Source organism: Acinetobacter sp. UBA5984 (assembly GCF_002429925.1).
GTDB lineage: Bacteria > Pseudomonadota > Gammaproteobacteria > Pseudomonadales > Moraxellaceae > Acinetobacter > Acinetobacter variabilis.
This window is the reverse complement of the sequence record NZ_DJBE01000013.1, coordinates 1-46066: the sequence shown is the minus strand read 5'-3', so window position 1 is coordinate 46066 and position 46066 is coordinate 1. Positions and strand designations below refer to the sequence as shown.

Sequence of the window (46066 nt, the reverse complement as noted above, 5' to 3'; positions counted from 1 at the left end):
TTGGCAGAGACAGTAGCGCAAGAGACCAATGAACAACAACTCGATACTAGCATCAACACCGCACCCTTCGAATATCCAAAGAAAACCCGGTTGATTACAGCCAGTAATGCAGTGTCAACTTTGGGGATGTTTGCACTATGTATTTTTGTTGCGAATGAAATGACAGAGATTAGTCAGGGAAGATGGTTTGAACTGCCGACCTTTGTCTGGGCCTTAGGGACAGGAGTGATTGTACGTAACTTCCTGGAGCATGTGCTAAAAGTCGATATTTTCGACCGTGCTATTGATGTATTCGGAAATGCGTCATTGTCTCTGTATTTATCAATGGCTTTACTGTCGCTGCAACTCTGGTTGCTGGCCGATTTGGCAGGCCCGCTCATTACCATTTTGTTTGCGCAGACAGCGGTACTGATTTTATTTACCGCAATTGTGACCTTTAGAATCATGGGAAAAAATTACGATGCAGCCGTATTGGTGGCGGGGCATTGTGGTTTTGGTATGGGAGCAACTCCAACTGCGATTGCAAATATTCAGGCGGTCACCAATAGCTATGGTCCATCACATAAAGCATTTTTGATCGTACCGCTATGTGGTGCATTTTTTATTGATATTGTGAATGCTGTGGTGATTCAGAGCATCATTGCATTTTTCGGTTAAATTTTAATACGACTTCAAAATCATATAGACATTAAAAAGCCCCATGGTTAGGGGCTAGTCGTATGCACATCTGAGGCACATACTGTAAGAGGCTCATCTCATACTGAGCGTATTAAAGCACATTAACCTATCAATAGCCATTTAAATCATCTTTAGGCAGATAACTGCTGCTCAATGACTGGCCATAAGTTTTGATGTGACTTCTTGAACATCAGCATGTGGCCAATCCCTTTATGACCATATTCTTGGGGTTTTAGCTCAATCATTTCTGTGGCTGCTTTTGGATATAAGCGCAGCAAGTCTTTGACATTCGCTTGAGTGGCGATTTCATCATCCGAAGCCCAGATTGATGTGATCGGGCAGGTGATCTGGGCATGATAGTCATGTGCTGGTGCGATCTTTTTACCAATCGCATTAATTATATAACCTGGTTTACTACAAAATTCTGCCCATTCACGCGCCACATCTTTTGGCAGGTTTTCACCCATACCAATCGCTTGAGTTGGACCATAGCCTTTGGTGATACGTGCCAATGGGAAAATGATATTGAACATCACTGGTGCTAGTAATTTGGTACGACCCTTTAAACCTTTAACATGACCCGTCGATCCAGCAATTGCCACGACTTTTTCCACTTTGGCATAGTTTGGGACAATACCCAGCAGCTGTCCACCAGCACTATGCCCAAGTAAGATGACCTTTTCTGTCTGAGTCTTAGCTAATAGCGCATCAATTGCAGCCGGAATGTCCAGTTGTCCCCATTGCACAATACTGGCTTTAGAATGCTTAACCGGACCTTTTAAGGATTCGCCAATACCCCGAAAATCAAATACCAGCACTGCATAACTCTGAGCTTGCAGCCAACAGCTAAAACTATGATAAAACTGTTTGGTAATGCCAGTCGCAGGGCAGATTAATATAGGAGATTTCTTGCATTCAGCATCAGTAGCTGGATAAAAACGTGCACTTAATTGATAGCCATCCTGGCACTTTAGAGTCAATGTTTCGAATTCAGACATGGGCTACACTATATTTTTGAATCAGAATGAATACTTAAATTTACCTGACTTCTTCAAAGAAACTTATTAAAACAATGACTAAAAAGTCATTACGATGATAAAAACGGAATGAAAATATGCAGGGAATCGAACTTGATCTGGCAGTAAAGATCGCGATTATTTTTAGTGGAATATTCTTATGGATGGGGATGTTAACCGGGGTATGGAAATATTGGCAAATCCGTCAGTCTGTCAATTCACGGGCGCATTATTATGTGGATATTGCTCATCGCAGCAGTCTGCTTTATGCCCCTGCGACATTGATTCTGGCAGTATTGGCTTATTATTCAGCATTATCTTCGCAGATTAATTTGATCTGTATATTGATCAATGTTCTCTTTTTCAGTTTCTCGATTAGTGCGTATATCTTGCATGGGTTTTTGAAAGATACGACGAATCAGTTTAAGCGACCGCATCAACTGGGTAAATTTCAGTTGCCGGGCGTGCTTATGACTTTGGCAATGGTCAGTTTGATTATTGCAGAATTGGGAGGGACGGGCGTGCTTCTTTATGGGGCGGCGATCGGATTATTCTAATTTTTAATGGTTGATTTTATTTTTCGAGCTTTAAGCTTAATTTATTTCTTTTCTGCCAGATGGATGACTGGCCAGATCATCCACTGGGGTATAAATTTATTAATAAATTATCGGTATTTCTGGTCAATCACAGCCCATAAGAAAAAGGCTGCCGAAACAATCAAGGCATAACCTACGTACTCAAATTTTAAATTGCCTTGAATTAAACAATGCACAATCAAGGTCAGCATAAGCGCAACCGTGGTGCTTAGGAAAGTCACCAGATTGGTATTTGCCTTAAGAGCGTCAATGAAGACTTGCTTTTTGAAATGTACTGATAACATCTCCATCCCTCCTGTTTATTTGTATAATTGAAGAGTAAATCTTATTGATTTAGTCTGAATTGAATATACAGTTGTACTTCTTAATTTCAACCTTTGCAACTATTTAAGTGAACTTTAACAGTTAAAAAGGCCTCCTTTAGTCGTATTACCGCACTAATCAATGATTGCATCTGAATCATCATCTTAAACATTTCAGCGAGTGCAGTCCGACTGAAGTTTCAAGCAATCATTCATTGCTACCATTGGGAAAAGCAAATTCTACGCCAAAGATTTGTAGAGATAATCCAGAGAATGTAAGTCTATGTAGAATGATGAAGGTGAGTTGGTTTAATCAGGAAACAATATGTTTAAAAAACAGTAAAATACAGAGTAGGGTTGATCTTCTGCTAAAGAATGAAAATAGAAGTAAGAAAGAAGCTAATTAAAATAATTGATTAAAAGTGTATAACGCTTTCTAAAATACAATTTGGTTATGATGAGAAGGTGAGGGTGTAAACAATAAATGCCGGTTTGGGTAAAACCTGACAGATATTGATCACGCTAAAACCGGATTTTGGGTAAAAATACGATTTTTATGACCTCTTAGAAAGATTAATTCCTGATACGGTCAATCACAGCGGCAATGACAAGAACAATAAGAGATGGAATCAACCATGCCATATTTTGTTCAGAAAGCGGTAAGTTCTGTAGTAATTCAGGTAATTCAAGGCCAGCAACTTTAAGGCCATCGAAAATACCGAAAATAAATGCAACCAGTGTGGCCGGTGCAACAACTTGAGCAGGCTTTTTAAAGAAATGACCGCAGAAGCTTAGCAGGATCACTGCAATCGCAGGCGGATAAATCGCGCTCAATACAGGCACAGACACGGCAATCAGTTTGGTCAAACCAAGATTTGAAATCACTAGCGAGAAGCCGACCAGTACAAAGACAAAGGCTTTATAAGGCAGTTTGGTAATAGACGAGAAATATTCAGCACATGCGCAGGTCAAACCAATCGCAGTCACCATGCAGGCAACAAAGATCATGGTGGCAAGGAAATAAGCACCCATATCACCAAAAGCATGTTGTACATAGGCATGCAGAATAATCGCACCATTGGCAGCATTAGGGGCAACATCGTGACTACCTAGGCCTAGTTTAAACAGGCTGAGATACACCAGCGTCAAACCGATACCAGAAATAATCGCTGCATTGACTGCATATTTGGTAATCAGCTTGCGATCCGTTACGCCACGAGAAGTAATCGCACGCACGATCACAATACCAAAGACCAATGCGCCTAAGGTATCCATGGTCAGATAACCATTAACGATGCCTTCAGTTACCGGACTTGTAACATAGTTACCCACTGCAGCAGGTGGTTTGCCGGCAGGAATCAACACTGCAGCACCGCCTAAAATGATCAATGCGATAATTTTTACTGGGGACAGGAAGTATCCAACCGTATCCAGAATCTTATTTGGATAAAGGGAAACCAGAGTCACTACAGCGAAATAGATCACACTATAGATCAGCAGATTGCTAGGTGCATTGCCAAAGTATGAAGAAAAGCCGATTTCATAAGAAACGGTTGCAGTACGTGGTGTCGCAAATAAAGGTCCAACCGTCAGATAACAGACCACAGTCAGTAAAAGACTGGCTGCTTTACCTAAAGGAGAACTTAAGATCTGGATTGAACCTTCAACACGTGACAATGCCACGATGGTGATGACAGGTAGGCCAACTGCCGTAATCAGGAAACCTAGGGCAGCTAACCATACATGCTCACCGGCTTGTTGAGCCACAATCGGTGGAAAGATAATGTTGCCCGCACCAATGAACAGTGCAAAGGTCATAAAACCTAAGGCCACAATATCTCTTGTACGGAGACTTGTCATAGAAGGAGAACAAATAAATAAAAGAAAGCGATTTTAGTGTATATATGATGATTTTTGGAGTTTAATTTAATGCCGAAAGCCTTGATTTTACTGATCTTGACGATCGGATAAAGTGAACTTTAAAAGCTTGGTAGAAATATATCTTTGATATTCAGTTGAAAAAAATATAATTTATTTTTAAATAAATAAATCATTTAGACTTCATTTCATTATATTCGGCTTATTGTTTGTATAAATAAGCAGCATTGAGATTCTCTATAGCAAGTTTTAAGAATTGTCATGCAGACCGAACAAATGCGCATCTTGGCTGAAAAAGGACTATAATTTCCCGATTCACCTTGAGGATAGATCCATGCGAGCTCCAGCGATTACTCTGAAAACCGAACAAGATATCGAAAAATTACGTATATCTGGGCGTTTGGCTGCACAGGTCTTGGAAATGATCGGAGAGCATGTCAAGCCGGGTGTCACGACTGAATATCTGGATGACATCTGTCATGATTTTATCGTCAATACGCTAAAAGTGACGCCTGCCAATATTGGCTATTATGGTTATACCAAAACCACCTGTATTTCACCGAATGAAGTAGTTTGTCATGGTATTCCATCTCCGAATACTGTCTTGCAAGACGGCGATATTATTAATATTGACGTTGCAATTATTAAAGACGGTTATTTTGGCGATACCAGCCGGATGTATTATGTTGGTACACCATCTCCTGAAGCCAAACGCCTGGTCGAAACCACTTATGAAGCTATGGTTGCCGGGATTCATGCCGTTAAACCGGGCGCAACCCTAGGCGATATTGGTTATGCAATCCAGTCTGTTGCACAGCGTGAAGGCTACACCATTGTGCGTGAATATTGTGGTCATGGGATTGGTAAAATTTATCACGAACAGCCAAACATTCTGCATTACGGGCAACCAGGTCAGGGCATCAAACTGGTACCCGGTATGGTCTTTACTATTGAACCTATGGTCAATATGGGCAAAGCACGTGTTAAAGAGTTAAAGGACGGCTGGACAGTCGTGACTGCGGATAAATCCTGGTCAGCTCAATGGGAGCACATGGTAGTCGTGACCGACACAGGTTTTGAGCTGTTATCGCCGTGGCCAGAAGGTACAGGCGAGTATCCAGAAATTTAAATTATTTTTCACGTTATGCATTGAAATACAGTAGCTTACATAAATTACAGCTTGCTTGCTATTGGTGACGAAAGCCTACAAAACACTACATGAAGAAGTGGTTTAACCAGCCAAATTCTCTTAATCTATTTATACCTAGTTCATGATTGTTCTATTAGATGTCTGATTACTGTGTATTAGATTTGGCTTAGCGGTAGTAGTTTCCTTTCGTTCACTTCATGCTGTAGTGAATTGTTTTTATTAGCTCATTTTTCCCCAAGAATGAGCTATTTTTTTTGCCTGAAATATTTCTATTTATACAAGATGCAGGTGCTCAACCAGATAATCAATAAATACCCGCACAGCCGGTAACAGGCCACGACGGGAAGGATAAACCAGATGAAAAATGCCATGTGCGGTTTTCCAGTCTGAAAGTACCCGAACCAGTTCGCCACGTTCTACATATTGCTGCACGACATTATCGGGCAATAAGGTAATGCCGCAGCTTGAAGCCGCCAGTTGTGCCAGCATATTCAGGTCTGATCCCATTACGGTCGGGTTGATCCGGATTTTTTTCTGTTGCTGCTGCTCATTCTGCAATATCAGGAACTGTTCAGTATGTTCCTCAGCCATGCTTAAAATTTTATGTTCAGAGAGCTGTTCAGGCGTTTTCAGATCGCCAAATTCATTCAGATAGCCCTGACTGGCAAACAGATGCTGTTCGATTTTTTCAAACTGACGAATTACCAGATTCGGATCATCATCCAGGCTGGTCCGTACCCGTAGGGCCAGATCAAAGCCTTCGTTAATGATGTCCACGCGTCGATTGGTGATCATCATCTGGACTTTAATTTTAGGATATTTTTTCAGGAAATCCGGCAGGATTTTTGCCATTTCATTCTGGGCAATGGAGACGGGCAGGCTGACTTTAATAGTGCCACGCGGTTCAGTACTGAGATGATCTACCAGGTCGTGTGCAGCCTGTGCTGCACTGAGCATCACTTGTGCATGGCGATAGATATTCATGCCAATATCAGTGACTGCAAAATGACGGGAACTACGCTGAATCAGACGGACGCCAAGACGTTCTTCCAGATTATAAACGCGGCGGCTGAGCTTGGATTTGGGAATATCGGTAGCACGTTCGGCTGCACTAAAGCCACCATGTTCGACGACCTGCGCAAAACAGTAAAAATCATCCAGATCAGTCAGCATCGTTTAATTCCATTCCTGCAACAATAGGCTGATTAAAAAATGATTGTTGCATACTGTCAACTATAGAATACGAATTTTGAATGATGACTAGATCTCGGACTCAAGTAATTTAAGTAAGGTTTTCATGCCTTCTGTGGCCGTCTGGGAAATCTTGTGAAACTGAACGGGTAAATGCTGTTGATCTGCTTTGGGATCAATATAATAAGCTGTGCAGTGAGCTGGAATCTCATGGATTAAACCAGCAACAGGATATACTTGCAGGCTAGTTCCAATAACCACAAAAATATCAGCATCCCGTACACAATCTTGTGCTTCTTCATAAGCTGGTACAGCTTCGCCAAACCAGACCACATGTGGACGTAGTGGATAGCCTTCCTTACAGAAGTGTTTAGTCAAATCTAAATCAGTGCCTTCGATTGGATAAAACTCGGTGGTGTACTGGCAATTCGGGCCTGAGGTTTTGGCTAGGCGGATATTGCCATGCAGGTGAATAACCTTAGAACTTCCGGCGCGTTCATGCAGATCATCAATATTTTGGGTAATCACATGGACATCAAAATCATCTTCAAGTTCAGCAATGAGTTGATGAGCTGCATTTGGCTGTGCTTCCAGAATATTTTTACGTCGGGCATTATAAAAGCGTTGCACCAGTTCCGTATTTTTAGCCCAAGCTTCCGGTGTGGCAACTTCTTCTATACGATAGTGTTCCCAAAGCCCATCACTGTCACGAAAGGTGTTAATCCCACTTTCAGCACTCATGCCAGCACCTGAAAACACCACCAGTTTTTTCATGATTTCTTCTCCTTAATCTTTAAGCCGCTGAAGAGCTGGACTGTAAATTTTCTTTCAGAAAGATGCCGAGCTCCTTGGCAAATTTGAGTGGTTCGGTCAGTAAAGGAGTATGACCAGATTTGTTGAAAAGCACATGTTTAGCCTGAGGCAGGCTTTGGGCAATCAGGCGCTGGCCTTCCACAGGATAAAGTTTGGACTGTACACCGCTAAAGAAAGTTACCGGACAAGTAAGCTTCGCCAGAGCTTCACGATAATCTTCATGATGATATAAATAATTATTGATGTACCACGTCATATAATCTACCCGACTGGAAGGCAGGAGCAGGCTTTGCAGACGAGATCTGTTCAGGATGAACTTAAACACTTTTAAACTGGCTGGACTATCATTTTGTAGCTGGATGAAGCGCAGCCATAATGCTGTAATTTGCTGACGTACTGCAGTATCCAGATTCCGAATGAGTTCAATCTGCTGATGTTCTGCAAGTAATGTTGAAAGCTGCTGCAAAATTTCAATAAATTCCTGATGGCGTGAACCAAAAAGTCCAAATGCCCAAGCATCATCAACCGGAATCTTAGGTGTTTGGTCAATATGCAAATAAGCTGCTATATGTTTGGCAAAATCCCTATAGCACAAGCCATGCATGGTGGTTGTCGCACCCATAGAGTAAGCGATCACAATGAATTGATCTAAATTAAGCTGCTGGATCACTGATTGAACATCAAGCCAGTGACTGGAAATCACATCCAGGTCTTGCGGAATTTTGCAGTGACTAGATGCCCCAAACCCACGCCATTCGGGAATAATAAAGCGGAAATTTTTCTGATGTGGATAGAGAAAAGCTGCCCATTGCCAGCTCAACATGCCCAGACCTGATAGGACCAGGACCGGTTGACCCTGACCGTATTCACGTACAAATAACTGTTCGCCATCTGGCATGCTATAGAAGGGCATGCATATCTCCGTATTTATAATTTTTCTACATCGAATTGTTTAAGTTTAGGAATAACCTGTTCCAGCCAGGCAATCCAGCCCAGTTCCTGGTCAATACCCAGTTGCAGAATCATTTTATGAATATACAGGGTTCGGTCATTTTCGTCAGCTTGAGCAAAGTCTTTGGCGAAAATCTGCTGATAGGTTTTAAGCTTCTCTTTATGTATTTCTAGATGGCGTTCCAGTTCAGGTAAGGTGCTGTTGCCGCCCAGCTGGGCTTCTGCACGCAGACGAACCATCAGTTCTTCCCGAAGCTGTGCTGGGGAACTGTGCTCCAGCATCCAGTTAGCCAGTTCTTCCCGGCCGAGTCGCTCTACCTGATAGGTTTTTTTACGGCTATGAGAATCTTCCTCTTCTATCGTCGAAATCCAGCCTTTTTGCAGCATGGCATTCAGTTCACGATAGATCTGCTGATGGGTGGCATTCCAGAAGAAGCCCATGGAGCGGTCAAAACGGCGTGCCAGTTCAATGCCAGTGCTCGGTTTCTCAATCAGGCTGGTGAGTAAAACATGTGATAAAGACATAAACGTCTCAAAAAAATGACTCGGGATTATTATGCAACATGTTGCATAAAAATCAATTCTGCACTATAAATTAGTGCAACAAGTTGCATAAGACTGCTGCTTGATGGGAGTAAATCAGTCAGCCTGAATAAAAATAGCCAGCACATCTGCACGCTAAGGAGTTGAAATGTCTAAATATCCGAATTTACTTGCCCCACTGGATCTGGGTTTTACCACGCTTAAAAACCGTGTCTTGATGGGCTCCATGCATGTGGGCTTAGAAGAAGCACCGGGCGGTTATAATCGGATGGCTGCCTTTTATGCAGAACGTGCCAAGGGTGGTGTAGCCTTAATTGTCACAGGTGGTATTTCGCCGAATGATCATGGCGTCACTTTTCAGGGTGGTTCCAAGCTCGATACGATTGAAGAAGCTGAAAAGCATAAAGTGATTACCCAAGCTGTACATGAAGCTGGCGGGAAAATTGCCATGCAGATCCTGCATACCGGCCGTTATTCTTATCAGGCGGAAAATGTTGCGCCGTCTTCAATTCAGGCACCGATTAATCCAGTCAAACCGCATGCCTTAAGCTCGGCTGAAGTGCAGCAGACCATCGATGATTTTGCCAACTGTGCCAGACTGGCTCAGTATGCAGGTTATGACGGTGTCGAAATCATGGGCTCAGAAGGTTACCTGATCAATGAGTTCATCGCAGCACGTACCAATCATCGTGATGATGAATGGGGTGGCAGCTATGAAAACCGTATCCGTTTCCCGATTGAAATTGTACGCCGTACCCGTGAAATGGTCGGTGAGAACTTTATTATTATTTATCGTCTTTCGATGCTGGATCTGGTTGAAGGCGGTTCAACTCTAGAAGAAGTAATCCAACTCGCCAAAGCCATTGAGAAAGCGGGCGCGACGATTATTAATACCGGTATTGGCTGGCATGAAGCGCGTATCCCGACCATTGCTACCAAAGTGCCACGTGCGGCCTTTACCTGGGTTACGCGTAAGCTAAAAGGTCAGGTGAATATTCCTCTTATTACCTCTAACCGTATTAATACCCCGGAAATGGCAGAATATGTCCTGGCTACAGGTGATGCCGATATGGTGTCAATGGCACGTCCAATGCTGGCAGACTCTGAGTTTGTCTTAAAAGCAGAACAGGGCCGTAGTGATGAAATCAATACCTGTATCGGTTGTAACCAAGCCTGTCTGGATCATATTTTCTCGATGAAAATTGCCACCTGTCTGGTGAATCCACGTGCTTGTTATGAAACCGAAATGATCTTTAAAGAAACCAATGTAGCGAAAAATATTGCAGTGATTGGTGCGGGGCCGGCAGGTTTAAGCTTTGCCATCTATGCAGCAGGTCGTGGCCATCATGTCACTGTATTTGAAGCTTCAGCACAGATTGGTGGGCAATTTAATATTGCGAAGACCATTCCAGGTAAGGAAGAGTTTTATGAAACCTTGCGCTATTTTAAACGTCAGATTGAATTGCAACCACGTATTCAATTGAAATTAAATTGCACCGCGACCTTTGATCAGCTGATTTCAGCCGAATTTGATGACATTGTGGTTGCCACTGGGGTGACACCGCGTCAGCTTGATATTCCTGGAATTGATCATCCTAAAGTATTGTCTTATCTGGATGTACTTAGAGAGCGTAAACCAGTCGGCCAGCGTGTAGCGATTATTGGTGCAGGTGGTATTGGCTTTGATACAGCCGAGCTGCTCAGTCATGGGACCGAAAGTGGCAGTGTCAATCCGGAAAAATTCTATGATGAATGGGGGATCGACACTAACTATGAAAATGTTGGTGGACTTAAGACAGCCAATGTAGAACAACCTGAACGTGAAATTTATTTATTGCAGCGTAAAGCAGCTTCTGTCGGTTCAAGTCTGGGTAAAACCACAGGCTGGATTCACCGTACTGGCTTAAAACATCGCAATGTCAAAATGATTGCCGGTGCAAGCTATGAAAAAATCGATGATCAGGGCTTGCACGTTATAGTGAATGATCAACCTGCAGTATTAGACGTAGATAATGTCATTATCTGTGCTGGTCAGGAATCTTATACCGCCATGTTTGATGAACTGAAAGCTGCCGGTAAAAACGTGCATCTCATTGGCGGTGCGAAAGAAGCAGGTGAGCTGGATGCGAAACGTGCGATCCGTCAGGGTGCTGAATTGGCTGCGGTGATTTAATAGCCTTCAAGTCCTCTCCCTCTGGGAGAGAGGGCTGGGATCAGGGTAATAAATTACCTCTCGCTCAGCTTTTCCTTCTAAGAAGGAACTTTTGTTTAAAGACAAAAGCTGTCCAAAAAAGAATACTCCTCCCTTTATAAAAGGTAGGTTGGGAGGGATTTAAATATAAAGAGAATCCCCCTAACCCCCTTTACTAAAGGGGGAAATTTCATTATTAAAACGAAGAAAGCGTATAGATAGAACTCTAAAAATAAAAGGAATCTAAAATGACACTTGAAATAACAAAACAGGCTATTACACGCTGGCATGAAATGTTGGAAACACGTGATATGTCCATATTGAATGAACTCCTCGCGGATAATGTCGTATTCCGCTCGCCCGTGGCTTTTCAGCCTTATCCCGGGAAACAGGTTGTATTTTTTATCCTGACCAATGTGATTCAGGTCTTTGAAAACTTTACTTATCACCGTGAATTTCTTAGTGAAGATGGTAACAATGTTGTACTTGAGTTCTCAGCCAATGTCGGCGATAAGAAAATTAAGGGAATCGACATGATTCAGTTCAATGATGAAGGTCAGATCATTGATTTTGAAGTAATGATCCGACCAAAATCTGGACTTGAAGCCTTAGCTATAGAAATGGGCCAGCGGATTCAGGCTTATCAGGCTAATACTTAATTTCCTACAATTGATTCAAGTCGGCATGAAGTTTGTACATCACTGATAGAAAACTATAGGGGAATACAGATGAAAATGTGGCTTAAAAAAATGAGTCAACTTTCAAGTGAATATCTGGACCGCTTTAGCGGAGCAGATCTTCCAACACTTTATTATAATCCGAATGGTTTATTTTCTGGTGTGATTGAACGTTTACCACTTTTAAAACAGAAATATCGTCCAACACCGTGGTTATCGAATGCGCATGCGCACATTTTATATCTGGACTTGATAAAAAAACGCACGATTAAGCTGCAATATGATGTGCTTGAGCAGCTGAATATGTCCGATGGCGGCATTACTGGCATTGCCTGGTATGGTTTAGATTTACCGCCAAGTACACCTACTATTGTGTTATTACATACCATTACCGGTTCTCCGGAATCCATGCGGGAGCTGGTACGTGACCTGCATAAATATACAGGCTGGCGTGTTGCCCTGTGTTTGCGCCGTGGTCATGCTGACCTGCCAATGCCTGTGCCAAAAATGAACCTGTTTGGCTCCACTCAGGACTTGCGTGAACAGCTGCTCTATATTCAGGACAAATTTCCTCAATCCGATCTCTATGGTGTGGGTTCTTCTGCGGGTACAGGACTGTTAGTTCGCTACTTGGGTGAGGAGGGCGAGCAAACCCCGCTCAAAGCAGCCTTTGCCTTATGCCCAGGTTATAATACCGAAACCGGTTTTGCTTATGTGCATCCGTTTTATAGCAAAGTCATGGCTAAAAAACTGATCAAACGTTTTATCCACCCTTATCAGGAAACCTGGCAGATTTATCCTTCATGGAAGCAATTGCTTGAGGTGAAAGACTTGTCTGAATTTGAACAGCACTACTATGAGCTGGCAGGCTTTTCAGACTATGAAAGCTATACCAAGGCCACCAACCCGATTTATGTCTTTGAAAATGTCAAAATTCCATTGATGATTTTGAACTCGGAAGATGACCCGGTCTGTCATATCAAGAATCTGGAACCGTATAAGGATGCCATTCGAGCTATGCCGAATATTGTAGTCGTCACCACTAAAAAAGGCAGCCACTGTGGCTTTTATCAGGGTTTAATGCAGACAGAATCATGGGCCACTCGTCTGATGGCAGAGTATTTACTGCAACTTTCCGATACTCCAACGGCAGCTTGAAAGAGATTTTTAAACCATAAAAAACCCAGCATAAGCTGGGTTTTTTTGATGAAGGATTATATTAGTTTTCAAGTGCTGGCATAGCAGCAGCAATCGCATCTGCAACTGCATCATCTTCAGACTTGTTTGCAGAAGATGAATTGTTTTTAGGAGCGGCTGGTGTTGCTGCAGGTTTTGCAGGCTGCTCAGTACTTGAATTTGTTTCAGCTGCAGGCGCAGGCTCTGATTGAGCAGGTTCTGGTTTTTTAACTTCACGGCGAATTTCAGTTGTAGTATTCGCAGTTTGTTCGCGCTGGATTTCAACAGTCGGTGTTGCTGGTGCTTCTTCAACCGGTTCAACTGGTGTTGATTCTAATGGTTCAACAGGCTCAAGTTGTACAGGTTCCGGAGCAACCAATTCAGATGCTGGAGTAACTTCGGTTTGTTCTTCTTCTTTTGGAGCTTCTTTTTTTACACAACCAGTCAGTGTAAGGCCAGTCAGGATCAGGGTACAGATTAAAAGTTTCTTCATCATCATTGCATCAAACAGAATAGTGTAGGGTGTGAATGTTCCTATTATAGCAGCAAAATGCAATATATAAATCATATGAACTTACTGTAATTTTTTTAAGGAATTGCTGTTAGAATAGTCAATTGTTTATTGTTCTTTGATTTGATGCGGATTGACTTTGCTTTATTGGTGCAAGGTAAAGTAAAATTGCGCAACATTGCAGGCCGATTTAGGCTCGATTGTACGAGAAACCCAATGACCCATTTTATTTTCGTGACTGGTGGTGTTGTTTCATCACTAGGTAAAGGTATTTCAGCTGCTTCTGTTGCTGCACTTTTAGAAGCCCGTGGTTTAAAAGTGACCATGGTAAAAATGGATCCATACATTAATGTCGATCCAGGGACTATGAGCCCATTCCAGCACGGTGAAGTTTTTGTTACAGAAGACGGTGCTGAAACAGACTTAGACTTGGGTTACTACGAACGTTTCTTGCGTCGTGCGAAAATGACCAAATTGAATAACTTTACATCAGGCCGTGTTTACCAGGATGTTCTGAATAAAGAACGCCGTGGTGATTACCTAGGTGGTACTGTACAAGTTATTCCACACATTACTGACAACATCAAAGAACGTGTACTTCGCGCTGGCGAAGGTTATGACGTTGCGATCGTTGAGATCGGCGGTACTGTAGGTGATATTGAATCTCTCCCATTCATGGAATCTGTACGTCAGTTAATGGTTGAACTTGGTCATAAACGTACGATGCTGATGCACTTAACGTTACTCCCATACATTAAGTCTGCAGCAGAATTAAAAACTAAACCAACTCAACACTCAGTAAAAGAACTTCTGTCTATTGGTATTCAACCAGACATTTTGATCTGCCGTACTGAACATGATGTTGATGCAGATACGACGCGTAAAATTGCCTTGTTCACTAACGTAGAAGCGCGTGCAGTAGTCGTGTGTAAAGATGCACGTACGATCTACCAGATTCCACGTACTTTCTATGAACAGAACGTTGATGATCTCATCTGTGAATGTTTTGGCTATGACAATCTTCCAGAAGCAGACCTGTCTGACTGGGATAATGTGGTAGAAGCTTTACTGAACCCTGAATACACTGTACGTGTTGCAATGGTGGGTAAATATGTTGAACTTCCAGATGCCTACAAGTCTGTGAACGAAGCACTTTTACATGCGGGCATTCAAAACCGAGTGAAAGTTCAGATCGACTATGTCAATGCTGAAGAACTTGAAAGCCAAGATGTCAATGAAGTATTGAAAGATGCGGATGCGATTCTGGTTCCGGGTGGTTTCGGTGAGCGCGGTACTGAAGGCAAAATGAAAGCGATTCGTTTTGCACGTGAAAACGGTGTGCCATTCCTGGGCATCTGCTTGGGTATGCAGCTTGCAGTGATCGAATATGCACGTAACGTGGTGGGTATCACTGATGCGACTTCAACAGAATTCAACCGCTCAACCAAATCTCCATTGATTGGGCTGATCACTGAATGGTTAGATGAGCGCGGTGAAGTTCAACAGCGTTCAGTAGATTCAGACCTTGGCGGTACCATGCGTCTAGGTGCACAGAAGTCTGAACTGGTACCGGGTACCAAGACTGCTGAAGTGTATGGTTCGGATGAAATTATCGAACGTCACCGTCACCGTTACGAGATGAACAATCGTTATATCCCAGTGCTGGAAGAAAAAGGCATGAAGATTTCTGGTTATTCTCCGGTACAACATCTGGTAGAAACTGTTGAAATTCCTGCACATCCTTGGTTTATTGCAGTACAATTCCACCCGGAATTTACCAGCTCGCCACGTGATGGACATCCATTATTTGCCGGTTTCATTGATGCTGCAAAAAAACAGTACCAAAAAACCAAATAATGCGAGTTTAAGACACAACTAGGAAGTTTAAATGTCACAATTAAAACCACAAGAAATTGTACGTTTAGGCGATATACAAATGGCAAACCACTTGCCATTTGTACTATTCGGCGGCATGAACGTACTTGAGTCGAAAGACTTAGCTTTTGAAATTGCAGAGACTTATGTTGATATCTGCAAGCGTTTAGATATTCCATATGTCTTTAAAGCAAGTTTTGACAAAGCCAACCGTTCAAGCCTGAACTCATTCCGTGGGCCTGGCCTCGAAAAAGGAATCGAGTGGTTAGCCGACATTAAAAAACATTTTAATGTACCAATTATCACTGATGTACATGAGCCGTATCAGGCTGCTCCTGTGGCAGAAGTTGCTGACATTATTCAGCTACCTGCATTCTTAAGTCGTCAGACTGACCTGGTTGAAGCGATGGCAAAAACTGATGCCATCATCAACATCAAAAAAGCCCAGTTCCTTGCTCCGCATGAAATGCGCCACATTTTGCATAAATGTCTGGAAGCAGGGAATGACAAGCTGATTCTTTGTGAGCGTGGTTCAGCCTTTGGTTACAACAATCTGGTTGTAGACATGCTGGGCTTCGACATCATGAAAGAAATGAACGTGCCAGTATTCTTTGATGTAACGCATGCATTACAAACTCCGGGCGGTCGTGCTGACTCTGCCGGTGGTCGTCGTGCGCAGATTACTACACTGGCGCGTGCCGGTATGGCAACAGGTCTTGCAGGTTTATTCCTGGAAGCTCATCCAAATCCAGATGTGGCAAAATGTGATGGTCCTTGTGCCTTGCGTTTATCTCAACTAGAACCATTCCTGGCTCAATTAAAAGAGCTGGATACTCTAGTGAAAGGATTTGAAAAATTAGATACACATTAATTCAATATACATTGATGCGTCTTTTTTGACGCATCATTTTTATTAATCAACTGAGGAATAGTTCATGAGTCAAATCGTTGACATTCGTGCACGTGAAATTTTGGACTCTCGTGGTAATCCAACCATCGAAGCAGACGTTATCTTAGCATCTGGCGTAGTTGGCCGTGCATGTGCACCATCTGGTGCTTCAACTGGTTCTCGTGAAGCTCTAGAACTTCGTGATGGCGATAAAGCACGTTACCTAGGTAAAGGTGTTAAAACTGCGGTTAACAACGTAAACACTCTGATTCGTGATGCGTTAGTGGGTAAATCAGTATTCGAACAAAAAGACATCGATAATACGATGATCGCTTTAGATGGTACTGAAAACAAAGAAAAATTAGGTGCAAACGCAACTTTGGCAGTATCTCTTGCTGCTGCGCGTGCTGCTGCTGAAGAAAAGAAAACTCCGCTTTACCAATATATCGCAGATCTTCGTGATCAAAAGATTTTGACCATGCCTGTTCCAATGATGAACATCCTGAACGGTGGTGCTCACGCAGACAACACTGTTGATATTCAGGAATTCATGATTGAGCCTGTAGGTTTCACTTCATTTTCTGAAGCGTTACGTGCGGGTGCTGAAATCTTCCATTCTTTAAAATCAGTTTTGAAGAAACAAGGTTTGAACACTGCAGTTGGTGATGAAGGTGGTTTTGCGCCAAACCTTCGTTCTAACGAAGAAGCTATTACTGTGATCCTGTCTGCAATCGAGCAAACTGGTTACAAGGCTGGTTCTGACATTATGCTTGCGCTTGACTGTGCATCTTCAGAATTCTACAAAGATGGTCAATATATCCTGGCTGGTGAAGGCAACAAATCGTTCACAAGCAACCAGTTTGCTGACTACCTTGCAGGTCTAGTAAACCAATACCCAATTATCTCCATTGAAGATGGTCTGGACGAATCTGACTGGGAAGGCTGGTCTTACCTGACTTCGATTCTGGGCGACAAGATCCAGTTGGTTGGTGATGACCTGTTTGTTACGAATCCTAAGATTCTTCAACGTGGTATCAACGAGAAAGTAGGCAACTCAATCCTGATCAAGTACAACCAGATCGGTACATTGACTGAAACTCTGGATGCCATCTACCTTGCGAAAGCAAACGGTTACTCTACTGTAATCTCTCACCGTTCAGGTGAAACTGAAGATTCTACTATTGCAGATCTTGCAGTGGGTACAGCAGCAGGTCAAATTAAGACTGGTTCACTTTGCCGTTCTGACCGTGTGGCGAAATATAACCAATTACTTCGTATCGAAGAATTGACTCAAGCTGCATATCGCGGTAAAGCTGAGTTCAAAGGTTTGAACTAAGCGACTTATGTCAATGTTAAATGTATTCGACTCCTTGATGAGTAAAGTACTGTTGGGCCTTGCGATCGTTCTGATCGCAGGGTTTCAATATTTATACTGGTTTGGTGAGGGTGGTTATAATGACCATCAGGCATTGACCCAGAAAATCCAGCAACAAGTAGAATTGAATGAAGAGCTAAAAGAACGTAATCGCGTTCTGGCTGCAGAAGTTTATGATTTGAAGAATGGTATTGAAGCCATCGAAGAACATGCTCGTCTCGATTTAGGTTTGATCAAGCCGCATGAAACCTTTGTACAAATGAGCACTATTAGTACTCAATATAAACCGATTTATCTTAATCCGAATAAAGTAGACCTGAGAACCAATGAATCAGCTGATGTTCCAACAACACCATAAATTGTGGGTCATTTTACCAGCTGCAGGTTCCGGTAGCCGATTTTCCAAAACCGAACTTAAACAATATCAGATGATTCAGGAACAGACCGTTCTTGAACATACGGTTTCGCGCCTGAATCAATTGCCATTAGCAGGTTATGTCCTTGCAATCGGTGCACAGGATGATGTTGCCAAGACTCTGCCACTTTCTCGTCTGGATAAAGCGCATTTTTGCTTGGGCGGTGCAGAACGCGTCAACTCTGTACTAAATGCCTTGGAATATTTATCTGAGATAGCTTCAGAAGAAGACTGGGTTTTAGTGCATGATGTAGCCCGTCCTTGTGTGAGTCAAAGCTCCTTGATTGATCTGGTCAATACAGCAATTCAAACCGATCAGGCGGCGATTCTGGGTATTCCGGTACGAGATACCTTAAAGCGTGTCGTAAAGAGTCATGATATTGAAACGACGGTAGATCGTTCAACTTTGTGGCAGGCGCAAACACCACAAATGGCGAAACTTGGAACCTTAAAACGTGCAATTCAGCAGGCACTCGCAGATGGTGTTACCATTACCGATGAAGCCAGTGCACTGGAACATATAGACGAACCAGTTCAAGTAGTACAAGGCCGCTCTGACAATATTAAAATTACCTATCCAGATGATCTGGAACTGGCCAAACTGATACTGGCTGCCCAGCGCTAAATATATTGCAATAAAAATGGAATAAATCAGTCAATGGCGATTTATTCCGGAGCACTTTAACTTATAATTTTGCCATCATGAATTTTCTACCCGTGGGCCAATGATCCCTTCTCAGCAGTATCGTTTTTTGCGGCAGTCCGCACGCGATGGACGTAGTATTAATCCCCAAAATGCCTCCCGATGGGCCAAGTTGCACCTTGATCCATGGCTGCTTTGCTTCCTGATTTTAAATGCGATCTTGGGTCTGATGGTGGTCTACAGTGCCACCTCGGAAGATTCCGGGATGGTGATCCGTCAGGCGATCAGTTTTGGTGTGGGCTTTGTGGTGATGTTTATTTGTGCCCAAGTACCACCTAAGGTTTATCAAGCTGCCAGTCCATATTTTTATATGTTCGGTATCTTTATGCTACTGCTGGTCTTTGTGATTGGTGAGAAGCGTCTTGGGGCAACCCGCTGGATTACGTTGCCGGGTGTGGGGAGTATGCAGCCGAGTGAGGTAATGAAGTTTGCCATGCCACTGATGATGGCCTGGTACTTTGCCCGTAAACCTTTCCCGCCGAAGTTTCTGGACATTGTCGGTGCTTTGGTGATTTTAGGCGTGCCATTTGTATTGGTAGCACTGCAACCCGATCTAAATATCGGTCTGGTGATTCCCGGGATTTTTGTACTATTCCTGAGCGGCATGTCATGGCGCCTAATTGCTGGAGCCTTTGCTGCTTTAGCTATTGCAGTGCCATTGCTGTGGATGTTCTTGTTGCAGGAATATCAAAAGAAACGGATTCTGACTTTATTCGATCCAGAATCGGATGCCTTGGGCGCAGGCTGGAACATTATCCAGTCCAAAATTGCCATCGGTTCGGGCGGGATTATGGGGAAAGGCTATTCGCAAGGTACTCAGTCTCATCTAGGTTATCTGCCTGAACATCATACCGACTTTATTATGTCGACTTATGCGGAAGAATTTGGTTTTATCGGGGTGTTTCTTCTATTCAGCCTGTTTACGGCCATTATTATTCGCTGTCTGATTATTGGCATGAATAGCTTTCATAACTTTGGCCGTTTATACGCCGGTGCGATCGGACTAACTTTTTTCTTCTTTGTATTTTTAAACTCAGGCATGGTCAGTGGGATCTTACCTGTGACGGGTGACCCTTTGCCATTGATGAGTTACGGTGGTACAGCCGTGATTTCCATGTTGGCAGGGATGGGTATTGTGATGTCAATCCATACTCATCGTTAGAAAATTCAATGAAGTAAGTTTTCAAAGCCAGACCAGTTCTGGCTTTTTTATTACTCGTATTTGTTAAAAGTAGCTTTATGCTATAAATATTCAATAACTTAGATAAATCATATGCAATTTTTATTGTTGAGGGGAAAATGAATAAATTAATGATAACCATTGGAATTTTCGAGTTATCTGTTTCAGCTTGGGCCAAACCACTGAGTTAGGCTGAATTTAAGGCAAAAACCAAACAAAAATATGATGAGTTGGAGTTAAAACTTGCTGTATTGAACTCATCGGTAGACCAACGTGAGCATCCTGCACTTATGATTGCTAAAGCCTGTGAATATGCAACCGGTTTAAAGCAGTTAAAATATCTATCAGAACAGAATCTGCATCTTGCGGCAGCGCAAGATGAATTCCAGTTTGTGAGTAAACTAGATAATCAGTTTACTCAATCTCTTCAGGATTTGGGAACTACCTATGAAACAGGCTGTGTTTCACAAAAAAAATAAAGAACAAAAAGCCCTCAAATGAGGGCTTTTTGTGGTTGTTTCATACTTAGCTAAGAAACCAGGTGTAATAACCCCAAAGCATTAAAGGCCAAGCCAGAAACGGACTAAATAGCCATTTCCAGAACCAGTACTGAGGGATAAAGCCAACTCCGTGAATAAAACCGCCTGAAATCCCGATCATGATAAACATCATGGCGCGGTGGCTATATTCCCCGTTGGCATCCAGCATCGCAGCAGGATGAACCAGCAACACCGCTGCGAGTGGAAAAGCCAATAGGCAAGAAATCACCATTGCAAAAGGGTTAGATTTTTTTTCTATCTTTACTTGTTCAACTGCAGCGTCTGTCATCTCTTATTTCTCATCCAGGTCTTGATGATTTTCAATATATAGTGCACTAAGTACACCGGCGAAACAGGCCATCAAAATGCCGAGAATCCATGCGAAAAACCACATAATTTTATCTCCTAAGACACAGCCTTAGTACAGGCTGTGTGAATTCTCTTGAATATGTTTTTTGGTAATCACGCCCCACATCTTGTAGTAACACCAAGTGGTGTAGCACAGGATCAGTGGAACGAAGATGCATGCAGCTACAGTCATCACAGTTAAGGTATTTTGGCTGGATACCGCATCCCACATGGTTAAGCTTGCAACTGGGTTGATGCTAGATGGCATCAGGAATGGGAACAGGGCAAAACCGGCAGTCAAAATCGCACCGATCACCGCTAAAGATGAACCCAGGAAGCTCAAACCTGCTTTGGCTTTAGATGCAGCCAATACCACAATGATGCCACCTAAAATACCTGCAACTGGTGCCAGTATCGTAATTGGATAATTGCTGTAGTTGTTCATCCAGCCTGGGTTGGCATTGGTCAGTACTTCTTTTGCTAGTGGATTAGCGATACCGTTAGTTTCGTAAGGAGTCACTAGGGTATAACCCTGGATACCACCGAAATATAACCATGCACCGACTGCCAGGAAAGCTACCAGATAAACAATCCCCATGATTTTGGTTGCTTTGGCAGAACGTTCACGTAAATCGCCATCTGTACGTAGCATCAACCATGCACCACCGTGTGCACACAGCATAGATAAGCTGACAACACCACATACCAGTGCAAATGGATTGAGCAGGGCAAAGAAGCTGCCAGAATAAGTCGAACGAACTGTTTCGTCTAATGTAAATGGAACACCCAGGAACATATTGCCGAATGCAACACCGAAAACCAGTGCAGGCACAGCACCACCAACTGCTAGGCCCCAATCCCAGGCATTACGCCATTTGGTATTTTCCAGTTTGGAGCGATAGTCGAATCCTACTGGACGCAGGAATAAGGCAAACAGAACAAGCAGAAGTGCCCAGTACATACCAGAAAAGGCAGTTGCATAAACCATTGGCCAAGCAGCAAACAGGGCACCACCCGCAGTAATAAACCAGACTTGGTTACCATCCCAATGCGGGGCAATCGTATTGATTGCTGCACGACGTTCTTCATCATTCTGACCCACGAATGGCATGATCGCCATGGAGCCCATATCAAAGCCATCAGTCAGGGCGAAACCAATCAGCAAGACGCCAACCAGTACCCACCAGATTATTTTGAGGAGTTCGTATTCAATCATGATTGAACCTCGCCAGTTACGCCTTTTGGAAGAGCTGCATCTTCTTGATCGGCTGCTGCTTGAGAATTAGGTTTTTCGAAGTGGTATTTACCGGTATGTAATGAACTTGGACCCAGACGTGAGAATTTAATCATCAGGTACATTTCAATAATCAGCAAGACAGTGTAGAACGCTGCTAATGCAATGATTGAACCCCATACATCGCCTGTGCTTAAGCTTGAAGTCGACAGATGTGTAGGCAGAACCTCACCAATAGTCCAAGGTTGACGACCTACTTCAGCAACAAACCAGCCAGTTTGTGCCGCAATCCATGGAAGTGGTAGTGCAAATAATGCAAATTTTAATAACCAAGGTTTGTTTTCTGCATTGCGTTTAGCCACCGCAAAAGTTGCTAATACAAACAGAACCAGCATCAGGAAGCCAGAAGCGACCATGGCACGAAATGCCCAGAACAGGCTTGGTACATGTGGAATAGTATCTTTTGCTGCTGCCTTAATTTGCTCGTCAGAAGCATCTACAACATTTGCAGTATATTTTTTCAGAAGCAGACCGTAGCCTAAATCTTTTTGAGTTTCTGCAAATGCAGCTTTCAGCTCAGGAGACTGATCGCCAGCACGTAGTTTTTCCAGTTGTTCATAAGCTACCATACCGTTTCGGATACGACCTTCATGTTCTACTAGCAGGTCTTTAATACCGGTAACAGGAGTATCTACAGAACGTGTGGCGATGATCCCCATAACATAAGGAATTTTCACAGCATAATCGGTAGACATGGTTTCTTTATTTGGGAAGCCAAATAAAGTAAATGCTGCAGGCGCTGGTTCAGTTTCCCATTCTGCTTCAATCGCAGCCAGTTTGGTTTTCTGTACATCACCAATTTCATAACCAGACTCATCGCCCAGCAGGATCACTGAAAGTGTAGACGCTAAACCGAAAATGGCAGCAATCGCAAATGAACGGCGTGCAAATGGCAGGTCACGTTTTTTCAGCATGTAGTAACTTGAAATTGCCAGTACGAAGATGGCACCAGTCACATAACCTGCAGAAACAGTATGTACGAATTTAACCTGTGCAACCGGGTTAAAGATCAGTGCTGCAAAGTCCACCATTTCCATACGCATGGTTTCATAGTTAAATGCTGAACCGACCGGGTTTTGCATCCAGCCATTGGCAACCAGAATCCACAGTGCAGACATGTTAGATCCCAATGCTACTAACCAGGTCACGCCCAGATGCTGTACTTTGGATAAACGGTCCCAACCGAAGAAAAATAAACCAATGAAAGTAGATTCAAGGAAGAAGGCCATCAAACCTTCAATAGCCAATGGTGCACCGAAAATATCACCCACATAATGCGAATAATATGCCCAGTTGGTTCCGAACTGGAACTCCATGGTTAAGCCTGTGGTTACCCCTAAGGCAAAGTTAATCCCGAACAGTTTTCCCCAAAACTTAGTCATGTCCTTGTAAATTTCTTTGCCGGAAATCACATAGGTGGTTTCCATGATGGCAAGCAGAAATGCCAGGCCTAAGGTCAGTGGAACAAAAATAAAGTGATACATCGCGGTCATAGCGAACTGGAACCGCGAAAGATCGACCACGCTTTCAGAAATCATCAACGTGTCTCCTTGATTTGGGAAGGATTGCCGGCGATACGCTCGGCGACTTGAGTGTCAAAATCTTTTGGAATAGTAGGCGCATCAAACCAAATATTTTTAATTACCAGAAGTAGAATGATCTTGATAATTAAAATCGCAGTAATCTCTCTTACTGTTTTTTGGTTTAAGTTTTTAGAAACTAAGCTCATGTGAACAAGCCTATTATGTGGTTTGTTATATATTATTAATCGATTGTAACTAAAAAATAAATAGACTAAATAGTTTAAATAAATATATATTTATAAGTTATTGAAAATATTAATAATATACTATTAAAAGTTTGATAATTATTCTAAATATTTGTGATTATTTTGTGTAAAAACAGATTATTTAAATCTGACTAAAATGCTTATATTTATATTTTTAAAGTGGATTAATTTGCTTGGTTTAATTATTAAATAGATAAAATTAATCTGATTAAAATGGTTGGGATTTATTTTTTAATCTTATTAAATCTGATTATTTTGCTGGGGTTTTTATTCTAATTAAAATAGTCAGGATTAATTAAAAAATAAAAAAGAACCCGCATCAGGCAGGCTCTCTTCTAATATGAAATTGGGGAGGTTTTAGAAGTCGTAACGCATACCTAGAGAAAGACCTAAGCTGTCTTCACCGCGTGCGCCACCTACAGCATTGGTACGAGCTTGTGCCCAAGGGGTAAGGTTTGAGTTTTCATCATTTAGTACAGTTGCTATGTTGCCATAAACGCGAACTGTTGGATCTAAACGATGCTCAAGTCCGATTGCCAGTAAAGTTGCATTCGCATCGTCCGCATCGACATCGCGGTGGAATACTTCACCACGGAATGAGGTTTTTGGTGCAAATTTATACTCACCGGCTATACCAAATACTTGTGCATCTGGGTTTGCTTCAGAATTATCGTGTTGAAGGAATTGGTATAAACCACCCAAGTTGAACTCAGGCGTGATTTTGTAAGCACCTGCGATACGGAAACCATCACGTTCGCCACGACCTGCATCTTCTTCATAATGTTCATAGGCAGCAGCAAAATCAACTTTACCTTCTTTATAGGTTAAAGCGAGATCGTATGCTTTATCATCGCGATTATCTTTATTGGTAGTAGTTGTAGTTCCCGGTACGACTACTGTTACTGGACCATTCACAGTTTCAATTACAGTAGTTTTTGGTGAAGATGTTGACACGCTATCAGGACTATTACCTTCGTGTAAAGAAAGTGCTGCTAAAACATTAAAACCGCCACCAAATTTTGGTGATTTATATTCAATCGTATTGGCATTACGTTCATCAAAACGCAGGTTGCCTACACGCGTGACGTTACGAACGTCACCAACCATATCACCAAAGAAGTTGACCGGGCCACGTGCTACTTTGAATGGGCTGTCAAAACGGCCGATACGCGCTTGACCGAAATCACCTTTTAAACCAACAAAAGTATCACGAGTTGCAAATTCAACATCATCGTTTGCAGAACCACTTGCAAAGTTAATTTCTTGTTCGATTTGACCAAATACGGTCATACCATTTTCTAGTTTTTGTTCAGCTTTAAAGCCTAGGCGTGAAGAGTTTGAAGAAAGACCTACTTCGTTATAATCCTGGCCATCATCCAGATAATCTAAAGAAACGTGTGCACGACCATACACTTTAACATCAGCAGCAGCTGCCATTACTGGTGTTAAAATTGTTGCCCCGATTGCTAATGCAGATAACGTTTTTTTCATGTGTTGCTCCAATAAAGACTTTTTTATTCATCGTCTTAAAAACAAGTTTCAGTATTGTTTTGAAACATCTACTGCTCTATTGGTGCCAAGTATTCATTACAAATAAGTCAATATGATTAAGGAAATATTTCAGAAATATTAAAGACAATCATTGTCTTATTTTTTATAGAATTGTGAGTGGGATAAGCAGGATTGATACAAATACAACTAGGCTCGGTGTTTGCTGTAAAACCTAAAAATAGGCTAGGTGACTTTTATTAATATTTTAGTGACTTAATTCAAGGTGAAATACATCAAACATAAAAAATGGAGCCAAAGCTCCATTTTTAAATATTAAGAATAGCTTACAGGGCAGCTTTAATTTTCTCTGCCAGTTGCTTGATTTTTTCCTGATCGCCCATTTGTGCAGCATGTTTGCCAAGGTTGTGCAAAGAAGTAGGTACCAGATGGAAATGGACATGCGGAACAGTCTGACCCGCCGTAGCGCCGGAGAGCTGCATCAGTACAATGCCATCTACACCTAAACCTTTTTCAATCGCTTTGGCAATTTTTTGCACCACCTGAATGGTATAGGCTGCAATTTCAGGATCCAGGTCAAGCAAGGTAATTGCGGGTGTTTTAGGAATGACCAGAGTATGACCATCGGCCTGTGGCATGATGTCCATAAATGCAAGAACTTGGTCATCTTCATACACTTTAATTGCTGGAAGTTCACCACGCAGAATTCGTGCAAAAATATTTTGGTCATCGTAAGTCATAAGTGCATTCCTTGAGCAGAATTGAATTGTATTATTTACAATTCAATTCTTTCTGACGTTCTTTGATCGCGTCAAGACGTTGCTGCTCTTTTTCTGAAAATTTTGGCTTGGTTGTGTAGCAATTGTCATTAAACTTTGCTTTTGCTTCAGGATCCTTGAAACAGAAACCTTTTGATGCATAAATGACATCATGGTCATTTTTCAATTTTTTGCATTCCTGTTCAGATGCAAGAACCGATGTTGAAGCCCCAAACAAAGTTGCAGAACCGACGAGTGCTACAACAAATAACTTATTCATAAGAGTTTCCTCAGGTATCACTGCATGTGGCTAGTCTATAGTCACAATATTAGGTTTGTTTATTATTATTCAATGGCGAGATATTACTCAATGGTAATATTACTCCATGATTCATACATTTTTACAGCACTGGAAAAGTCACTATTTTTATCCGACAGATTGCTAGCAGCTTGCATCAGACTTTGACCCAAAGCAAGAAGTGGCACTGCCAGTTTAGCATCGCGCGCAAGATCAAGTGCAATGCCGGTATCTTTGGCCAAGAGAGGCAGGGCAAAGGTAACAGGAAAGCTACGGTTCAAAATACGCTGTCGTAAAACGGTTTCAGTCACATTGCTTTTGCCGCTTGATGCATTGATACAATCCAGTGCTTCATTCAGATCAACCCCGTGTGCTTTCAGCGTGGTAAAGCCTTCTGCTGCCGCACACAGGTTTACAGCCAGTAACATATTATTTACCGCTTTTACCGCAAAGCCAGCACCTGATGTACCCACATGCTTAATTAATTTGCCAAAAGCCTGCATCGCTGGCAGGGCTTTTTCAAAGCCTTCTGCATTACCACCGACCATCACAGTCAATGTGCCATTTTCCGCACCAATGGTCTGGCCACTCACAGGTGCATCCAGGAAAATCACACCCTGTTCAGTCAGTGCTTCTTCTAGGTGTCGGGCAGCGTCAGGAACACCACTGGTACAGTCTACCCAGATACTGCCAGCTTTAAGGCTGAGGCCTTGGACTAATGCTTCAACATCGGCACTGGTCGGCAGGCAGGAAAAAATAATATCTGCCTGAACTGCCTGTTCTAAAGCGACAGCTTGGGTGCCATATTCAACAGCATGTTCTTCAGCTTTGGCGAAAGTACGGTTCCAGACATAGACTGTCTCAAAATGCTTGGGTAAATGCGCTGCCATGCGATAACCCATTGCGCCTAAACCAATAAATGCCACTGACTGAATCATGTCATACCCTCTGAATAAAATAATAAATACCTGAAAAATGCCGGCTCTTCCGGAATTAAGCATCTATCCGGGTTGAGCGTTGTGCTAGCCAGGTGGTCAATTTCGGCCAGAATGTATTGGCTGTTTTCTGATTGGACATCAGCCCAAGATGACCACCCGGGATAAGAGTAAACGTCTTATCGGTACTACTTGTCAATTCCATCAAAGGTTTAGCTGACTGTTCCGTAACAATCTGATCAGTTTGCCCAGCCCCGACCAGTAAGGAACAGTTAATATTTTTTAGGTTAATTGTCCGGCCATTTAAAGTCATCGAGCCATTTTTTAAAGGGTTTTGCAGCCATAAATGCAGCACCATGTCCTGATTGATTCCACCCGGATAATCAATCATCTTGTTCAGGAAATTACCCATAGTGGCATGTTCATAGACATCTTCAACATTTTCCAAGTTCATCAAAAACTGCTTCTGGCTTTTAAACCAGCCAATCGGATCAAGCAGCTTAAATCCCAGTGCATTGATGATACCGGGCGAATGAATATATTCCTTGGGAATCAATCCTTGGTGAATCGCCTGTTGCAGGTTTTTATTTTTGGAAATGAGCTTATTGGTGGTGCTAAACAGCTTGCCAACCCGACCAGAGGCATAACTGTCAATCGGGCTGCCCAGCACGATCAGGTTTTTAACATGTTCAGGGGAATGCAGCGCTGTATAAAGCGTGACAAAAATTCCGGCCATACTCCAGCCATGCAGGGAAATAAACTGACTGCCTGAATGCGAGCAGATCCGTTCAATAGCCTGAGGAATCGCGCCATCAATAAAAGACAGAAAATTCAAGTGACGGTGTTTATAGCGGAAACGTTTCCATTCCATTAAATAGACATCAAAACCGCTATGCTGAAAATGCTTGACCAGTGAACGGTAAGGATACAGATCATAAATATCCATATTGATCGCAAGAGGGGCAACAAAGACTAAGGGCTCATGGTACTTCTTTTCAGGCGCTGCATAATAGCGAATTTTGCAGAACTCAGTCGCAGCAATATATTCAAATGGCGTTTTTTGCGAAAGAATCAGAGAAGACGAGTTAAATAACCGGGCATTCAGGTGTTTTAATTTTTTCTTCTGGCGTTGAATATTTTGTTTTAACTGAATCATGTAAATAATTTATCCGTATATAAAGGAGAATTGGTCGAAGTCTAAGCAATAATTGCTTATTATGCCTTGACCTGAAATAGCTTAGACGCTCAAAATGATGGCAATTTTTTACAAAAGGCAGCCTTTGGGCTGAAGTAAAGTGATGAGCCAGCAAGACGATTTTAACTATCAATTAGAAACTTTAGCCATCCGTACTGGTCACACCCGTAGCTTTGAGGGTGAGCATGGTGAACCGATTTTTCTAACATCGTCATTTGTTTATGAAAATGCGGCTGAAGCTGCAGCAAAATTTTCAGGCCAAGAGCCGGGTAATATTTACTCTCGCTTTACCAATCCAACTGTTGCCATGTTTGAAAAGCGTCTGGCTGCTTTAGAAGGCGCAGAACGCGCTGTTGCGACCAGCTCTGGTATGGCTGCGATTATGGCGGTGGCGATGGCTTACCTGAAAGCAGGTGATCATGTCATTTGTTCACGCGCCGTATTTGGTTCAACAGTCTCTTTATTTGAAAAATACGTGGCTAAATTTGGTGTCGCAGTTGAGTTTGTCGATCTGACTGATCTGGATGCATGGAAAAATGCCATCAAGCCAGAAACCAAATTACTCTTTGTTGAATCTCCGTCAAACCCACTGGCTGAAGTCGCGGATATTCAGGCTCTGGCAGATATTGCACATGCCAATGATGCATTGCTCGCGATTGACAATAGCTTCTGTACACCAGTGTTACAACAACCACTCAAATTTGGTGCAGACTTAGTCGTATATTCTGCGACTAAATATCTGGATGGCCAAGGCCGTGCACTCGGTGGCGCTGTGGTAGGTAACCACAAACTGCTTGAAGAAATCTTCGGTTATGTACGTACCACTGGTCCTTCTATGAGCCCGTTCAATGCTTGGGTATTCCTGAAAGGTCTAGAAACTTTACGTTTACGTATGCGTGAGCATTCTGCCAATGCACAAAAACTGGCAGAATTCTTAAATGCACATCCGAAAGTAGAAAAAGTTTACTATGCAGGTTTACCTGAACATGTTGGTCATGAACTGGCAGCAAAACAACAAACCGGTTTCGGTGGTATCGTATCTTTCGAAGTTAAAGGCGGTCGTGAAGGTGCCTGGAAAGTAATTGACAATACCCAGTTCATTTCAATCACCGGTAACCTGGGTGATGTGAAATCAACGATTACTCATCCGGCAACAACCACGCATGGTAAATTGTCTCCAGAAGCCAAAGCAGCAGCGGGTATTCGTGAAGGTTTAATTCGCGTTTCTGTTGGTTTGGAAGAGATTGATGATATTATTCGCGACATTACACGCGGTTTAGATCTAATCTAATTTTATAAATATATGTTCGGAGATCTTTATGAACATTAATATGTTGATGCAGCAAGCACAGCGCATGCAAAAAGAAGTCGAAAACAACATGAAAAAAGCCAAAGAAGAGCTTGCGCAAACTGAAGTGCATGCTGAGGCTGGTGGCGGTCTGGTGAAAGTCACCATGACTTGCCGCAATGTGGTGAAACGTATCGAAATTAATCCTGAACTGTTACAGGACGATCCAGATATGATCGAAGATCTGATTGCAGCAGCGATGAATGATGCAGCGCGTCAAGCAGAAGTGATCTCTGAAGAGAAAATGAAATCTGCAAACTCAGGTATGGGCTTACCACCTGGTCTGGCTGGTTTATTCTAAGGAAGTATGCGCAATGTTTAGTGATCGTTTTGATCAACTGGTTCAAGCATTACGCATTTTGCCAAGCGTTGGGCCGAAATCGGCCCAGCGTATGGCTTTGCATTTAATCATGAAAAATCGTGAAGGGGCGATTGGTCTGGCACATGCCTTGACTGAAGCAACCGATCACATTCATGAATGCTCGATCTGCCATTCATTGACGGAAGATGAAGTCTGTAATATCTGTACCTCAGTTGAGCGTGATGATGAACTGCTTTGTGTAGTGGAGTCACCGGCAGATGTCATGGCAATTGAGCAAAGCGGCAGTTTCCGTGGTAAATATCATGTTCTGGGTGGTCATCTGTCACCTCTAGATGGAATCGGGCCTGAAGAAATCGGTATTCCGTATTTACTGCAACGCTTAAGTCAGGGACAGATCAAGGAAGTAATTCTGGCCACCAATGCGACTGTCGAAGGACAGGCAACCGCACATTATCTGGTTGAAGCCAGTAAGCATTTACCAGTGCAAATGACGCGTATCGCTCAAGGGGTGCCTCAAGGTGGAGAACTGGAGTATGTCGATAGTCATACTTTGAGTCAGGCAGTGCATAACCGGATGCGAATTAAGTGAAATATTAATTATATTCTCTTAACATATAATATAAAAAATATATTAGTAAAAATATAAAATGTTTACTAGATAAGCTATATTCGAAAAAAATATGGAACAAAAAGTATGATTTGGTTGTCACATTTTTATATAAAAATTCTATATATCGGGTAATATAGCTTCATCGAGCATCTAATTTTAGACTCAGTCTTTATGTTTCAATTTATTCAACATCAGCACGACTTAAATCATGTCCTGAACCTTATGGATCAAAATCCGGTCTATGGCCTGGATACAGAATTCATTAAGGTAGACACCTTGTGGCCAAAACTTGGTGTTTTTCAAATCAATGTCAATAACAATGTCTATTTGCTGGATGGAACAACACTGGATCTGAGTGAATTTCTGAACAAGATTTTTAATGCTCAACAGAATATTTTCCATGCCTGCAGTGAAGACATTGACCTGATTTACCATTACACCCAGAAAAAAGCTCTGAGCAATGTCTTTGATACACAGGTCGGTATGTCTTTCCTCGGACATGGTTTGCAGGTCAGCTATCAGAATGCCTTGAAACAGATGCTGGATGTCGATATTGAAAAAGATCAGACTCGCTCTAACTGGCTGGCACGTCCTTTAAGCTCTGAGCAGTTGCTGTATGCAGCCAATGATGTGCATTATCTGGTGCAACTGTCGGATAAAGTCAAACAGGATCTGGAAAGCAAGTATCTGCTCGATTTCGCTCTTGAAGATTGCCGTTTTTTGACCCATGAAATTGGTGAAGAAACACCGACTGCCTTGCTTTATCAGGATGTCGGTAATTATCGTCATTCACGCCGTCAATTAATGCAGTTACAACAACTGGCTGTATGGCGTGAGCAGATTGCCAAGGCGCTGAATCAGCCACGCAGCTTCATTCTGAAAAACTCGACCATGATTGATCTGGTAGAGAAATTCCCGCGCAATAATTTCCAGCTCAGTCAGATGAAAGACATCCGGGCCAATATTGTCCGTGAACATGGCAAGACTATTCTTGATCTGTTGAAATTCCTGCCTGATCAGGCCGACTGGCCACTGCGTCTGGCACGCCCAATCCGCCATTCATCCAGAGAGATTGGCGAGAAGGTCGAAACAATGATCCAGAATATATCCAATGAAATCTCTGTACCTAAAGAAGTGCTGATGCGCAAGAAATGGCTGAATGCCTTATATCAGCATGTAGTATGTCATAAGGATGAACAGGATCTGCCAAACTACTTGCTCGGCTGGCGCTATGAGTTATTAACTCTGCCACTAATTAAGGTATTGCATCAGGATGAGTCTTATCTGTCGACCCAGATGAAAGTAGTTGAGTGATTTTTACTGGATTGATTAAAGATAAAGCAATTATACAAAATCACGACTGATGCATTTGAAGCGGCTAATGTTTCTGTCGTTTTTTTGATGTATCCTTGCGATTGTTTTTTCAGAAAAGTCGTTTGAAACATGCAAGTGTCTATCTACAAATCTAGCAAAAAAGATGAAATGTATCTTTATGTGGCGCGTCCTGCAGATGAGAACGAAGCCGAAACATTTGAACCACTAGAGGTATTGGCTGAACCGGTACGTGTTGCGTTTGGTCGTGCGACTTTTGTCATGCATCTTGAACTGAGTGAATCGCGTAAACTAGCACGTGCTAATGTTTTACATGTGATGGATTCAATTTCTACCCGTGGTTTCTTCCTGCAAATGCCTCCAGAAGGTTTAATTAACCCGAATGCGCCAGCACCAGAAGGTCTTCGTGGAGCTTAAGCTCAGTTCAGGAGTTGTGAAATGAATGGTTTTGTAGCTGTATTGGACTCAATTCCTGACCAGAGTATTGCGTTTGCAGTGTATCTGCTGGGCAGTCTGATTGCGTTAGGCTGCTGGTATGGCGTGACCAAGCGCATACCAAAGGCAATGGGCGGTTTTTTATGGCTATTGGCCTTTGCCGTGCTGTTGACTCCAACCGTTTCTGAAGGCAGTAATGCTTCAGTTGCACCTGCTATTTTCGGGCTGCTATTTGGTATTCTGACCAAGGAATATGAACTCGTTTGGATTAATGCGTCACTTATTTTATTTGTCATTGGTATCGGGTCTGTGATTGGCTATTGCTGGTCGACCTATGCATCCAGTAAAACGGGTCTTGGGTCAAACAAGAAAAGTTCACCGCTGTAAATAGAAAAATAAGGTTCAATCATGTCTGCTGATATTCAACAATTCTCAGGTACGGATCAGTACATTGCCACTGACAGTTTAAAACTGGCTGTGAAAGCTGCGCGTAGTTTGCAAAAACCCTTGCTGGTCAAAGGTGAGCCGGGTACAGGTAAAACCCTGTTGGCTGAACAGGTGGCACAAAGTCTGGGACTGAAGCTGATTACCTGGCATATCAAGTCAACGACCAAGGCACAGCAGGGCCTGTATGAATATGATGCGGTATCACGCTTGCGTGACAGCCAGTTAGGTGATGATCGTGTCTATGACATCAAGAACTACATCAAGCCGGGTAAACTCTGGGAAGCGTTTACCAGTGAAGAACGCTGTGTATTGCTGATTGATGAGATTGATAAAGCAGACATCGAGTTCCCAAATGACTTGTTGCATGAACTCGACAAGATGTCTTTCTTCGTTTATGAAACGGGTGAAACCATTACTGCGACCCAGCGTCCGATTGTCATCATCACTTCAAATAACGAGAAAGAACTTCCAGATGCATTCTTGCGCCGTTGTTTCTTCCACTATATCGAGTTTCCGGATGAAGCGACCATGCGTGAAATTATCGATGTACATTTTGAGAATATTTCGGCAACACTGGTGAATGAAGCTTTGCAAGTTTTCTTCAAGTTACGCCAGATTCCAGGCTTGAAAAAACCACCTTCAACTTCAGAACTGATCGACTGGCTAAGCCTACTCATGGCAGATGATATGCCGGAAGACATTTTAAGAAATAACGACAAGTCCAAAGCGATCCCGCCTTTGTACGGCGCGCTGATCAAAAATGAGCAGGATGTACAGCTGCTTGAACGTCTAGCCTTTATGTCGCGTCGCTAAGGGAGAAACACGCATGTTTGTGCGATTGTTTTATACCCTCAGAAAATATGGCGTACCAGTTTCCACCCGTGAGCTGATTGATCTGAATCAGGCGGTGGCGGCAGGCGTGGTTTTTGCTGATCAGGACGAGTTCTATCAGCTTGCTAAAACTGTGATGGTCAAAGACGAGCGCTACTTCGACAAATTCGATCTTGCCATGAAAGACTACTTTGATGGTATCGCGACCTTTGATCTGGATGAATTGCTGAATCAGGTACATAAACTGCCCAAAGACTGGTTTGATCTGGAACTTATCGAGAAGCACTTGACTCCTGAACAGCGTGAAGAACTGAAAAAAGCCGGGTCGCTGGAAGAACTGATGAAAATGCTGGAAGAGCGCTTGCGTGAACAGCATAAAAAACATCAGGGCGGGAATAAGATGATTGGTACTGGTGGCACATCGCCATTTGGTGCCTATGGTGATCATCCTGAAGGTGTGCGCATTGGCGGGCCGGGGCGTAAACGTTCCGCCGTCAAAGTCTGGGAACAGCGTCAATACCGTAATCTGGATGATGATCAGATTCTTGGTAGTCGTCAGATGCAGATGGCACTGCGCCGTTTGCGTAAGTTCGCCCGTCAGGGTGCGGCTGAAGAGCTGGATATTGATAGCACTATTCGTGAAACCGCCAAACAGGGGATTCTGGATGTTCAGCTGGTACCAGAGCGACGTAACCGCATTAAAGTTTTAATGCTGTTTGATATCGGCGGATCGATGGATGCGCATATCGCTCAGTGTGAAAAACTGTTTAGCGCAGCCAAGACCGAATTTAAGACTCTGGAATATTTCTATTTCCATAACTGTCTGTACGACTATGTCTGGAAAGATAATGTCCGTCGTTCCAGCTCGCGCATGAATACCTGGGATCTGTTCAATACCTATGGACGGGATTACCGGGTGATTGTAGTGGGTGATGCCAGCATGGCACCCTATGAGTTGAACTCCGTCGGTGGTTCGGTCGAATATATGAATGATGAGGCAGGACAGGTCTGGTTACAGCGTCTACGTCAACATTTTGATAAAACCGCCTGGCTCAATCCTGAAGAAGAAAAATACTGGCATTACACGCATACTATTGGCCTGATTAAGCAAATCTTTGAAGATCATATGTTTCCAATGACCTTAAAAGGTATTGAGGATATGACCAAATATCTGGCGCGTTGATTCCATTTATCTATAAGTGACTTTATCTATAGTTATTAGTGCTTTAAAACGAATTATTCTAGTATAAAGTCACTTGTTATACCTTATTCCAATATTCAGGAATTATTATGGCTCATCAAATTAATGGTATTGCGTTGCCCAACGAAGAGGGTTTCTTTGGTCAATATGGTGGTCAGTTCATTCCACCAGAGCTAAAACAGGCCATGGATGACATCAATGTTGCCTATCAGGAAATCCGTCAAACTGAAGAATTCCAGAATGAATTAAAAGACCTGTTTGCCAATTATGTCGGCCGTCCTAGTCCTTTGTTTCATGCTAAACGCCTTTCTGACCAGTTAGGTGGGGCACAGATTTATCTGAAGCGTGAAGACCTGAATCATACCGGTGCACATAAAATCAATCACTGCCTGGGTGAAGCACTGCTGGCGAAATATATGGGTAAAACCAAAGTCATTGCAGAAACCGGTGCAGGTCAGCATGGTGTGGCATTAGCCACTGCATGTGCCTTGGTGGGTATTCCATGTGAAATTCATATGGGCCAAGTGGATATCGAAAAAGAACATCCAAATGTCGTTAAGATGAAAATCTTGGGTGCTAAGCTGATTTCTGTGACTCGTGGTACAGCAACCCTTAAAGATGCAGTCGACAGTGCTTTTGAAGAATACTTGAAAGATCCGAAAAACTATATCTATGCGATTGGTTCGGTGGTAGGACCGCATCCATTCCCAATGATGGTGCGTGATTTCCAGTCCATTATTGGCGATGAAATCAAGGTTCAAACCAATGAACGCTTCGGTGCAAACCCAGACTATGTGGTGGCATGTGTGGGTGGTGGTTCAAATGCCATGGGTGCATTCACGGCATTCCTGAATGATCCAGAAGTGAAACTGGTAGGGGTAGAACCTGCTGGTCATGGCCTAAATACTGATAAGCATTCCGCAACGCTGACTTTGGGTAAACCAAGCCAGTTGCATGGTATGGCCTGCTATGTGCTTGAAGATGAGCAGGGTGAACCTTTACCTGTGCATTCGATTGCTTCTGGCCTGGATTATCCAGGCGTAGGGCCACAGCACAGCCTGCTTAAAGATCTGGGTCGTGTGGAATACACTACGGCAACAGATCAGGAGTGTCTGGATGCCTTTATGACCCTGTCACGCGTTGAGGGAATTGTGCCAGCATTAGAAAGTTCACATGCAGTGGCTTGGGCAATTCGTGAAGCGGGTAAACTGCCTAAAGAGACTAAGATTGTAGTGAATCTTTCAGGTCGTGGTGATAAAGACTCTGATTATGTCGCAGAGAAACTCGGTCTTTAATTTGATTTATAGTCATAATCAAAAAAAATCCCAGTCTTAAGACTGGGATTTTTTATATCTGATCTGGTTTTGATATTGCATTGTTATTTGTTTGTAATGACATTTTGGAATTTAATTCACGTATTGAAATAAGAAAGAATTTTAGCCTGAAATATATTGTTGTAACTGATCAATCAGTTTACGTTGATCTTCCATTGCAGCTTTGACCAAGTCACCAATCGAAATCAGACCAATCAGTTTGTCATTTTCAACTACAGGTAAGTGACGTAAATGGCGGTCAGTCATTAATGCTAAGCAGTCTTCAACAGAAGTTGCAGAAGTCACGGTTATGACTTTAGGTGTCATAATTTCATTGACTGTGGTATCAAAAGAGGTTCTTTGCATCAATGCGATTTTACGGGTGTAATCACGCTCTGACAAAATGCCGACCACACTGTCTTCGTGGGTAACGACCAGCGCCCCAATTCCTTTTTCTGCCATCAGGGTAATTGCTTCTAAAACTGTAGAGTCTGGACGGATGGTATAAACTGCCTGATGTACTTTATCACCGAGCACTTGTGCTACGTTGGTCATTCTATTGAGTCCTTTTTATCTAATTGTTATTAGTCCTAGAGTATGTATCCAACTGAACATCTCTAGGTGTCTATTTTATGTCTTTATAAATAACATGTTTTTAGGCGAAGTGCAGTCTTTGTTGTGAAAAAAACAGGTGGCGCATCTGTGGAATTGATAATTTTAGTTTAGTGCCATTACCGCTACATAAAGTAGGTGTCACGGCTAATCGGGACAGTGTAGGTAATAAGTTGTTTTCAAAATCTTCGGGGTTGATTCTACGTGGTACATAACCTGGCCAATGTTCCTTGGCATAATTTTTGGCATCCAGAGAATTAAGCCAGAATGGAAAAATATAATCTTCCTGATCGCGCATCATCGCCCAACCCTGATGATAGACGCCCCACAAAACGCCACAATACATCATGGATTTGAGGATGGTGAGCCTCAAAAGAAAGTTTTTACATATCGGGTCGTATTGAATAATTTTTCGCATTGTCGTTAAAATAAAGTGCTATTAGAGTTCAGCTCTATTCTAGAAAGTTCCAGTGAAATTACTGTTTCAGCTTTGCAAGCAATCGTAATAAATTATGTCTTAATTGCAGTATTTCGAAAGAATGGCATAAAAAAACGTCACCGAGGTGACGTTTCTTCAAGCTTGCATGGTGGCCATGTTCTGCCAGTATTGTGCTTTGAGTGAATCTCGTTCTACACGAAAACCCTGATAATACAGTTCAGCTAAAAAGAGTGCTGCTTTACCGTGACCGGCGCGCGCTGCATCTTCTAATTGTTTTACTGCATCGACAAAGTTCATTTGCGATTGAATGGTATTCACTGCATCTGCATACAGATGTTCCAAATCATGTTGAGAGATATTCTGCATAATATAAAAACTCCTTAATTTTAATTATGATTTCGGATAGACTTTTAAGTCTAAATACAAATATAACTTAGTATTATTAAACTAATATTACAAAATAATGGAAAAGTCAACTATATCAGCTTTCCTGTTTACTTAATTTATAGTTTGTACGATCAAACTATACACAATTGGAAGTTTGGTTGGTATAGATTTTAACAATAGAACAAAAGAAAAGGAGAACAATATGATGCAAAGAACTCTTGAAGGGCTCAGTTTTGATATACCCCCAACAGCCAGTCAGATTACAGAATTGGCGCATGTACACCGTAAAAAACTAGATGAGGCAATTTATGACAAATATACCCATCTAGGTGATTACAGTCTGGCTCAACGTAAAGAAGTTTATGATTTTACCCGCGCTCTGGACGAAACCCAGCGTGCAGAGTTTTATAGTCACTATAATGATGAATTGGTCCGAATTGCAGATGAGGATCGACTGCATCCACCTGAAGCCGAAGCCGGCTTAAGCAAGTTTGCAATTTTGCTGGTTTTAGGTCTGGTGGCAATGGTCATTGCCTGGAGTGTGTACGAATTGTTGAAATCCTAACCGATTTATAGTCATATCAAAATGTATATTTATACTGGTCATTCAATCTTTGACTTGAACTTCATGGGACCCAGCCATACACTAGCTTCAACTTGAGGTAGTGTATGGCTATAGATAGCAAAAAATTAAGCGATTTTCTGAATAAAATTAAGCTTGAACAAATTTATAATGCGGTTGTTATTTTTATTGTGGCATTAATTTTATGTCTGGCTACATTTGCCATTTATCGTCCACTGACGACTTCCCAATTTAATTTACTTCAGGAACTTGCAGAACAGCAGAGCTTACCTCAAACCCAGGATATGGCTCAGACTTTGCTGCAACAGCAACGCATCCATCGCGGTCAATATCTTAAATTGATGCAGGCGTATCAGCAGGAATCTCTACGGACTCGTCAGCTTCCGCCGGTTTCTGTGGATATGCCTTAGGTATTGAAATCATATTAGGTAGTGGTGTAGAAGGATCTAACAGGTTCTGTTCCAATCGTAGTTTTAATGCTTCTTTATCCAATTCTTGACTCACCACGACCAGTGTTAAACGTTCTGGATGCAGATGTTTGCGTACGGCATTTTGCACATCTGCAGCGGTAATTTTGGCTAAACGTTCTGGATAGCGTGAAAGATAGTCGGCTTGCTCTGCATAAAAGCCCATTGTGCCTAACTGGGCATTGATTGTGGCATTGCTGCTGTAATTATTTGGAAATGCTCTTAACATCCCGGCCTTGGTTTCTTCCAGGCGCTTAGTATCAATCGGCTGATTTACAAAGTTGATAAAAGCCTGATGTGCGACCTGAATGCTATCCAGTAACTGATCTTGTCTAGTCGAATAACGGAAGCTAAATATACCAGGTGCCTGACTAAAGCTAAATGTACTATAAGCACCATAGGTATAGCCGCGTTTTATTCTTAATTCCTGCATCAATACTGCATTAAATCCGCCACCACCAAACATGCGATTGGCCACTTCCAGAGCAAGCCGATCTTCAGTAAAACGGTTTGGTCCTAAGTGGCCGAAGGTCACATGCGCTTGGGATGAGTTATAAGGCAAATGCACGATATCAAAACCCGATTTTTCTTCAGGTTCAGCTAATGCAACAGCTTTCTGTCCTTGAGGCAAATTGCCTGCAATTCGTTCAGAAAGTTCCAGTGCCTGTTTAGAACTGAGTTTGCCGGTAATGGCAATATTCATGTTTTGTGCTACCAGAAACTGGTCGCGGAATTTTTTCAGTAAATCAGCCGTAATTTTTTTGGTACTGCCAATGGTACCGGTAATGGGTTCGGCATAAGGATGCTGGCCATACAATGCCCGATAAAACCGGATATCCATCAGTTTACTTGGATTTTCCTGAAGCTGTTTTTGTCCTACTTGAGTATTACTGAGTGCTAACTGAATACTCGAAGGCTTGAATGTGGCATTTTTGAGAACATCCATCATCATGGCCAAAGCAGGTTCCATTTTTTTGGGATCTGATAAAGTTCTAAGGCGAACGACAAACATATCGCGATAAGCCTGCACGCTAAATTGTGCGCCTGTGACATCAAAGACTGAAGCCACCTGTGCAGCCGTATATTTATCTGTTCCTTCGCGCATCAGTTTGGCTGCTGTGCTGGATAAACCAAATAGACCTTTAGCAATTTCCTGATCTCGTGCTGATCCGGCATTAAAGGTCAGTTGAATATCGACCATCGGCAGATCTCGGGTTTCAACAAATAGAGTGCGAACTTTGTAACGATTATTCAGGTCATGGATAAAAGGTGCCTGAAATGTCTGCTTTTGATTAATGTTTTTTAAGCTTTGCAGGAGAGGGATCGCTTGTAACTGACTGGGATTATCATTCAAATCAGGTTGGGTATCTAAATAATTTTCTGCCCAAAGGTTTGAACTGAGGCTTAAGCTGGTTAAAAGGATAAGAGAGCGAACTTTAGACATTGTAATAACCATTATTGATCTTTCTGTTCAGGCAAAAGGTAGAGCGTACTTAAATTTTCACGGACAAAATAGGCATTAGCAACCCGCTGAATGTCCTCTGCACGGACACTGTCATAATGCTGAGGCAGTTCATCCATCAGGCGGTAACTCAATCCGTTTACTTCAAGGTTTCCAATCATTTTGGCCTGTCCGCTTAGACTGTCCTGACTATAAATCAGATTTGAAATAAAGCGTGTGCTGATCCGTGCCAGTTCATACTCAGAAATAGTTTCAGTTTTTAGTAAATCAATTTCTTTCTGGATGGCTGTTTGTGCTTCTGTCAGATTTACACCTGGAGCCGGAAGTGCGGAAATACCAAACAGGCTATCTCCACGGTTATAAGGATCATAAGACACACTTACAGAAGTAAGCACTTTGCGGTCGCGGACCAGACGATCCTGCAAACGAGAAGAAATTCCGCTATCTAGCAGGCTGCGGATAATGGTTAGGGCGTAGGCATCTTGAGGATTCTTGGCGGTAGCTAGAGATTTCACATTCCAGGTCATATACAGATTAGGCACCTGAACATTGCTCTCAATTTCCATATGACGATAGCCTAAGCGCTCAAACTCGAGTACATCATTACGTGAGGGTGTGGGACGCGCCGGAATATCACCGAAATATTTCTGTACCTGAACGAGAGCTTCTTGCACAGCTAAATCACCGACAATCACCAGAATGGCATTATTCGGGCTATACCAGTCTCGATACCATTTTTTAACATCACTCAGCTGAATATTATTAAGCGTTTTCATGTGACCAATCACGGGCTGACGATAGTGACTGGTGGGATAACTGATCCATCTAAATCGTTCAAATGCCTGGGCACGCGGATTATCATCAGTACGCTGACGCCGTTCTTCCATTACCACTTTAATTTCCGGATCAAAATCTTGCTGGCGTAACAAGAGGTTGTTCATGCGGTCAGATTCGAGTTCAAGCGCCATCGGAAAATAGGCTTTAGGATAGAGCTGATAATAGTTCGTATAATTGGTAAATGTTGCGGCATTAATACTGCCGCCATAAATCCGGCTCAGGCGGGTAAATTCATCATTGGGAACTTTGTTCGTGCCTTTAAACATCATATGTTCCAAAGCATGAGAGACACCGAGAATATTGCCGGACTCATCACTACTGCCGACTTTATACCAGATCTGTGTCATCACCATCGGAGAGCGATGATCTTCCCGGATAATGACTTTTAAGCCATTACCTAAATAGGTTTCGATGGTGGTGCGGGATAATTCACTCTGGGTTGCGGCATGTACGGGGCTAAAACCAAAACTCAGGATGAGTGCTGCGACTGGAGAAATCCGCTGTTTGATGATTCTGGATAAGGAGGAGATAGCAAAAAAAGATATGGACACAAAGTCTTCCAATGAATAGATATTTGTATTTAGGATTATTTTTCAGAAATCTTGTATTGAAAGCAACCAAACACTGTTATTTTTTGGTTGTTTATTCATGGATTGGATTTCCCGCTCAAAACACTGCAAGTTATGCTAGAATTCAATTTTTTAACGCAATGCTTTTCAAGGATTCGGTATGCAACAGCAATCTAATGGGCAAAACAAATTTTTGATTGATGCTGATATCGGAGATGATGATGTCACATTACCGAGTTTACCTGCGGTTAATGTGCCGATTTTAGAAACACCAAGCGCAACTGCTGAAGTTTCTGCACCTGTGGCGACGGAAGCTCAGGAAGAAGAACCTGCTACAAAAGGCGGTTTCTTTAGCCGTATGAAAGAGGGTTTAACCAAAACCCGTAAAAATCTTGCCGATGGGATGGTCAATATCCTGATTGGTGGCAAAGAAATTGACGATGAATTATTAGAAGAAGTTGAAGAACAGCTTTTGGTTGCAGACATCGGTGTTGATGCGACTAAAACGATTATTGCCAATTTGACTGAACGTACCGCACGTGGTGACCTAATTTATTCTCACTCGCTGTATAAAGCGCTTCAGGAAGAACTGGTGGCTCTGCTGGCTCCGCGTGTAAAACCACTGCAGATCGATCCAAACAAAAATCCGTATGTGATTCTGGTGGTGGGTGTAAATGGTGTAGGTAAAACCACGACCATTGGTAAACTGGCAAAACGTCTGCAAGGCGAAGGTAAAAAAGTCATGCTGGCTGCGGGTGATACTTTCCGTGCTGCTGCAACTGAGCAGTTACAGATCTGGGGTGAACGCAACAATATCGCCGTAGTAGCACAAGGTCATGGTGCTGACTCCGCTTCAGTCATTTTTGATGCTTTCGAAAGTGCGCGTGCCAAAGGTGTGGATGTTTTAATTGCGGATACTGCAGGCCGTTTGCATAACAAAGGTCACCTGATGCAGGAATTGACCAAAGTTAAACGTGTCATGCAGAAGATTGATGCGACTGCGCCACATGAAGTGATGCTGGTGGTGGATGCCGGTACAGGGCAGAATGCCATTAATCAAGTTGAAATGTTTGATGAAGCAGTAGGTTTAACGGGTTTAACCATTACCAAGCTGGATGGTACCGCCAAAGGTGGCGTGCTGTTTAATATTGCCAGCCGTACGCATGTACCGATTCGCTTTATCGGTGTAGGTGAGAAAATTGATGACTTACGTCCATTCTCAGCAAAATCATTCGTTGCGGCATTGTTTGAAACTGAAAAATAATTAATGCGACTTGCATCACATACACTCCGCTAAATGCGGAGTTTGTTGTTTTAAAGGGCTTAAATGTTCTAAAAAGCAGCATGAAAAAAACAGCAAATCCTGCCTACCTGAATAAACCCATTATAATTGTATGGGATTTGCCTGGTGATTGAAGTTCAGGCTATATGTAGAGGGTAGAAAATGGCATTACTCAATAAAATTGGGTAGGTATTAACAACTGACCTGACTAAGGATTTTAAATTTCCTAAAAACAGTAAAGCAATTGAACATTTAGAATTCACTTTTGTTGAGAAATTAAAAAAGTTCCGTGGGACTTATCAGCTAGGTAAGCGTGTGCATTATAGTCAGGCTTATCTGACCGAGCTGATTCAGGAAGCAGTGCATAGCTGTTCTTCAGCCTATAATTCACAAAGTGCACGCATTATCGTGTTATTTGCCGATTCACATCATCAATTCTGGAGCATTGTGAAAGATGTTCAACGCCAGCATGTGCCGGCATCGGTCTATGAAGGGATTAGAATCAAACTGGATCAATGTGAAAATGCCTATGGCACGATTTTATTCTATGAAGATCAGAATGCTATTCAGCAATTACAGAAAAAGATTCCATTTAGTGCCGATGATTTTCCACTGTGGTCAGAGCAGACTTCCGGCATGGTACAGTTTGCTGCGTGGACTGCGCTGGCTGATTCCGGTCTGAGGGGCTTCTTTGCAACATTATAATGCATAGATCAATCACCCTGTAGCTAAGCATTTTAAAATTGATGAAAGCTGGTTGCTACGTGCTCAGCTCTGTTTCGGTTCAATTGAAGAAGCAATAGAAGATAAAATTGAGTTTGTAAATTCAGACAGCTTCCAGGTATTTAGCTAAGACCGGCGATTTTTGAAATTAGCATGCGCTAAGGTGATTGATACAAAGGATCAACCTTAACATCTCTGAGAATGTTCTATAAATAAAACACATTGTTATCAAAATAAGACTGTTTTAGGCAGTGAAAATGCTTAGGATGATCTTATCGGTTTTTAATAATCAGAATAGAACGAGGTGAGATCATGGCATTTCTAGATCATATTAAAAAACGCCGTAGTATTTATGCCATTGGGAAAAATGTCAGCCTGGATCAGGCAGAAATTGAGCACATCATTAAAGAGGCGGTGAAACATAGTCCATCATCTTTTAACTCGCAATCTTCACGCGTAGTGATTTTGTTTGGTCAATCACATGATACTTTCTGGCATATTGTGCGTGAAACTTTACGCGACCTGGTGTCAGCAGATGCTTTTGAGGCTACCAATAGCAAAATAGATGGTTTTGCGGCAGGTTATGGAACTGCACTGTTTTATGAAGACCAGAATGTCATTAAAGGAATGCAAGAAAAATTTGCGCTATATGCAGATAATTTCCCGATCTGGTCAGAGCATGCCAGCGGTATCGCTCAGTTTGCAACCTGGACAGCTTTGGCTGAACATAATATTGGTGCATCACTACAGCACTACAATCCGATCATTGATGAAGAAGTGGCGCAAACTTTCAGTATTCCATCGAACTGGAAGCTTCGTGCTCAATTGGTATTTGGTTCAATCGAAGCCCCTCCAGGTGAAAAAACCTTTATGGATGATGCAGAACGATTTAAGACCTTTGCATAATCGATTTAGAGATGAGAAAGAAGTACTGTTAAGTACTTCTTTTTTATGTGTGATATAGCAGAAATCAGAAGATAGATAGTCTGATAAATGCTGAGTAAAGTGCTGTAGAGGCAAAGCATTTGTCATAGAATTGTCATTTGTACACGGCATATTGCAATGAAAATTTTATATATTAACCAGAATGAGTGAGTGACATGGATTTACGTATTACAGCAGCTGTAGTTGCATTATTGGGCAGCACATCAGCTTTTTCAGCCGTGACATTAACCGTACCTGAAGAAATCAAGATGATTGCAGTGAATGATCAGGAAGTACGTTCAGGTCTATTACGCTCAGATCAAACTTATAAACTGGATGCGGGTACGAATGCGATTAGTGTCCGTTATACTGAATTTTTCCAGCACAATGATAATTCTCATGACATTTTAAAATCTGGCGTAATAACTGTAAAAACTCCAGAACTTAAAGATGGTGAAGCTTATAAATTGGGTTTAATTAACGCGCCTAAAAATTTTGATGAAGCGAAAAAATATAAAGATCAGCCAATTATTGGTTTATATGATGCAAAAAATCAGCTTCTGGTTCAGCAGGCAGGAGCAAAAGATGCAGCGAAACCATTACTAGGGCAAAGTATTTTAGGAAAATCTGTGGATTTGACAACGAATAAAGTTGTAACTCCAACAAATCAGCCGGCAGCGGTCTACACTCAAACTGCAAGCACATCGAATGTGGCTACTGCAAACGTTCGGGAAAATGCATCAGTTGGTCAGCTTGATCAGCAATTAATTCAGTTGTGGAAACAGGCATCTAAAGCTGAACGACAAAAATTTATGAATTGGCTTGGCGAGCAGGCAAATTAAAATTTATTGTTCAATATTAAAAGGGATCGTACTCATACCATCCCTTTTAATAAAAACTAAACCAGTAGAAATTCACATTTGCTTAAACTTTTAGGCCAAAAATGACTGGAAAAAAGCATTAAAACTCCTAAAAATAGCAATTCAGATTAAAAAATAAACGTACGATGCGCTTTTTTGAATATTTTTAAGAAAAGCTCTTGCACTGGTTCTGAAACTGTATAGAATACGCAGCACACCAACGCAATGCATGAAACAAAACGTTAAGTGGTTGGGTTGGAGCTTAAAACTGACGAGGTTTTAAGTAAGATCATTAAGAGATTATGAA

50 protein-coding genes and 1 pseudogene are annotated in these 46066 nt (G+C 42.3%); 28 read left to right on the top strand and 23 right to left on the bottom strand.

What is annotated here, in order from left to right:
• Window positions 1-657: sodium/glutamate symporter (locus B3J29_RS02320; RefSeq protein WP_286964259.1), on the top strand; the 657-nt coding region annotated here is incomplete at its 5' end.
• A gap of 152 nt (window positions 658-809) precedes the next feature.
• Here the strand turns inward: B3J29_RS02320 and B3J29_RS02315 are convergent.
• Window positions 810-1676, bottom strand: coding sequence for an alpha/beta fold hydrolase (locus B3J29_RS02315; protein ID WP_004783786.1), 867 nt, complete (start codon window positions 1674-1676; stop codon window positions 810-812).
• Window positions 1677-1792: 116 nt separating this feature from the next.
• Here B3J29_RS02315 and B3J29_RS02310 point away from each other — a divergent pair, with 116 nt between their 5' ends.
• On the top strand, window positions 1793-2251 hold the full coding sequence (locus tag B3J29_RS02310; RefSeq protein WP_004783784.1) for a hypothetical protein: 459 nt from the start codon (window positions 1793-1795) through the stop codon (window positions 2249-2251).
• Between the two features lie 107 nt (window positions 2252-2358).
• Here B3J29_RS02310 and B3J29_RS02305 read toward each other — a convergent pair whose 3' ends face one another.
• A complete protein-coding gene (locus B3J29_RS02305; RefSeq protein ID WP_004783783.1) occupies window positions 2359-2574 on the bottom strand; it encodes a hypothetical protein in 216 nt (71 codons plus the stop codon).
• Between the two features lie 591 nt (window positions 2575-3165).
• Window positions 3166-4452, bottom strand: coding sequence for a branched-chain amino acid transport system II carrier protein (gene brnQ, locus B3J29_RS02300; RefSeq protein WP_004783780.1), 1287 nt, complete (start codon window positions 4450-4452; stop codon window positions 3166-3168).
• A 352-nt stretch (window positions 4453-4804) separates the two neighbouring features.
• Here brnQ and map point away from each other — a divergent pair, with 352 nt between their 5' ends.
• Window positions 4805-5599, top strand: a complete 795-nt coding sequence (gene map, locus B3J29_RS02295) for a type I methionyl aminopeptidase (protein WP_004783779.1) — start codon at window positions 4805-4807, stop codon at window positions 5597-5599.
• Window positions 5600-5893: 294 nt separating this feature from the next.
• On the opposite strand, the gene B3J29_RS02290 is transcribed toward map, so the two are convergent.
• The 4 genes from B3J29_RS02290 to B3J29_RS02275 all read right to left on the bottom strand — a co-directional run bounded on the left by B3J29_RS02290 (window position 5894) and on the right by B3J29_RS02275 (window position 9100).
• Entirely contained in the window at window positions 5894-6793 is a 900-nt protein-coding gene (locus tag B3J29_RS02290) for a LysR substrate-binding domain-containing protein (protein ID WP_004783776.1), read from the bottom strand.
• Between the two features lie 87 nt (window positions 6794-6880).
• Complete coding sequence (locus B3J29_RS02285) at window positions 6881-7585, bottom strand: SIR2 family NAD-dependent protein deacylase (RefSeq protein ID WP_004783774.1); 705 nt, start codon at window positions 7583-7585, stop codon at window positions 6881-6883.
• Window positions 7586-7604: 19 nt separating this feature from the next.
• A complete protein-coding gene (locus B3J29_RS02280) occupies window positions 7605-8537 on the bottom strand; it encodes an alpha/beta fold hydrolase (RefSeq protein ID WP_004783772.1) in 933 nt (310 codons plus the stop codon).
• Between the two features lie 14 nt (window positions 8538-8551).
• Window positions 8552-9100, bottom strand: a complete 549-nt coding sequence (locus B3J29_RS02275; RefSeq protein ID WP_004783769.1) for a PadR family transcriptional regulator — start codon at window positions 9098-9100, stop codon at window positions 8552-8554.
• A 166-nt stretch (window positions 9101-9266) separates the two neighbouring features.
• Here B3J29_RS02275 and B3J29_RS02270 point away from each other — a divergent pair, with 166 nt between their 5' ends.
• From B3J29_RS02270 to B3J29_RS02260, 3 genes are all read left to right on the top strand, one after another.
• Window positions 9267-11291 (top strand): NADPH-dependent 2,4-dienoyl-CoA reductase, encoded by a 2025-nt coding sequence (locus tag B3J29_RS02270; protein WP_004783767.1) that lies wholly within the window; start codon window positions 9267-9269, stop codon window positions 11289-11291.
• Between the two features lie 266 nt (window positions 11292-11557).
• On the top strand, window positions 11558-11968 hold the full coding sequence (locus B3J29_RS02265) for a nuclear transport factor 2 family protein (RefSeq protein ID WP_004783765.1): 411 nt from the start codon (window positions 11558-11560) through the stop codon (window positions 11966-11968).
• Window positions 11969-12037: 69 nt separating this feature from the next.
• The gene (locus tag B3J29_RS02260) at window positions 12038-13144 is read left to right on the top strand and encodes a YheT family hydrolase (protein WP_004783762.1); all 1107 of its coding nucleotides are present in this window, start codon (window positions 12038-12040) and stop codon (window positions 13142-13144) included.
• A gap of 61 nt (window positions 13145-13205) precedes the next feature.
• Here B3J29_RS02260 and B3J29_RS02255 read toward each other — a convergent pair whose 3' ends face one another.
• Entirely contained in the window at window positions 13206-13661 is a 456-nt protein-coding gene (locus B3J29_RS02255) for a hypothetical protein (protein ID WP_376745103.1), read from the bottom strand.
• A 228-nt stretch (window positions 13662-13889) separates the two neighbouring features.
• Between B3J29_RS02255 and B3J29_RS02250 the strand changes: the two genes are divergently transcribed.
• From B3J29_RS02250 to B3J29_RS02220, 7 genes are all read left to right on the top strand, one after another.
• Window positions 13890-15530, top strand: a complete 1641-nt coding sequence (locus B3J29_RS02250) for a CTP synthase (RefSeq protein ID WP_004783758.1) — start codon at window positions 13890-13892, stop codon at window positions 15528-15530.
• Window positions 15531-15561: 31 nt separating this feature from the next.
• Window positions 15562-16419, top strand: a complete 858-nt coding sequence (gene kdsA / locus B3J29_RS02245; RefSeq protein WP_004783756.1) for a 3-deoxy-8-phosphooctulonate synthase — start codon at window positions 15562-15564, stop codon at window positions 16417-16419.
• A gap of 64 nt (window positions 16420-16483) precedes the next feature.
• Window positions 16484-17773 carry a phosphopyruvate hydratase gene (eno, locus tag B3J29_RS02240; protein ID WP_004783754.1) on the top strand — a complete coding sequence of 430 codons (1290 nt, stop codon included), beginning with the start codon at window positions 16484-16486 and terminating at the stop codon, window positions 17771-17773.
• A gap of 7 nt (window positions 17774-17780) precedes the next feature.
• Complete coding sequence (locus B3J29_RS02235) at window positions 17781-18170, top strand: septum formation initiator family protein (RefSeq protein ID WP_004783752.1); 390 nt, start codon at window positions 17781-17783, stop codon at window positions 18168-18170.
• Window positions 18139-18852 carry a 2-C-methyl-D-erythritol 4-phosphate cytidylyltransferase gene (ispD, locus tag B3J29_RS02230; protein ID WP_004783750.1) on the top strand — a complete coding sequence of 238 codons (714 nt, stop codon included), beginning with the start codon at window positions 18139-18141 and terminating at the stop codon, window positions 18850-18852. The genes B3J29_RS02235 and ispD overlap by 32 nt, the downstream gene beginning before the upstream one ends.
• A 100-nt stretch (window positions 18853-18952) precedes the next feature.
• A complete protein-coding gene (gene rodA, locus B3J29_RS02225) occupies window positions 18953-20092 on the top strand; it encodes a rod shape-determining protein RodA (protein WP_004783749.1) in 1140 nt (379 codons plus the stop codon).
• Window positions 20093-20361: 269 nt separating this feature from the next.
• Window positions 20362-20589 (top strand): hypothetical protein, encoded by a 228-nt coding sequence (locus B3J29_RS02220; protein WP_224213991.1) that lies wholly within the window; start codon window positions 20362-20364, stop codon window positions 20587-20589.
• 46 nt (window positions 20590-20635) lie between these two features.
• Here the strand turns inward: B3J29_RS02220 and B3J29_RS02215 are convergent, their stop codons facing one another.
• The 10 genes from B3J29_RS02215 to B3J29_RS02170 form a co-directional block, all read right to left on the bottom strand.
• Complete coding sequence (locus tag B3J29_RS02215; RefSeq protein ID WP_004783744.1) at window positions 20636-20938, bottom strand: cyd operon YbgE family protein; 303 nt, start codon at window positions 20936-20938, stop codon at window positions 20636-20638.
• A gap of 3 nt (window positions 20939-20941) precedes the next feature.
• Window positions 20942-21043, bottom strand: coding sequence for a cytochrome bd-I oxidase subunit CydX (gene cydX / locus B3J29_RS02210; protein WP_286964258.1), 102 nt, complete (start codon window positions 21041-21043; stop codon window positions 20942-20944).
• 24 nt (window positions 21044-21067) lie between these two features.
• On the bottom strand, window positions 21068-22213 hold the full coding sequence (gene cydB / locus B3J29_RS02205; RefSeq protein WP_004783741.1) for a cytochrome d ubiquinol oxidase subunit II: 1146 nt from the start codon (window positions 22211-22213) through the stop codon (window positions 21068-21070).
• Entirely contained in the window at window positions 22210-23829 is a 1620-nt protein-coding gene (locus tag B3J29_RS02200; RefSeq protein ID WP_004783739.1) for a cytochrome ubiquinol oxidase subunit I, read from the bottom strand. Before B3J29_RS02200 ends, cydB begins: the two co-directional genes overlap by 4 nt.
• Window positions 23829-24020 (bottom strand): cytochrome oxidase putative small subunit CydP, encoded by a 192-nt coding sequence (gene cydP / locus B3J29_RS02195; RefSeq protein WP_004783737.1) that lies wholly within the window; start codon window positions 24018-24020, stop codon window positions 23829-23831. Before cydP ends, B3J29_RS02200 begins: the two co-directional genes overlap by 1 nt.
• A gap of 417 nt (window positions 24021-24437) precedes the next feature.
• On the bottom strand, window positions 24438-25571 hold the full coding sequence (locus B3J29_RS02190; protein ID WP_004783735.1) for a porin: 1134 nt from the start codon (window positions 25569-25571) through the stop codon (window positions 24438-24440).
• 344 nt (window positions 25572-25915) lie between these two features.
• The gene (locus tag B3J29_RS02185; protein ID WP_004783733.1) at window positions 25916-26329 is read right to left on the bottom strand and encodes an HIT family protein; all 414 of its coding nucleotides are present in this window, start codon (window positions 26327-26329) and stop codon (window positions 25916-25918) included.
• 31 nt (window positions 26330-26360) lie between these two features.
• Window positions 26361-26627, bottom strand: coding sequence for a YARHG domain-containing protein (locus B3J29_RS02180; protein WP_004783731.1), 267 nt, complete (start codon window positions 26625-26627; stop codon window positions 26361-26363).
• An 83-nt stretch (window positions 26628-26710) separates the two neighbouring features.
• Window positions 26711-27583, bottom strand: coding sequence for an NAD(P)-dependent oxidoreductase (locus B3J29_RS02175; RefSeq protein ID WP_004783729.1), 873 nt, complete (start codon window positions 27581-27583; stop codon window positions 26711-26713).
• A 55-nt stretch (window positions 27584-27638) separates the two neighbouring features.
• The gene (locus B3J29_RS02170) at window positions 27639-28736 is read right to left on the bottom strand and encodes an alpha/beta fold hydrolase (RefSeq protein WP_004783728.1); all 1098 of its coding nucleotides are present in this window, start codon (window positions 28734-28736) and stop codon (window positions 27639-27641) included.
• A 142-nt stretch (window positions 28737-28878) separates the two neighbouring features.
• Here B3J29_RS02170 and B3J29_RS02165 point away from each other — a divergent pair, with 142 nt between their 5' ends.
• From B3J29_RS02165 to trpB, 9 genes are all read left to right on the top strand, one after another.
• Window positions 28879-30066, top strand: coding sequence for an O-succinylhomoserine sulfhydrylase (locus tag B3J29_RS02165; RefSeq protein WP_005235924.1), 1188 nt, complete (start codon window positions 28879-28881; stop codon window positions 30064-30066).
• Between the two features lie 28 nt (window positions 30067-30094).
• A complete protein-coding gene (locus B3J29_RS02160; protein ID WP_004783723.1) occupies window positions 30095-30424 on the top strand; it encodes a YbaB/EbfC family nucleoid-associated protein in 330 nt (109 codons plus the stop codon).
• Window positions 30425-30437: 13 nt separating this feature from the next.
• Window positions 30438-31034 carry a recombination mediator RecR gene (gene recR, locus B3J29_RS02155; RefSeq protein ID WP_004783720.1) on the top strand — a complete coding sequence of 199 codons (597 nt, stop codon included), beginning with the start codon at window positions 30438-30440 and terminating at the stop codon, window positions 31032-31034.
• A 192-nt stretch (window positions 31035-31226) separates the two neighbouring features.
• Window positions 31227-32369, top strand: coding sequence for a ribonuclease D (locus B3J29_RS02150; RefSeq protein ID WP_005235921.1), 1143 nt, complete (start codon window positions 31227-31229; stop codon window positions 32367-32369).
• A gap of 129 nt (window positions 32370-32498) precedes the next feature.
• A complete protein-coding gene (locus tag B3J29_RS02145; RefSeq protein ID WP_004783715.1) occupies window positions 32499-32804 on the top strand; it encodes a YcgL domain-containing protein in 306 nt (101 codons plus the stop codon).
• 21 nt (window positions 32805-32825) lie between these two features.
• Window positions 32826-33209 carry a hypothetical protein gene (locus tag B3J29_RS02140; RefSeq protein ID WP_004783714.1) on the top strand — a complete coding sequence of 128 codons (384 nt, stop codon included), beginning with the start codon at window positions 32826-32828 and terminating at the stop codon, window positions 33207-33209.
• Window positions 33210-33230: 21 nt separating this feature from the next.
• Window positions 33231-34082 (top strand): AAA family ATPase, encoded by an 852-nt coding sequence (locus B3J29_RS02135; RefSeq protein WP_004783712.1) that lies wholly within the window; start codon window positions 33231-33233, stop codon window positions 34080-34082.
• 13 nt (window positions 34083-34095) lie between these two features.
• On the top strand, window positions 34096-35283 hold the full coding sequence (locus B3J29_RS02130) for a vWA domain-containing protein (RefSeq protein WP_004783711.1): 1188 nt from the start codon (window positions 34096-34098) through the stop codon (window positions 35281-35283).
• Between the two features lie 107 nt (window positions 35284-35390).
• Window positions 35391-36596: a tryptophan synthase subunit beta gene (gene trpB, locus B3J29_RS02125; RefSeq protein ID WP_004783709.1), complete on the top strand. Its 1206-nt coding sequence runs from the start codon at window positions 35391-35393 to the stop codon at window positions 36594-36596.
• 141 nt (window positions 36597-36737) lie between these two features.
• Here trpB and B3J29_RS02120 read toward each other — a convergent pair whose 3' ends face one another.
• The 3 genes from B3J29_RS02120 to B3J29_RS02110 form a co-directional block, all read right to left on the bottom strand.
• Window positions 36738-37169, bottom strand: a complete 432-nt coding sequence (locus B3J29_RS02120; protein ID WP_004783708.1) for a CBS domain-containing protein — start codon at window positions 37167-37169, stop codon at window positions 36738-36740.
• Window positions 37170-37269: 100 nt separating this feature from the next.
• Window positions 37270-37644: a DUF2750 domain-containing protein gene (locus B3J29_RS02115; protein WP_034171083.1), complete on the bottom strand. Its 375-nt coding sequence runs from the start codon at window positions 37642-37644 to the stop codon at window positions 37270-37272.
• Between the two features lie 156 nt (window positions 37645-37800).
• Complete coding sequence (locus tag B3J29_RS02110; RefSeq protein WP_034171084.1) at window positions 37801-38034, bottom strand: hypothetical protein; 234 nt, start codon at window positions 38032-38034, stop codon at window positions 37801-37803.
• A 220-nt stretch (window positions 38035-38254) separates the two neighbouring features.
• Between B3J29_RS02110 and B3J29_RS02105 the strand changes: the two genes are divergently transcribed.
• Window positions 38255-38617 (top strand): hypothetical protein, encoded by a 363-nt coding sequence (locus B3J29_RS02105; RefSeq protein WP_004783702.1) that lies wholly within the window; start codon window positions 38255-38257, stop codon window positions 38615-38617.
• Between the two features lie 104 nt (window positions 38618-38721).
• The gene (locus tag B3J29_RS02100; RefSeq protein WP_004783701.1) at window positions 38722-39045 is read left to right on the top strand and encodes a hypothetical protein; all 324 of its coding nucleotides are present in this window, start codon (window positions 38722-38724) and stop codon (window positions 39043-39045) included.
• On the opposite strand, the gene B3J29_RS02095 is transcribed toward B3J29_RS02100, so the two are convergent.
• Together B3J29_RS02095 and B3J29_RS02090 are read right to left on the bottom strand one after the other, a co-directional pair.
• The gene (locus tag B3J29_RS02095; RefSeq protein ID WP_171064809.1) at window positions 38969-40546 is read right to left on the bottom strand and encodes a M16 family metallopeptidase; all 1578 of its coding nucleotides are present in this window, start codon (window positions 40544-40546) and stop codon (window positions 38969-38971) included. The genes B3J29_RS02100 and B3J29_RS02095 overlap by 77 nt on opposite strands.
• 11 nt (window positions 40547-40557) lie before the next feature.
• Window positions 40558-41898, bottom strand: coding sequence for a M16 family metallopeptidase (locus B3J29_RS02090; protein ID WP_376745102.1), 1341 nt, complete (start codon window positions 41896-41898; stop codon window positions 40558-40560).
• Between the two features lie 232 nt (window positions 41899-42130).
• Between B3J29_RS02090 and ftsY the strand changes: the two genes are divergently transcribed.
• From ftsY to B3J29_RS02070, 4 genes and pseudogenes are all read left to right on the top strand, one after another.
• On the top strand, window positions 42131-43234 hold the full coding sequence (gene ftsY, locus B3J29_RS02085) for a signal recognition particle-docking protein FtsY (protein ID WP_004783696.1): 1104 nt from the start codon (window positions 42131-42133) through the stop codon (window positions 43232-43234).
• A 222-nt stretch (window positions 43235-43456) separates the two neighbouring features.
• Window positions 43457-44105 (top strand): annotated as a pseudogene (locus B3J29_RS02080) (nitroreductase family protein).
• A gap of 182 nt (window positions 44106-44287) precedes the next feature.
• Window positions 44288-44881 (top strand): nitroreductase family protein, encoded by a 594-nt coding sequence (locus B3J29_RS02075; RefSeq protein ID WP_004783692.1) that lies wholly within the window; start codon window positions 44288-44290, stop codon window positions 44879-44881.
• A gap of 194 nt (window positions 44882-45075) precedes the next feature.
• Window positions 45076-45741, top strand: coding sequence for a DUF2057 domain-containing protein (locus B3J29_RS02070; protein WP_004783689.1), 666 nt, complete (start codon window positions 45076-45078; stop codon window positions 45739-45741).
• The last annotated feature ends 325 nt before the right edge of the window (window positions 45742-46066 follow it).

Bases quoted from the DNA above. Each gene is read 5' to 3' on its own strand.
- B3J29_RS02140 (WP_004783714.1), top strand. From the start codon at position 32,826: ATGAATGGTTTTGTAGCTGTATTGGACTCAATTCCTGACCAGAGTATT.
- B3J29_RS02285 (WP_004783774.1), bottom strand. From the start codon at position 7,585: ATGAAAAAACTGGTGGTGTTTTCAGGTGCTGGCATGAGTGCTGAAAGT.
- ispD (WP_004783750.1), top strand. From the start codon at position 18,139: ATGAATCAGCTGATGTTCCAACAACACCATAAATTGTGGGTCATTTTA.
- B3J29_RS02310 (WP_004783784.1), top strand. From the start codon at position 1,793: ATGCAGGGAATCGAACTTGATCTGGCAGTAAAGATCGCGATTATTTTT.
- B3J29_RS02105 (WP_004783702.1), top strand. From the start codon at position 38,255: ATGATGCAAAGAACTCTTGAAGGGCTCAGTTTTGATATACCCCCAACA.
- map (WP_004783779.1), top strand. From the start codon at position 4,805: ATGCGAGCTCCAGCGATTACTCTGAAAACCGAACAAGATATCGAAAAA.
- B3J29_RS02185 (WP_004783733.1), bottom strand. From the start codon at position 26,329: ATGACTTACGATGACCAAAATATTTTTGCACGAATTCTGCGTGGTGAA.
- ftsY (WP_004783696.1), top strand. From the start codon at position 42,131: ATGCAACAGCAATCTAATGGGCAAAACAAATTTTTGATTGATGCTGAT.
- B3J29_RS02070 (WP_004783689.1), top strand. From the start codon at position 45,076: ATGGATTTACGTATTACAGCAGCTGTAGTTGCATTATTGGGCAGCACA.
- B3J29_RS02315 (WP_004783786.1), bottom strand. From the start codon at position 1,676: ATGTCTGAATTCGAAACATTGACTCTAAAGTGCCAGGATGGCTATCAA.
- B3J29_RS02115 (WP_034171083.1), bottom strand. From the start codon at position 37,644: ATGCGAAAAATTATTCAATACGACCCGATATGTAAAAACTTTCTTTTG.
- B3J29_RS02180 (WP_004783731.1), bottom strand. From the start codon at position 26,627: ATGAATAAGTTATTTGTTGTAGCACTCGTCGGTTCTGCAACTTTGTTT.
- B3J29_RS02250 (WP_004783758.1), top strand. From the start codon at position 13,890: ATGACCCATTTTATTTTCGTGACTGGTGGTGTTGTTTCATCACTAGGT.
- cydP (WP_004783737.1), bottom strand. From the start codon at position 24,020: ATGAGCTTAGTTTCTAAAAACTTAAACCAAAAAACAGTAAGAGAGATT.
- cydX (WP_286964258.1), bottom strand. From the start codon at position 21,043: ATGTGGTTTTTCGCATGGATTCTCGGCATTTTGATGGCCTGTTTCGCC.
- recR (WP_004783720.1), top strand. From the start codon at position 30,438: ATGTTTAGTGATCGTTTTGATCAACTGGTTCAAGCATTACGCATTTTG.
- eno (WP_004783754.1), top strand. From the start codon at position 16,484: ATGAGTCAAATCGTTGACATTCGTGCACGTGAAATTTTGGACTCTCGT.
- rodA (WP_004783749.1), top strand. From the start codon at position 18,953: ATGATCCCTTCTCAGCAGTATCGTTTTTTGCGGCAGTCCGCACGCGAT.
- kdsA (WP_004783756.1), top strand. From the start codon at position 15,562: ATGTCACAATTAAAACCACAAGAAATTGTACGTTTAGGCGATATACAA.
- B3J29_RS02255 (WP_376745103.1), bottom strand. From the start codon at position 13,661: ATGATGATGAAGAAACTTTTAATCTGTACCCTGATCCTGACTGGCCTT.
- B3J29_RS02235 (WP_004783752.1), top strand. From the start codon at position 17,781: ATGTCAATGTTAAATGTATTCGACTCCTTGATGAGTAAAGTACTGTTG.
- B3J29_RS02170 (WP_004783728.1), bottom strand. From the start codon at position 28,736: ATGATTCAGTTAAAACAAAATATTCAACGCCAGAAGAAAAAATTAAAA.
- B3J29_RS02075 (WP_004783692.1), top strand. From the start codon at position 44,288: ATGGCATTTCTAGATCATATTAAAAAACGCCGTAGTATTTATGCCATT.
- B3J29_RS02290 (WP_004783776.1), bottom strand. From the start codon at position 6,793: ATGCTGACTGATCTGGATGATTTTTACTGTTTTGCGCAGGTCGTCGAA.
- B3J29_RS02165 (WP_005235924.1), top strand. From the start codon at position 28,879: ATGAGCCAGCAAGACGATTTTAACTATCAATTAGAAACTTTAGCCATC.
- trpB (WP_004783709.1), top strand. From the start codon at position 35,391: ATGGCTCATCAAATTAATGGTATTGCGTTGCCCAACGAAGAGGGTTTC.
- B3J29_RS02275 (WP_004783769.1), bottom strand. From the start codon at position 9,100: ATGTCTTTATCACATGTTTTACTCACCAGCCTGATTGAGAAACCGAGC.
- brnQ (WP_004783780.1), bottom strand. From the start codon at position 4,452: ATGACAAGTCTCCGTACAAGAGATATTGTGGCCTTAGGTTTTATGACC.
- B3J29_RS02305 (WP_004783783.1), bottom strand. From the start codon at position 2,574: ATGTTATCAGTACATTTCAAAAAGCAAGTCTTCATTGACGCTCTTAAG.
- cydB (WP_004783741.1), bottom strand. From the start codon at position 22,213: ATGATTGAATACGAACTCCTCAAAATAATCTGGTGGGTACTGGTTGGC.
- B3J29_RS02260 (WP_004783762.1), top strand. From the start codon at position 12,038: ATGAAAATGTGGCTTAAAAAAATGAGTCAACTTTCAAGTGAATATCTG.
- B3J29_RS02150 (WP_005235921.1), top strand. From the start codon at position 31,227: ATGTTTCAATTTATTCAACATCAGCACGACTTAAATCATGTCCTGAAC.
- B3J29_RS02200 (WP_004783739.1), bottom strand. From the start codon at position 23,829: ATGATTTCTGAAAGCGTGGTCGATCTTTCGCGGTTCCAGTTCGCTATG.
- B3J29_RS02190 (WP_004783735.1), bottom strand. From the start codon at position 25,571: ATGAAAAAAACGTTATCTGCATTAGCAATCGGGGCAACAATTTTAACA.
- B3J29_RS02135 (WP_004783712.1), top strand. From the start codon at position 33,231: ATGTCTGCTGATATTCAACAATTCTCAGGTACGGATCAGTACATTGCC.
- B3J29_RS02160 (WP_004783723.1), top strand. From the start codon at position 30,095: ATGAACATTAATATGTTGATGCAGCAAGCACAGCGCATGCAAAAAGAA.
- B3J29_RS02280 (WP_004783772.1), bottom strand. From the start codon at position 8,537: ATGCCCTTCTATAGCATGCCAGATGGCGAACAGTTATTTGTACGTGAA.
- B3J29_RS02145 (WP_004783715.1), top strand. From the start codon at position 32,499: ATGCAAGTGTCTATCTACAAATCTAGCAAAAAAGATGAAATGTATCTT.
- B3J29_RS02215 (WP_004783744.1), bottom strand. From the start codon at position 20,938: ATGACAGACGCTGCAGTTGAACAAGTAAAGATAGAAAAAAAATCTAAC.
- B3J29_RS02270 (WP_004783767.1), top strand. From the start codon at position 9,267: ATGTCTAAATATCCGAATTTACTTGCCCCACTGGATCTGGGTTTTACC.
- B3J29_RS02120 (WP_004783708.1), bottom strand. From the start codon at position 37,169: ATGACCAACGTAGCACAAGTGCTCGGTGATAAAGTACATCAGGCAGTT.
- B3J29_RS02175 (WP_004783729.1), bottom strand. From the start codon at position 27,583: ATGATTCAGTCAGTGGCATTTATTGGTTTAGGCGCAATGGGTTATCGC.
- B3J29_RS02265 (WP_004783765.1), top strand. From the start codon at position 11,558: ATGACACTTGAAATAACAAAACAGGCTATTACACGCTGGCATGAAATG.
- B3J29_RS02095 (WP_171064809.1), bottom strand. From the start codon at position 40,546: ATGTCTAAAGTTCGCTCTCTTATCCTTTTAACCAGCTTAAGCCTCAGT.
- B3J29_RS02100 (WP_004783701.1), top strand. From the start codon at position 38,722: ATGGCTATAGATAGCAAAAAATTAAGCGATTTTCTGAATAAAATTAAG.
- B3J29_RS02130 (WP_004783711.1), top strand. From the start codon at position 34,096: ATGTTTGTGCGATTGTTTTATACCCTCAGAAAATATGGCGTACCAGTT.